Source organism: Maricaulis sp. (genome assembly GCF_015665295.1).
GTDB lineage: Bacteria > Pseudomonadota > Alphaproteobacteria > Caulobacterales > Maricaulaceae > Maricaulis.
This window is the reverse complement of the sequence record NZ_JADFAJ010000007.1, coordinates 1-56740: the sequence shown is the minus strand read 5'-3', so window position 1 is coordinate 56740 and position 56740 is coordinate 1. Positions and strand designations below refer to the sequence as shown.

Annotated in this window: 52 protein-coding genes, 4 tRNA genes and 1 pseudogene (1 of these 57 cut by a window edge); 24 read left to right on the top strand and 33 right to left on the bottom strand. The window is 63.3% G+C overall.

Features of this window, described 5'->3' with window-relative positions; translation table 11 throughout:
• The 3 genes from tmk to QZZ02_RS03555 form a co-directional block, all read right to left on the bottom strand.
• Window positions 1-186: the 5' end (the start) of a dTMP kinase gene (gene tmk / locus QZZ02_RS03565; RefSeq protein ID WP_291842442.1), read on the bottom strand. Its footprint begins 450 nt before the window's first position; only the first 186 of its 636 coding nucleotides appear in the window; the start codon lies at window positions 184-186; its stop codon lies off the left edge, out of view.
• A gap of 5 nt (window positions 187-191) precedes the next feature.
• Window positions 192-1337 carry a D-alanyl-D-alanine carboxypeptidase family protein gene (locus tag QZZ02_RS03560; RefSeq protein WP_291842441.1) on the bottom strand — a complete coding sequence of 382 codons (1146 nt, stop codon included), beginning with the start codon at window positions 1335-1337 and terminating at the stop codon, window positions 192-194.
• A 111-nt stretch (window positions 1338-1448) separates the two neighbouring features.
• A complete protein-coding gene (locus QZZ02_RS03555) occupies window positions 1449-2153 on the bottom strand; it encodes a septal ring lytic transglycosylase RlpA family protein (protein WP_291842438.1) in 705 nt (234 codons plus the stop codon).
• A gap of 350 nt (window positions 2154-2503) precedes the next feature.
• Between QZZ02_RS03555 and QZZ02_RS03550 the strand changes: the two genes are divergently transcribed.
• Window positions 2504-2591 (top strand) — tRNA-Ser (locus QZZ02_RS03550).
• A 336-nt stretch (window positions 2592-2927) separates the two neighbouring features.
• On the top strand, window positions 2928-3200 hold the full coding sequence (locus QZZ02_RS03545) for a hypothetical protein (RefSeq protein WP_291842437.1): 273 nt from the start codon (window positions 2928-2930) through the stop codon (window positions 3198-3200).
• 17 nt (window positions 3201-3217) lie between these two features.
• Here the strand turns inward: QZZ02_RS03545 and QZZ02_RS03540 are convergent, their stop codons facing one another.
• The 4 genes and pseudogenes from QZZ02_RS03540 to QZZ02_RS03520 all read right to left on the bottom strand — a co-directional run bounded on the left by QZZ02_RS03540 (window position 3218) and on the right by QZZ02_RS03520 (window position 7491).
• Window positions 3218-4669 (bottom strand): RimK family protein, encoded by a 1452-nt coding sequence (locus QZZ02_RS03540; protein ID WP_291842435.1) that lies wholly within the window; start codon window positions 4667-4669, stop codon window positions 3218-3220.
• Between the two features lie 18 nt (window positions 4670-4687).
• Window positions 4688-5176 (bottom strand): GNAT family N-acetyltransferase, encoded by a 489-nt coding sequence (locus QZZ02_RS03535; RefSeq protein ID WP_291842433.1) that lies wholly within the window; start codon window positions 5174-5176, stop codon window positions 4688-4690.
• Window positions 5176-6621 (bottom strand): annotated as a pseudogene (locus QZZ02_RS03530) (bifunctional GNAT family N-acetyltransferase/carbon-nitrogen hydrolase family protein). The gene QZZ02_RS03535 and the pseudogene QZZ02_RS03530 overlap by 1 nt, the downstream one beginning before the upstream one ends.
• 132 nt (window positions 6622-6753) lie before the next feature.
• Window positions 6754-7491, bottom strand: coding sequence for a hypothetical protein (locus tag QZZ02_RS03520; protein ID WP_291842427.1), 738 nt, complete (start codon window positions 7489-7491; stop codon window positions 6754-6756).
• A gap of 127 nt (window positions 7492-7618) precedes the next feature.
• Here QZZ02_RS03520 and msrP point away from each other — a divergent pair, with 127 nt between their 5' ends.
• Entirely contained in the window at window positions 7619-8602 is a 984-nt protein-coding gene (gene msrP, locus QZZ02_RS03515; protein ID WP_291842426.1) for a protein-methionine-sulfoxide reductase catalytic subunit MsrP, read from the top strand.
• 22 nt (window positions 8603-8624) lie between these two features.
• On the top strand, window positions 8625-9302 hold the full coding sequence (locus tag QZZ02_RS03510; protein WP_291842424.1) for a protein-methionine-sulfoxide reductase heme-binding subunit MsrQ: 678 nt from the start codon (window positions 8625-8627) through the stop codon (window positions 9300-9302).
• On the opposite strand, the gene QZZ02_RS03505 is transcribed toward QZZ02_RS03510, so the two are convergent.
• Window positions 9242-9727, bottom strand: a complete 486-nt coding sequence (locus QZZ02_RS03505; protein ID WP_291842422.1) for a hypothetical protein — start codon at window positions 9725-9727, stop codon at window positions 9242-9244. The genes QZZ02_RS03510 and QZZ02_RS03505 overlap by 61 nt on opposite strands.
• A 132-nt stretch (window positions 9728-9859) precedes the next feature.
• Between QZZ02_RS03505 and QZZ02_RS03500 the strand changes: the two genes are divergently transcribed.
• The 4 genes from QZZ02_RS03500 to QZZ02_RS03485 all read left to right on the top strand — a co-directional run bounded on the left by QZZ02_RS03500 (window position 9860) and on the right by QZZ02_RS03485 (window position 13901).
• Entirely contained in the window at window positions 9860-10990 is a 1131-nt protein-coding gene (locus QZZ02_RS03500; protein ID WP_291842420.1) for a M14-type cytosolic carboxypeptidase, read from the top strand.
• A gap of 4 nt (window positions 10991-10994) precedes the next feature.
• Window positions 10995-11444: a YaiI/YqxD family protein gene (locus QZZ02_RS03495; protein WP_291842419.1), complete on the top strand. Its 450-nt coding sequence runs from the start codon at window positions 10995-10997 to the stop codon at window positions 11442-11444.
• A gap of 73 nt (window positions 11445-11517) precedes the next feature.
• Window positions 11518-11931, top strand: a complete 414-nt coding sequence (locus tag QZZ02_RS03490; RefSeq protein ID WP_291842417.1) for a BLUF domain-containing protein — start codon at window positions 11518-11520, stop codon at window positions 11929-11931.
• A 107-nt stretch (window positions 11932-12038) separates the two neighbouring features.
• A complete protein-coding gene (locus QZZ02_RS03485) occupies window positions 12039-13901 on the top strand; it encodes a M2 family metallopeptidase (protein WP_291842415.1) in 1863 nt (620 codons plus the stop codon).
• 78 nt (window positions 13902-13979) lie between these two features.
• Here QZZ02_RS03485 and QZZ02_RS03480 read toward each other — a convergent pair whose 3' ends face one another.
• Window positions 13980-14564, bottom strand: coding sequence for a HupE/UreJ family protein (locus tag QZZ02_RS03480; RefSeq protein WP_291842413.1), 585 nt, complete (start codon window positions 14562-14564; stop codon window positions 13980-13982).
• Window positions 14565-14728: 164 nt separating this feature from the next.
• Here QZZ02_RS03480 and kynA point away from each other — a divergent pair, with 164 nt between their 5' ends.
• From kynA to QZZ02_RS03455, 5 genes are all read left to right on the top strand, one after another.
• Window positions 14729-15577: a tryptophan 2,3-dioxygenase gene (gene kynA / locus QZZ02_RS03475; protein ID WP_291842411.1), complete on the top strand. Its 849-nt coding sequence runs from the start codon at window positions 14729-14731 to the stop codon at window positions 15575-15577.
• A 5-nt stretch (window positions 15578-15582) separates the two neighbouring features.
• Entirely contained in the window at window positions 15583-16212 is a 630-nt protein-coding gene (kynB, locus tag QZZ02_RS03470) for an arylformamidase (protein ID WP_291842409.1), read from the top strand.
• A complete protein-coding gene (kynU, locus tag QZZ02_RS03465) occupies window positions 16209-17438 on the top strand; it encodes a kynureninase (protein ID WP_291842407.1) in 1230 nt (409 codons plus the stop codon). The genes kynB and kynU overlap by 4 nt, the downstream gene beginning before the upstream one ends.
• A 141-nt stretch (window positions 17439-17579) precedes the next feature.
• The gene (locus QZZ02_RS03460) at window positions 17580-17846 is read left to right on the top strand and encodes an Lrp/AsnC ligand binding domain-containing protein (protein ID WP_291842404.1); all 267 of its coding nucleotides are present in this window, start codon (window positions 17580-17582) and stop codon (window positions 17844-17846) included.
• 58 nt (window positions 17847-17904) lie between these two features.
• Window positions 17905-19290, top strand: coding sequence for an L-serine ammonia-lyase (locus QZZ02_RS03455; protein WP_291842402.1), 1386 nt, complete (start codon window positions 17905-17907; stop codon window positions 19288-19290).
• A 10-nt stretch (window positions 19291-19300) separates the two neighbouring features.
• Here the strand turns inward: QZZ02_RS03455 and QZZ02_RS03450 are convergent, their stop codons facing one another.
• The 6 genes from QZZ02_RS03450 to QZZ02_RS03425 form a co-directional block, all read right to left on the bottom strand.
• Window positions 19301-20641 carry a hypothetical protein gene (locus QZZ02_RS03450; RefSeq protein ID WP_291842400.1) on the bottom strand — a complete coding sequence of 447 codons (1341 nt, stop codon included), beginning with the start codon at window positions 20639-20641 and terminating at the stop codon, window positions 19301-19303.
• 72 nt (window positions 20642-20713) lie between these two features.
• Entirely contained in the window at window positions 20714-21787 is a 1074-nt protein-coding gene (locus QZZ02_RS03445; protein ID WP_291842398.1) for an efflux RND transporter periplasmic adaptor subunit, read from the bottom strand.
• Window positions 21788-21808: 21 nt separating this feature from the next.
• Window positions 21809-24892 carry an efflux RND transporter permease subunit gene (locus QZZ02_RS03440; protein ID WP_291842396.1) on the bottom strand — a complete coding sequence of 1028 codons (3084 nt, stop codon included), beginning with the start codon at window positions 24890-24892 and terminating at the stop codon, window positions 21809-21811.
• A 136-nt stretch (window positions 24893-25028) separates the two neighbouring features.
• Entirely contained in the window at window positions 25029-25688 is a 660-nt protein-coding gene (locus QZZ02_RS03435; RefSeq protein WP_291842394.1) for a CoA transferase subunit B, read from the bottom strand.
• Window positions 25688-26392, bottom strand: a complete 705-nt coding sequence (locus tag QZZ02_RS03430; RefSeq protein WP_291842392.1) for a CoA transferase subunit A — start codon at window positions 26390-26392, stop codon at window positions 25688-25690. Before QZZ02_RS03430 ends, QZZ02_RS03435 begins: the two co-directional genes overlap by 1 nt.
• A gap of 60 nt (window positions 26393-26452) precedes the next feature.
• The gene (locus QZZ02_RS03425) at window positions 26453-27367 is read right to left on the bottom strand and encodes a YihY/virulence factor BrkB family protein (protein ID WP_291842390.1); all 915 of its coding nucleotides are present in this window, start codon (window positions 27365-27367) and stop codon (window positions 26453-26455) included.
• Window positions 27368-27447: 80 nt separating this feature from the next.
• Here QZZ02_RS03425 and QZZ02_RS03420 point away from each other — a divergent pair, with 80 nt between their 5' ends.
• A complete protein-coding gene (locus QZZ02_RS03420) occupies window positions 27448-28440 on the top strand; it encodes a WYL domain-containing protein (RefSeq protein ID WP_291842386.1) in 993 nt (330 codons plus the stop codon).
• Between the two features lie 7 nt (window positions 28441-28447).
• Here QZZ02_RS03420 and QZZ02_RS03415 read toward each other — a convergent pair whose 3' ends face one another.
• Window positions 28448-28696 (bottom strand): hypothetical protein, encoded by a 249-nt coding sequence (locus tag QZZ02_RS03415; RefSeq protein ID WP_291842384.1) that lies wholly within the window; start codon window positions 28694-28696, stop codon window positions 28448-28450.
• 322 nt (window positions 28697-29018) lie between these two features.
• On the opposite strand from QZZ02_RS03415, the gene QZZ02_RS03410 reads away from it, so the two are divergent.
• Entirely contained in the window at window positions 29019-30179 is a 1161-nt protein-coding gene (locus QZZ02_RS03410; protein WP_291842382.1) for a pentapeptide repeat-containing protein, read from the top strand.
• A 16-nt stretch (window positions 30180-30195) separates the two neighbouring features.
• Here QZZ02_RS03410 and QZZ02_RS03405 read toward each other — a convergent pair whose 3' ends face one another.
• Window positions 30196-31287, bottom strand: a complete 1092-nt coding sequence (locus QZZ02_RS03405) for a CaiB/BaiF CoA-transferase family protein (protein ID WP_291842379.1) — start codon at window positions 31285-31287, stop codon at window positions 30196-30198.
• Window positions 31288-31382: 95 nt separating this feature from the next.
• Here QZZ02_RS03405 and QZZ02_RS03400 point away from each other — a divergent pair, with 95 nt between their 5' ends.
• On the top strand, window positions 31383-32699 hold the full coding sequence (locus tag QZZ02_RS03400) for a hypothetical protein (RefSeq protein ID WP_291842375.1): 1317 nt from the start codon (window positions 31383-31385) through the stop codon (window positions 32697-32699).
• Window positions 32700-32875: 176 nt separating this feature from the next.
• On the opposite strand, the gene mfd is transcribed toward QZZ02_RS03400, so the two are convergent.
• Complete coding sequence (gene mfd / locus QZZ02_RS03395; RefSeq protein WP_366511492.1) at window positions 32876-36352, bottom strand: transcription-repair coupling factor; 3477 nt, start codon at window positions 36350-36352, stop codon at window positions 32876-32878.
• Window positions 36353-36396: 44 nt separating this feature from the next.
• The gene (locus QZZ02_RS03390) at window positions 36397-36690 is read right to left on the bottom strand and encodes a succinate dehydrogenase assembly factor 2 (protein ID WP_291842370.1); all 294 of its coding nucleotides are present in this window, start codon (window positions 36688-36690) and stop codon (window positions 36397-36399) included.
• Between the two features lie 76 nt (window positions 36691-36766).
• Here QZZ02_RS03390 and recG point away from each other — a divergent pair, with 76 nt between their 5' ends.
• Entirely contained in the window at window positions 36767-38851 is a 2085-nt protein-coding gene (recG, locus tag QZZ02_RS03385; RefSeq protein ID WP_291842368.1) for an ATP-dependent DNA helicase RecG, read from the top strand.
• On the opposite strand, the gene QZZ02_RS03380 is transcribed toward recG, so the two are convergent.
• Window positions 38848-39528, bottom strand: a complete 681-nt coding sequence (locus QZZ02_RS03380) for a DUF502 domain-containing protein (protein WP_291842366.1) — start codon at window positions 39526-39528, stop codon at window positions 38848-38850. The genes recG and QZZ02_RS03380 overlap by 4 nt on opposite strands.
• Window positions 39529-39686: 158 nt before the next feature.
• On the opposite strand from QZZ02_RS03380, the gene QZZ02_RS03375 reads away from it, so the two are divergent.
• Complete coding sequence (locus QZZ02_RS03375) at window positions 39687-40889, top strand: DUF3089 domain-containing protein (protein WP_291842364.1); 1203 nt, start codon at window positions 39687-39689, stop codon at window positions 40887-40889.
• A 47-nt stretch (window positions 40890-40936) separates the two neighbouring features.
• On the opposite strand, the gene kdsA is transcribed toward QZZ02_RS03375, so the two are convergent.
• The gene (gene kdsA, locus QZZ02_RS03370) at window positions 40937-41785 is read right to left on the bottom strand and encodes a 3-deoxy-8-phosphooctulonate synthase (RefSeq protein WP_291842363.1); all 849 of its coding nucleotides are present in this window, start codon (window positions 41783-41785) and stop codon (window positions 40937-40939) included.
• A 131-nt stretch (window positions 41786-41916) separates the two neighbouring features.
• Between kdsA and QZZ02_RS03365 the strand changes: the two genes are divergently transcribed.
• Window positions 41917-43401, top strand: coding sequence for a deoxyribodipyrimidine photo-lyase (locus QZZ02_RS03365; protein WP_291842361.1), 1485 nt, complete (start codon window positions 41917-41919; stop codon window positions 43399-43401).
• Here the strand turns inward: QZZ02_RS03365 and QZZ02_RS03360 are convergent.
• On the bottom strand, window positions 43398-44042 hold the full coding sequence (locus tag QZZ02_RS03360; RefSeq protein WP_291842359.1) for a DUF6134 family protein: 645 nt from the start codon (window positions 44040-44042) through the stop codon (window positions 43398-43400). The genes QZZ02_RS03365 and QZZ02_RS03360 overlap by 4 nt on opposite strands.
• A gap of 109 nt (window positions 44043-44151) precedes the next feature.
• On the opposite strand from QZZ02_RS03360, the gene QZZ02_RS03355 reads away from it, so the two are divergent.
• From QZZ02_RS03355 to metC, 3 genes are read left to right on the top strand one after another with little or no spacing between them, the layout of a single operon-like run.
• A complete protein-coding gene (locus QZZ02_RS03355) occupies window positions 44152-45153 on the top strand; it encodes a cysteine synthase A (RefSeq protein WP_291842357.1) in 1002 nt (333 codons plus the stop codon).
• Window positions 45153-45983: a sulfurtransferase gene (locus tag QZZ02_RS03350; protein ID WP_291842356.1), complete on the top strand. Its 831-nt coding sequence runs from the start codon at window positions 45153-45155 to the stop codon at window positions 45981-45983. The genes QZZ02_RS03355 and QZZ02_RS03350 overlap by 1 nt, the downstream gene beginning before the upstream one ends.
• Entirely contained in the window at window positions 45980-47137 is a 1158-nt protein-coding gene (gene metC / locus QZZ02_RS03345) for a cystathionine beta-lyase (protein WP_291842354.1), read from the top strand. Before QZZ02_RS03350 ends, metC begins: the two co-directional genes overlap by 4 nt.
• Window positions 47138-47303: 166 nt before the next feature.
• On the opposite strand, the gene QZZ02_RS03340 is transcribed toward metC, so the two are convergent.
• From QZZ02_RS03340 to QZZ02_RS03315, 6 genes are all read right to left on the bottom strand, one after another.
• Window positions 47304-47380: transfer RNA gene (locus tag QZZ02_RS03340), tRNA-Arg, on the bottom strand.
• An 18-nt stretch (window positions 47381-47398) separates the two neighbouring features.
• Window positions 47399-47704: an ETC complex I subunit gene (locus tag QZZ02_RS03335; RefSeq protein ID WP_291842352.1), complete on the bottom strand. Its 306-nt coding sequence runs from the start codon at window positions 47702-47704 to the stop codon at window positions 47399-47401.
• Between the two features lie 58 nt (window positions 47705-47762).
• Window positions 47763-47839, bottom strand: a tRNA-Pro gene (locus QZZ02_RS03330).
• A gap of 41 nt (window positions 47840-47880) precedes the next feature.
• The gene (locus QZZ02_RS03325; RefSeq protein WP_291842351.1) at window positions 47881-48450 is read right to left on the bottom strand and encodes a DUF192 domain-containing protein; all 570 of its coding nucleotides are present in this window, start codon (window positions 48448-48450) and stop codon (window positions 47881-47883) included.
• Window positions 48451-48536: 86 nt separating this feature from the next.
• Window positions 48537-49025 (bottom strand): cold-shock protein, encoded by a 489-nt coding sequence (locus QZZ02_RS03320; RefSeq protein WP_291842348.1) that lies wholly within the window; start codon window positions 49023-49025, stop codon window positions 48537-48539.
• A 373-nt stretch (window positions 49026-49398) separates the two neighbouring features.
• On the bottom strand, window positions 49399-49908 hold the full coding sequence (locus QZZ02_RS03315; RefSeq protein WP_291842346.1) for a 6-carboxytetrahydropterin synthase: 510 nt from the start codon (window positions 49906-49908) through the stop codon (window positions 49399-49401).
• A gap of 234 nt (window positions 49909-50142) precedes the next feature.
• Between QZZ02_RS03315 and QZZ02_RS03310 the strand changes: the two genes are divergently transcribed.
• Window positions 50143-50355, top strand: coding sequence for a hypothetical protein (locus QZZ02_RS03310; protein ID WP_291842344.1), 213 nt, complete (start codon window positions 50143-50145; stop codon window positions 50353-50355).
• 64 nt (window positions 50356-50419) lie between these two features.
• Here QZZ02_RS03310 and QZZ02_RS03305 read toward each other — a convergent pair.
• The 4 genes from QZZ02_RS03305 to QZZ02_RS03290 all read right to left on the bottom strand — a co-directional run bounded on the left by QZZ02_RS03305 (window position 50420) and on the right by QZZ02_RS03290 (window position 53723).
• Window positions 50420-50494, bottom strand: a tRNA-Glu gene (locus tag QZZ02_RS03305).
• A gap of 67 nt (window positions 50495-50561) precedes the next feature.
• A complete protein-coding gene (recJ, locus tag QZZ02_RS03300) occupies window positions 50562-52373 on the bottom strand; it encodes a single-stranded-DNA-specific exonuclease RecJ (protein WP_291842342.1) in 1812 nt (603 codons plus the stop codon).
• An 11-nt stretch (window positions 52374-52384) separates the two neighbouring features.
• The gene (glpX, locus tag QZZ02_RS03295) at window positions 52385-53341 is read right to left on the bottom strand and encodes a class II fructose-bisphosphatase (RefSeq protein ID WP_291842340.1); all 957 of its coding nucleotides are present in this window, start codon (window positions 53339-53341) and stop codon (window positions 52385-52387) included.
• 52 nt (window positions 53342-53393) lie between these two features.
• The gene (locus QZZ02_RS03290) at window positions 53394-53723 is read right to left on the bottom strand and encodes a hypothetical protein (protein ID WP_291842338.1); all 330 of its coding nucleotides are present in this window, start codon (window positions 53721-53723) and stop codon (window positions 53394-53396) included.
• An 83-nt stretch (window positions 53724-53806) separates the two neighbouring features.
• Between QZZ02_RS03290 and phaC the strand changes: the two genes are divergently transcribed.
• Window positions 53807-55768, top strand: coding sequence for a class I poly(R)-hydroxyalkanoic acid synthase (phaC, locus tag QZZ02_RS03285; protein WP_291842336.1), 1962 nt, complete (start codon window positions 53807-53809; stop codon window positions 55766-55768).
• On the opposite strand, the gene QZZ02_RS03280 is transcribed toward phaC, so the two are convergent.
• Window positions 55765-56740: ATP-binding cassette domain-containing protein (locus tag QZZ02_RS03280; protein ID WP_291842334.1), on the bottom strand; the 976-nt coding region annotated here is incomplete at its 5' end. The genes phaC and QZZ02_RS03280 overlap by 4 nt on opposite strands.

The following is a 56740-nucleotide window of genomic DNA, read 5'->3' as shown; positions in this document are numbered from 1 at the left end:
CCAGCGTTCAACATCGCCATTGAGCAGAATATTGCGCAACAATTCCGCGCCGGGTGTACCGCCCGGCTCGCGGGTCACGACCACGTCGAGGCCACGGTCGGCGAGGCTCTGGGTCAAGCCGCCGATCAGCGTGGTCTTGCCGGCCCCCTCGCCGCCTTCCAGCGTGATGAATTTCCCCGGGGCCACGCGGTTCAGCCCCGCAGCATGTGGGCGAGCGCGGCACCGATGCGGCCCATCAGCCCTTTCCGGGCGACGCTCTCCGCTGCGACGAGATCATACGCGTGTGGCGGATAATCCGGCGCTTCCACGATCAGCGTCCCGACGACATCACCGGCATTGATCGGGGCGACCAGCGGGCCGTCATAATTCACCGTGACACTCAGATCGCGCCGGGCGCGACGGTGCAGGCCGGCCGTGATGTCGCGATCGACACGAAGCGCAATGGTCTCGGTTTCTCCCATGAATACCTCGGCCTGGTGATCAACCAGCTCGCCTGCCTCGAACAGGCGGTAGAGACCATAGTCAGACAGGGCCGCCCGCATCATGCGCTCGGCCTCGGTGGCGCGCGACGAATTGGAATCCATGCCGTTGAAAACGATGATGCGACGCTCGCCATCGCGCTCCGCCGAGCCCACGAGGCCGTAGCCACTTTCTTCGGTATGACCAGTCTTCAGACCGTCTGCGCCGGAAAACACGCCCAGCAGCGGATTGCGGTTGAACTGGCGAATGCCGTTATAGGTGAATTCGCGTTCGGCCCAGATGCCGTAATACGCCGGATGATCTTCGATCAGTATCCGCGCGAGGCGCGCCAGGTCGAGGGCGCTGATGCGGTGGTCCGGGTGTGGCCAGCCGGTCGAATTGGCAAAGCTGGCACTGGTCAGGCCAAGCTCGTGTGCCCGGTCGGTCATCATGTCAGCAAAGCCCTGCTCGCTGCCGCCAATGGCTTCAGCCACCACAATGCAGGCGTCATTGCCGGACTGGATGATGATGCCGCGCAACAGGTCCTCGACCCGGGCCCTGGAATTGACTTCCAGGAACATGGTCGAGGAGCCCGATGCCGCGCCACCGGTTCGCCATGCGTGCTCGGATACCGGCAGCTCATCGTCGAGCGACAGTGACCCGGCCTCCAGCGCCTCGATGACCATCAGGACGGTCATCATCTTGCTCATCGAAGCGGGAGCCATGGCCTCATCGCCATTGCGCGAGAACAGGACTTCGCCGGTTTCTGCGTCAAGTATGACGGCGTGGCTGGCGTCGGTCTGAAACGTGGTCTGTGCCGCAAGCGGCACGGTGATCACGAGCGAAAGAAGGATGGCAAGTACAGAAATGACGCGCACGTCGATACGCTCCCTGGCCGGAATCGGAACTGCTTAGAGGCGAGGTGAGCATTGAAGCGCGGCAAGACGATGGCGTCCAGCGCCGCGGGCACGAAGTCGGCAGTGGCGCCGTCAGTCCAGAGCGACAATACGGGCATCATAAATGCCCCAATCAGCCAGTGAGCCGCGTGCGGTCTGGGCTGCGCTGCGATCAGGCCAGCGACCGAAAAAGACCCGCCAGACCTGTCCCCGGTCGGAACGTCCCGACTCGACCCACACGTCGCCGGCACCATTGAGGCGCCGGGCGAAGGTCTGGGCGTTGTCAGGATCGGAAAACGCGCCAAGCTGCAGGGAAAACCGGCCGGTGGATGCGCTGGCCGGCTGCCAGGCCGGAGTCGGCTCGATTGTGGCCGCTTCCGCCGCCGCAAGCCGAGGGGCTGCCGGTGCCGGCGCCGGATCGGCATTGGCCTGATAGACCCGGTCCGGCGGCGTTCCTGCCTCATGCGCCGGCCCCAGATAGCGCACGCGGACATGCGCCAGGCCGGCGCCGATGAAGTCAAGCTCTGTCGCGGCGGCCCGACTGAGGTCGATCAGACGATTGTCCACGAAGGGCCCGCGATCATTGAGGCGGACAATTACCGAACGCCCGTTTTCCAGATTGGTCACTTCGACGATCGAGGGAATTGGCAATGTGGTGTGAGCCGCCGTCATGGCGTGCTGGTCGAACGTCTCGCCATTCGCGGTCGGACGACCGTGAAAGGTCGGTCCGTACCAGGATGCGATCCCGGTCTCGTCGTAGCGGTCGTCGCGGGTCGGCCGATACGTCCGCCCGGCCACCGTGTAGGGGCGCCCCACCTTCTGATGATCACTTGATGCGGCAATAAGCCCACGCGTATCAACGGCAGACCCTGCCCGCGTCGAGCTGGTGCTCGCGGGCTGCCATGTTCGGGCCGCATTTGTACCCGATCCGGAGCCGGAATAATGACGCAGATTGTCCGGCGTGGATGAACACGCCGCCACCAGGCTCAAGGCCAGCCCAGCAAGATAAAGCCGCCACTTTTGCACGCCGCACCCACTCCGCATCCGAAAATCCGTCAGACAATCTTTTAGCCCGGAATGGTGAAAGGAGCGTAAGCTGCATGTCGACAGTTGCGCTTCGACCGCCAAGCCGTCTAATTGAGGATGCCGGAGGGGTGGCAGAGTGGTCGATTGCGGCGGTCTTGAAAACCGTTGAACCGCGAGGTTCCGGGGGTTCGAATCCCTCCCCCTCCGCCATCAAGCGAAAATTGGCCTAAAAAAACAATGATTTATTTGGGCGTCGCCTCGCTGGCCCAACAGGTGCCAATCATTAATAATTGATGATCCTGCGGTCTGTCGCTTTGTCGATCGAGGGCGACCTGATCCCCGTTTGGACGGTGGGTTCTCGCCCGCAATGCGGAACGCGCCGCGCAATGCAATTGGCAGGATACGGTTCTGCCCCTTGGCGAAGACACGACCCGCCTGCGCAATGTCAGCATCGGTGAAAACGGGCAAGCCGTTTCCGACAACCGGTCACCGCTCATATCTCTGGAAGTTCCGCAGGCGCTTGCCGGCGAAACCGTGTGCCTGCGGATGCGCATCACGCTGCCGGGCGACGCCCGGGGCCAGCTTCAACTGCCGGGCACGCATTTTGTCGAGGGCTCCGGGTTTTCCAACGGCCGTTCGGTGCAATGGGACATGGCTGAAGGCGAAAACACGTTCGAGTTGGTCCTGCCGGCCAGCGTTCGCGGCCAGACTCTCGGCTTGATGCCGGCCAATCTTGTCGGCGCCTATCAGATCACCGCGCTCGAACTCGCTTCGGGTCCGGACCTGCCAAGACGGTCTGCGCAGGGCCCGGTACGCTGAGATATCCGGTGTCGTGATCAGGCCTTCGGGCTGATCGCGCTTGCTGATGCGCCGATGCGCGCTTCGAGGCGACGCGAGAACCAGCTGATGATGGCCTCCCAGAGCTTGTCCTTCAGGATCAGCCCCTCGACGTCACTCTCGAGATTGGGATTGTCGTTGATCTCGATGACATAGACGCCGTCAGGCGTTTCCTTGAGATCAATGCCGTACAGTCCGCGTCCGATCAGGCGGGCCGCCGCCAGCGCTGTCTCGATAACGGCTGGCGGCGCATCGGCGACGTCGAATGTGGCAGAGCCGCCTTCCAGCGCCTTGCCGCCTTCAAGATGCTTGATGATCTGCCAGTGCCCCTTGGCCATCTTGTACTGGCAGGCGAACAGCGCCTCGCCATCCAGCACGCCGACCCGCCAGTCAAAACTGGTCGGCAGGTATTCCTGGGCGATGATGAGGGCGGTATCCTCGAAAAGCTGTTTCGCGCGAACCTTGAGGTCGGCTTCGCTGGCGACCTTGTGCACGGAGCGTGAAAACGATCCGTCCGGCGCCTTGAGCACCACCGGCGAGCCGAGCCGGTCCATCAATCCGTCGAGGGACTGGTTCTCGTCGATCACTTCGGTGCGCGGCGCCGGCACGCCGCCAAGCTCCAGCAACTCCTTGAGGAAGACCTTGTTGGTGCAGCGGATCATCGAGGTGGTGTCATCAATCACAGGCATGCCCTCCTGCTCCGCCCGACGGGCGAAACGGTAGGTGACATTGTCGATCGCCGTGGTCATGCGGATAAAGAGCGCGTCGTACTCGGCGAGGCTGGCCAGATCATTGGGACCGATGGGTGCGACCTCGACTCCCATGCGGGCCGCCACTGTCGCCAGGCGCTTCAACGAAGACGGCCTTGATGGCGGCATCTCTTCCGCCGGATCGGTCAGGACGGCCAGCGACCAGCGCGCCGGCGCCCTTTCCTTGCGATCTGACCAACCGCGCTGCGTGTGATGCGCCAGCGCATCGAGAAAGAAAGCACGGGCGTCACCCTTGAGGGCATTGGGCGCGAGCGGGCGGATGCGTTCGATCCCCTGCCCGGACTTGCTCAGCGTGATCTCGAGAACCGGAACCCGGAACCAGTCGAACAGGAGCTTGCCGAACCGGCCGAGGCCGGGCTGGTCGACGCGGCCGAAGGCAACGGTCAGGGAGGCCGGAAGCGGCGATGCGTCGCTGCGTTCACGGACAAGGGCGGCATTCAGCTCGGGCAAGGCCTGGGCGTAGAGCGTCTTGCGCGACAGCTCGACCATGGTCTGTGCCGTCGGCGCTATGCGGTGGCCGCGCGCCTCAGCCAGGAGAGACGCATAATAGCCTTGGGTCTGATAGCCGTAGGAGCGCGCGAGGTTGAGGATGTTGGGCCGTCGCTGCGTAAACAGGCCTGGATTGGCCAGGTAATCACGAATGCGCAGTACTTTGTGTGGGGTCTCGTGCTGGAAATTCAACGAGGATGAGCCAGTCGCTCACAATGGGCCATGCTCCGCTGGAAGGGTCGTGGATTCGGTCCCGATCGGGGCCTCCAGAACCAAGGCTGTCTCGCCGTCCTCGTAATAGGCAACTCGCCTGTCACGCAAGTGAAATCCGAGACGTTCATATAATTTGACAGCGGCCGTGTTCGAGGGCCGCACCTCGAGCCGCAGCACCCGGCATTCTTCCGTGTCAGCGCAGGCGCGGGCGGCGGCGAAAAGCGCCTCGGCGACGCCCTGCCGCCGCGAGCCCGGATCGACAGCCAGTGAATAGACGCGTGCCACCCGGCTGCGCCGCCTCAGGCTCAGGGCCAGATAGCCGCCCTTGCCGGCCTCGGTCTCGGCCAGAAAGAAGCGGGTGCGTCCGCCGGTCAGCATGCGGGCCAGATTGCGCCGCGGAAACCGGTCCGCCGTGAAGCTGGCCGCCTCGATCGCGTCAATGCGATCAAGATCATCCCGCCCGGCGAGCCGCACCGTGATCGGCATCAGTTTTTCCAGTCAACCTTGTAGAGATCGAAACGACGGTCCCGCAGATTGCGGACAGTGCCCTCCTGGCGGGCCCAGTCGAGATCGGTCAGATCGAGATCCGCAATGGCGACCGTTTCGACATTCTCGGTGCATTCGGCCGCGATCCCGTCGCGGGCGAAGCGGAAGTCGCACGGGGTCAGGATGCAGGACTGGGCATACTGGATGTCCATGTTTTCCACGCCTGGCAGATTTCCCACATTACCGGACATCACAACATAGCACTGGTTCTCGATGGCCCGCGCCTGGGCGCAATAACGCACGCGCAGATAGCCCTGGCGATTATCGGTACAGAAGGGCACGAAAAGCAGCTTGGCGCCCGCATCAACCAGCTTGCGGGCCAGTTCCGGGAATTCGCTGTCGTAACAGATCAGAACGCCGATCGGTCCGCAATCGGTCGGGATGGTGATGATCTCGTCGCCGCCGAGAATATTCCACCAATGCCGCTCTGACGGTGTCGGATGGATCTTCTCCTGGGCGTGGACGGAGCCATCGCGCAGGAAGACATATGCGACATTCTGGATATCATCATCCTCGGTCCGGGTCGGGTGTGACCCGCCGATGATGTTGATGTTGTAGCTGATCGCCAGCTCGCGCATTTTCTCGACAAAGTGCGGCGTGTATTCGGTCAGGCGCTCGATCGACTGGGCCGGCGAGAGACGGGTCTCTTCCAGCGCCAGGAGCTGCAGGGTGAAGAGCTCGGGAAAGACGACGAAATCGCAGCGATAATCCGAGGTTACATCGACAAAATACTCGATATTGCTGATGAATTCATCAAAGCTCTCGACCTTGCGCTGCTGGAACTGCACGGTCGCGACGCGGACGATATCCTTGGCGCCCGGCGGCGCATTGGCACTCAGTTTCTGCTCGACCGCATAGGGGTTGCGCCAGACCATGTGGCTGGCCCAGCCGCGCGACGCCCGGTCGCTGGGAAGATAGGCCTTGAGGACACCGATCGGCTCGAACCCCATGCGGGTCTGAAACCGGATGACCGGATCGGAGACTTCCTGCGCCATGACCGCGTCAAGATAGGCCCTGGCGGTCGGAAACTGCTTGCGCTTGCGCTGCCAGTTCGGCATCCGTCCGCCAAAGACAATGCCTTCCAGCTCGTATCGCTCGGCCAATTCCTTGCGGGCGTCATACAGGCGCTGGCCGATACGCAGACGCCGTCGGTCCGGATCGACGCAGACTTCCATGCCGTACAGCCACTCACCCTAGGGATTATGACGCGAGGCATAGCCGCCACCGGTGATGGCATCCCAGGTGTGGGGTTTCAGCGCAGTGTCACCGTCAATGATGAAACTGGCGGCATAACCGACAATGTCGCCATCATATTCAACCACGACCTGGCCTTCGGAGAAGACGCTGATCTGGCCCTGCAGCATGCTCGCCGAATAGGCCCCCATCTCGGGGTAGACCTTGCCGACGAGTGCGATGATGCGCGGTATATCGTCCAGTGTGGCGTTGCGAACATTGAGCGTGGAACGGCTGGGTTGGCTGGGCAATGAAGACCCCTGTCAGGCGGCTGGAGGGCGCGCCTAGTGCAACACCCATTTCAATTGCACTTGCGGCACGGATTCAGTGACGCCGTCAACGCCAAACTTGTTGTGCCAGTACTGCCATTCAAGCCCGAGCCATATCCGCCCGGCCGTGCCGTAGTGCGCACCAACATCCCACAGAAGCCGTGGCACAACCAATTGATTGGCGACGCCACTGCCTTCCGCCCCGGCAATATCGGCAAATCCCTCGGCGAGAAACTGTTCCTCACCGAGCGTGAATGGCCGGTTCCAGACAATTGTGAGCTGGCCCGTGGTGCCGTCGCGGCGCGGATCATCGCGCAAAAAGGCGTGCACCCGGAAGACGCGGAATCCCTCGATGTCGAGATCCGCGGCGATGCCACCGAGATAGCGCTCCACACCCTGCTCGCCGCGTTCATAGTTCAGGGCCAGCAGGACATCACTCACCGGACCGGCGGACCAGGCCCGACCGCTCAGCCGGGACAGGGACAGGCGCGGCGTGATCTCGCCATAGGCCTGGATATCGCCATCAGGCTCGAAGGTGATGTCGGCAAACACGAACACATCTCCCCAGTCGGAGCGATGGGCATGCTCGAGCGTCATGATCGTTCGCGCCTCGGGCCCGAGTTCATAGTCGAACCCCTTGAGCAACTGTATGTTTTCACTATGCCAGGTGATCGGCCCGTCAGCCGGGGCCGTGCCCGCAACACCCAGCGCGCCCGCAATTGCGAACAATATGTTCAGCATGTTCCGCAACATCCGCGCCTCCCGCAGATCGTGATCAGGAATAACATCCTCGCCTGCAATCATCACGAAACCGTTGAAGGGGAAGACGTCGGCGCAAATTGCCCTATTTCTTTAAGCAAGCAGGCACGGATACCAAAACATGTTCATTCGCAAAAACCGCCCCTGGCAGAGTCGGGAAACCGAGATTACGCCCAAGGGCCTCTTTCTGAATCGCCGCAAGATCATCGCCTCCGGCGGCGCGCTGGCATTGAGCGGGCTGGCCGGCTGCGAGGCCCAGACATCTCAGGCCGCACAGACCGTGGCAGCCGGCGCGCGTCCGACCAGCGGGGCTTTGTCCTATACACCGACCCGGTATACGGTTGCCGACGAGCAGACGCCCTACCCGGCTGTCACGGGCTACAATAATTTCTACGAATTCGGCGTCGGCAAGGATGATCCGGCGCGCTATTCCGACGCGATGACCACCGATCCCTGGACCATCGGGGTCGAAGGACATGCTGACCGGACCGGTGTGTTTTCGCTTGAAGACGTGGTCGATTTTTCGGCGCTCGAGGAACGCATATACCGGCTTCGCTGTGTCGAGGCCTGGTCCATGGTGATCCCCTGGGTCGGTGTGCCGCTGGCGCAGGTCCTGGCCGCTTTCCAGCCGACCTCCGATGCCCGCTATGTCCAGTTCGAAACCCGGCTCGATCGCGACGAAATGCGCGGCACGCGCTTTCGGGTGCTGGACTGGCCCTATGTCGAGGGGCTGCGCATGGATGAGGCCATGAATGAGCTCGCCTTCCTGGCGGTCGGACTTTATGGCGAGGTGCTGCCGAACCAGAATGGCGCCCCGGTCCGCCTCGTTGTGCCGTGGAAATATGGCTACAAATCGATCAAGTCGATTGTGAAGATCCGCTTTGTTTCGGAACAGCCGGAGACCAGCTGGAACCGGTCAGCCCCCCATGAGTACGGCTTCTATTCCAACGTCAATCCGAACCGCGCCCATCCGCGCTGGAGCCAGGCCTCGGAGCGGGTCATCGGCGGCAATGTCTTTGCCCGCCGTGATACCGAAATGTTCAACGGTTATGCCGAACAGGTCGCCCACATGTATGCCGGCATGGACCTGATCGAGAACCACTAGGCCAACGGGAAGCGCAACCAGCATGGCCCGCAATCCGGTCCTTCGGACCTTCAGCCGACACATCATGAAGCCGCTGGCCTTCTGGCTGCTCGCCCTGCCGGGCCTGTGGCTGGCCTGGCAGTGGACGATGCTGCTCACCGGCGGCAATCATGATCTCGGCTTCAACCCCATCGAGACGACCCATCGCTTCCTCGGCGATACGGCGATCCGTATCCTCCTGGTCTCGCTGGCGGTGACGCCGGTCCGCGATATCACGCGATGGGGACCGGTCATGATGATCCGGCGCCGGATCGGCCTGGCGGCCTTCTGGTATGCGCTCCTGCACATCCTGGCCTATCTCGGTCTCGACCTTTTCCTGGCAGCCGGAATGAGCGTGTCGGGTGCCCTCGCCGGTCTGTGGCGCGATGTTGCCGAGCGGATCTACATCACGCTCGGCATGACGGCCTTTGTGCTGCTGGTTCCGTTGGCGATCACCTCGTTCAACCGCATGCAGCGCTGGCTCGGCAGCCGGCGCTGGCAGGGCCTGCACCGGCTGGTTTACCCGCTCGCCATCCTGGCCGTTCTCCACCACGGCTTCATGGTCAAGGGCAACCAGTTCGGCCCCTGGATTCATGGAGGAATTCTCGCCTTGTTGCTGGCCTATCGTCTGGCGGGAATGATCGCGCGCGCAAGATCACAGCCGAGCGCCAGTGCTTCCTGACGCTTGATGGCCAGCAGGGTCACGCAGGACAGCCAGACCAGACAGGCGGCCACGAACAGCCCGCCGCCATCACTGTTGGGATCAATGCCGAGCGGCGTGAACAGGTGGAAGCTGATCGCGCCGGTCATGATGGCGATACCGAGGGCGCTTCCGATTACCTGAAAACGGCTCAGGGCAGGTATGAAGCCGATCAATAGGAGCGCAGAAGCAACAAGTTCCGCCGATCCGATGACGTATTGGCTGAACAGGCCGGCATGGTCGAACAGACCCGCCGCGCCCAGGCTGGACGCCCAGCCATCGAGGCGACCGAAAATCACCTGCGTCTCGGGCGCGTCCGTGAACTTGTAGCGCAGCGAGTCGAGAAAAATTGCCGATACAAAGAGCGGCAGGCCAAAGCGGATTGCCCGCGAAATCCAGATCATCATGCGTGTGTCTCCAGAGCCATTCGCCGGTCTGCCGGCCTCCGCCCGACGCAGGTGCGCCGTCGCGTGGCGGAGCGATATGGTCTATCAGCTTCACATGCGAGTCACCCTTTAGCGAGGAAAGCGGAGCCAGACATGGGCCTTCACATCACCGACGCCTTCGACAGCGGCAATATCGAGGTGCTCGACGCCGCTGATCCCGGTCGCATCCGTCTGGAAATCCGCAAGGACAATGGCTCGGATTTCTATCAATGGTTCCATTTCCGGGTCACCGGAGCGATGGGCGAGCAGCTCACCATGGCAATCGAGAACGCCGGTGGAGCCGCCTATCTGGAAGGCTGGACGGACTATCAGGCCTGCGCCTCCTATGATCGCGAGACCTGGTTCCGGATCGACACGGACTACGCCGACGGCGTTCTGACCCTGCACCATGTTCCTGAAGCCGATACGGTCTGGTTTGCCTATTTCGCGCCTTTCTCGATGGAGCGGCACCAGGACCTGATCGCCTGGGCGCAATTGCACCACGCCGTCGAACTGGAAGTGCTCGGTGAAACCCTGGACGGACAGGCCATCGACCTCATGACGGTCGGCGAGGCCGACAGTGCCACGCGAACCATCTGGGTCACCGCCCGCCAGCATCCCGGCGAGACCATGGCAGAGTGGTGGATGGAAGGCTTTCTCGGTCGCCTGCTTGATGATGACGACCCGGTCGCCCGCAAGCTGCGCGAGCAGGCCGTCTTTCATATCGTGCCCAACATGAATCCGGACGGCTCGAAGCGCGGGCACCTGCGCACCAATGCCAAGGGCGTCAATCTCAATCGCGAGTGGGACAAGGCGACGCCGGAGACTTCCCCGGAAGTCTTCCATGTCCTGGGCCGGATGCGCGATACCGGTATCGATCTCGCACTCGATGTCCATGGCGATGAGGCGCTTCCCCATAATTTCATCGCCGGCGGCGAAGGGGCCCCGAATTTCGACTCCCGAGGCCAGGACTTGCTGGACGCCTACAAGGACGCGCTCTGCCTCGCCAGTCCGGACTTCCAGACCGAGCACGGCTATGATGTCGATGCGCCGGGCACGGCGGACCTGTCCATCTGCACCAATTATCTCGCCAATGAATTCAAATGCCTGGCAATGACGCTGGAAATGCCCTTCAAGGATAATGCCGATCTGCCCGACCCGGAATTCGGCTGGTCGCCGGAGCGCTGTCGCAAGCTCGGCGCCGCCAATCTGGACGCCATGCTGGCCCTGGTGGGCGAGCTCTAGGGCCATGACCATCTATGTCGATGCCGACGCCTGTCCGGTAAAGGACGAGATCATCCGTGTCGGAGAGCGGCACCGATGCGAGATGCTCTTCGTCTGTGATGGCGGGCTGCGGCGTCCCAATTCGCAATGGGCCAGGCTGGTCATTGTCGAAGGGCGTCTCGACGCCGCCGATGACTGGATCGCCGAGCAGATCGGTCCGGGCGATGTCTTCATCACGGCGGATATTCCGCTCGCCGATCGCTGCATCAAGGCCGGCGCCCTGGGCCTCGATCCGCGCGGCAAGCTTTGGACTGCCGACAATATCGGCGCCTCGCTGGCGACCCGGAACCTGATGACCGACCTGCGCGAAGCCGGGGCCATGACGTCCGGCGCCAAACCCTTTGGCCCGCGCGATCGCTCCGCATTTCTCGACGGGATGGAAAAGGTGATGCAAACCCTGAAGCGTGGCGGTTGAGCGTCAGCACGCCCTATTCGATTGCACCCGAGTCATGGCGATGTAAGCTGGCTTGACGCCACTGGAGCCCGCCATGTTTCTGACCCGTCTCATTTATTTCAGCCGTGCAAACCGCGAAGTCGATATGGATATCGACCAGATCCTCGAAACGGCCCGCCGCAAGAACAAGGCGGACAACATTACCGGCGCGCTCTGGTTCGACGGAAGCTGGTTCCTGCAGACCCTCGAAGGCAGCCGCAGCGCGATCAGCCGGACCTATCACCGGATCTGCGCCGACCCGCGGCATAATGCGGTACAGCTAGTGAGTTGCGACCAGGTGACCCAGCGTGCCTTTCACGTCTGGTCCATGGCGTATTTTGCCGACAATGAACAAAATCGCGGGCTGGTTTCCAAGTATTCCGGGAATGACAAGTTCAATCCGGCAGAAATGACCAACGACTCACTTTTTGCCCTGATGGCTGAAGCGGAAATTCTCAACAAGATTTGAGAATCTCGGACGCATTGCCCCGCTTTGACCGCTTGACGTGCACGAAGCGCGCTTCACCATAGAGGTCAGGAGTCATTTCTGTCTCAGGACAGATGGGGAGAGAAACCATGAAACGATTGATGGCAGGCGTCGCCTCCGGCGCCCTTCTGGCTGTTATGGCGGGGTGCAGCGCCCCGACCGAACCCCCGGCGGGAACGGGCGACAGCTACGCGGCGAACACGCCGACAGATACCGCGGTCACGCTCGCCGATGCCGAGCGCTTCCTGACCGACGCGGAGACCGAACTGCGCGCTTTCAGCGAATTCGGCGCGCGAACGGCCTGGGTGCAGAACAACTTCATCACCTATGACACCAACTGGCTGCTCGAGCGGATGTCGACACAGGGCACCGAGATGGCTGTGCGCCTGGCGACCGAGACCGCACGCTACAACGAGCTCGAACTGACCACCGAGATGTCCCGCAAGATGAATGTCCTGCGTGCCGGCATCACACTCCCGGCACCGTCAGACAGTGCCGCGGCCGCGCGCCTGTCGGAATTGTCAACGCGTATGGGGTCCGCCTACTCCACCGGCCTGATGGAAATCGACGGTGAAATGGTCGATCACAATGAGCTGGAAAACATCATGCGGACCAGCCGCGATCCGGAATTCCTCGCCCATGTCTGGGCCGGCTGGCGCGACAGCTATGGTCCCGAACAGATGGCGACGGACTATGCCGAGATGGTGGAGATCGCCAATGCCGGCGCCCGCGATCTGGGTTTCTCCGATCTCGCTGAAATGTGGCTGTCGAACTACGATATGCCGGCCGCCGCGATGGAAGCCGAGGTCGAGCGTCTGTGGGGCCAGGTCGAGCCGCTCTATGAGCAGCTCCACTGTTATGTCCGCGACGATCTGAACGAGCTTTATGGCGACGAGGTCCAGGCGGCTGAAGGGCCGATCCGGGCTGACCTGCTGGGCAATATGTGGGCCCAGTCCTGGGCCGCGCTGAGTGATGTCGCCTCGGTCAGTGATGCCGGTCCGGCCTATGACCTGACGCAATTGCTGGTCGATGCCGACTATGATCCGATCCGCATGACGGAAACGGCGGAAACCTTCTTCACCTCGCTCGGTATGGAAGAGCTCCCGGACACGTTCTGGGAACGCTCCCTGATCACCCAGCCGCGTGACCGGCAAGTCGCCTGCCACGCCTCGGCCTGGAATCTCGACAGCGTTGATGATCTGCGCATCAAGATGTGTACCCGCGTCAATGCCGATGACTTCGTCACCGTGCACCACGAGCTGGGACACAATTTCTACCAGCGCGCCTACAATCAGCAGGACTTCCTCTTCCAGAACGGCGCCCATGATGGCTTCCACGAGGCCATCGGCGACTTTATCGCGCTCTCGGTGACACCGGATTATCTGGTCCAGATCGGTCTGCTCGATCCGGCCGATGTGCCGGACGCCTCGGCGGATCTCGGCCTGCTGATGGATACCGCCCTCGACAAGATCGCCTTCCTGCCCTTCGCCATCATGATGGACCAGTGGCGCTGGCGCGTGCTGCGCGGCGAGATCCAGCCGGAAGACTATAATGACGCCTGGTGGGAGTTGCGCGAAAACTATCAGGGCATTGTGCCGCCGGTTGAGCGCGGTGACGGTGCCTTCGATCCGGGCTCGAAGTATCACATCGCCAACAATGTGCCCTATCTGCGCTACTTCCTGAGCTTCATCATGCAGTTCCAGTTTCATGAAGCCGCCTGTGAAATGGCCGGCTGGGAAGGCCCGCTGCATCGCTGTTCGATTTACGGCAATGAGGAAGTCGGTGCCCGCTTCAACGCGATGATGGAAATGGGTGCCAGCCAGCCCTGGCCGGACGCGCTGGAAGCCTTCACCGGTACCCGCGAGATGGATGGCTCGGCCATCATCGCCTACTTCCAGCCGCTCATGAACCACCTGCAGCAAGCCAATGCCGACCGCGATTGCGGCTGGTAGGCCCTGAGAGACAGACACATGAAAAGGGCGGCGTCATCCGGCGCCGCCCTTTTTCGTTGCTGCCAGGTCGGACCGGGATCAGCCGCCCAGGAAGACCCGTTCGATCGTCCACCAGATCGCCATCAGCGCGATGGCGCCAGAGGCGATCCGGACCAGCCAGGGGTACCAGGTCGCGTCTGCAAAGCGATGCAGGACAAGCCAGCACACGCTGACAATGGTCAGCTGCCCGGCTTCGACCCCGACATTGAAGCTCAGCAGGGATGGCAGGATCTGGTCCTGCGGCAGGCCATACTCGGCCAGCACACCGGCAAAGCCCAGCCCGTGGAACAAGCCGAAGGCAAAGACGATCGCCGGGCGCCAGCGCGTCATGTCCCTGAAAACCAGGTTCTCGATGGCGACGAAGGCAATCGACAGCGCGATGATCGGCTCGACAATCGCCGGGTCCAGCCGGACATAGCCGAGCGTGGCGAGACCGAGGGTTAGCGTGTGAGCGAGCGTGAAGGCCGTTATCTGCCAGATCAGCGGCTTCATCCGCGTCGAGGCAAAGAACAGCGCCAGGACGAACAGGATATGGTCGAGCCCCTTGGGCAGAATGTGCAGGTAACCCTGACGCAGATAGAGCGCGATAACGTCCCAGACCGTCTGTTCAACCGCCGCTTCCATGTCCGTCTCCTTGCCGATGCCGCGGCAAGCTAGGCAAGCTCACCGCCGGCTACAAGCATCCATCGCGGTTGCCAGTCGGCCTCGTTAGACCCTACACCTCGACGCAAGGACGATGGCGTTCGCGAGTCGATCCGATCCGCGGCCGGAGAACGGAGAGTAGCGGCATGAGCGAGACCTTCACCTCCCGGGTGGACGTGTCCGGCGAGGACATCCACTGGGATTTCAAGGACGAAATGTCCTATGGCGGATATCTCGCGCTCGACACGCTGCTGGCGGCCCAGAAACCCATCACCGACGAGCATGACGAAATGCTGTTCGTCATCATCCATCATGTCGCCGAATTGTGGATGAAACTGTTGCTTCACGAGACCGGGGCTGCGCTTGACGATTTGCGGCGCGATGATGTCGGACCCGCTTTGAAGAAATTCGCGCGCGTCAGTCGCGTCCAGGAACAATTGATCCAGGCCTGGGAAGTCCTGGCCACGATGACACCGACCGACTATCTCGCCTTCCGCGACAAGCTGGGGGCCTCGTCCGGTTTCCAGTCCTTCCAGTACCGCACGCTGGAATACCGGCTCGGCAACAAGAATGGCGCCCTCGCCCGCGTCCATGCCAGCAATCCGCCGGCCCACAAGATGGTCAGCGAGGCCCTCAACAGTCCCAGCCTGTGGGATGAGGCGCTGCGCTGGCTGTCACGCAAGGGATACGACATTCCCGCCGACCGGCTGGAGCGTGACTGGTCGCAGCCCTACGAGGCCAGTCCGGCGGTGGAGGATATCTGGCGCACGGTCTATCACGACAGCGACACCCATTGGGAAGCCTATGAACTCGGCGAGAAACTCGTTGACCTGGAACACAAGTTCCAGCAATGGCGCTTCAATCACATGAAAACAGTCGAGCGCATCATCGGCTATCGCCGCGGCACGGGTGGCACCGGCGGGGTTTCCTATCTGGTCAAGGCGCTGGACCTGCGCTTTTTCCCGGAGATCTGGACCGTGCGGACCTCGCTCTGATCGTCATGGCAAAGCTCTGGGACATATCACAAACGCTCCGCCCCGACCTTCCGGTCTGGCCCGGCGATACGGCCTTTTCCTGCGAAACGGTCTGGACGATCGGACCGGATTGCCCGGTGAAGGTCTCGCGCCTCACCCTGTCCACCCACAGCGGTGCCCACGCCGACGCTCCGAGCCATTATGATCCTGCCGGCGTCGATATCGCCGGGGCCGGCCTCGACGTCTATGTCGGGACATGCGTGCTGGTAACGGCCAGCGGCACCGGGCCGCATGTCAGGCCGGATGATCTGGACTGGTCCGCGATCGAGGGTGAAACCCGGGTTCTCATCCGGACCTGCAAGACCTTCCCGCATGACGCCTGGGACTCGGACTTTCGCGCCCTTCATGCCGACACCATCGACCGGCTCGCGGCGTGTGGCTGCCGCCTGATCGGGGTCGACGCCGCCTCGCTGGACCCGGAAACGTCCAAGTCCATGGACGCGCATCACGCGGTCCGGCGCCACGACATGCGCATACTGGAAGGTCTCGTCCTCGACGGCGTGCCCGACGGACCTTATGAGTTGATTGCCCTGCCCCTGAAAATTGCCGGCGCAGATGCCGCACCGGTACGGGCCGTGTTGAGGGAGCTCCCATGACAAGCCTGGACGATGTCCGTGCCCTCGACGCGCAGGATCCGCTGGCCGGTTTCCGAAACCGCTTCGCCCTGCCCGAGGGCGTGATCTACCTCGATGGCAATTCGCTGGGTGCCCGCCCGGTCGGCGTGGCGGAGCGACTGGACAGCGTGGTTCGGGACGAATGGGGCGAAGACCTGATCCGCTCCTGGAACATGCATGACTGGATCAACGCGCCGAGGCGGCTCGGTGGCAAGATCGCCCGATTGATAGGCGCCAACGCCCATGAAGTCATTGCGGGTGAGTCAACATCGGTGAATATTTTCAAGGCACTCACCGCCTCTCTTCAACTAAATCCCGAGCGCTCGATCATCCTCTCGGAGACCGGCAATTTTCCGACCGATGCCTATATGATGGAAGGCCTGGCCGTGCTTTCCGGCGGACGCATCCGCCAGAGCCTGGTCGCGCGTGACGCCCTCGAGGACGCGCTCAGCCCGGACGTAGCGGCCCTGCTCCTGACCCATACCCACTACAAGTCCGGCTCCCTGCACAACATGGCGGAGCTGACGGCGAAAGCCCAGGCGCTCGGCATTCCGGTGATCTGGGACCTGAGCCATTCGGCCGGAGCCCTGCCCGTCGACCTCAACGCCTGCAACGCCGATTTCGCCGTGGGCTGCGGCTATAAATACCTCAATGGCGGCCCGGGTGCGCCGGCGTTTCTGTTTGTGGCCCAGCGCCATCATGAGCGGATCTTCCCGGTCCTGTCCGGCTGGCTCGGCCATGCGCGCCCGTTTGATTTCGACGATGCCTATGAACCGGCATCCGGGATTGACCGTTTCCAGTGCGGCACGCCGGCCATTCTCGGCATGGCGGCGCTGGAGTGCGGCCTCGATATCATGCTGGAAGCCGACATGGCCGCGATCCGGGCCAAATCCAGGGCGCTCGGGGACTTGTTCATCAAACTGGTCGAAACGCGGCTCGAAGGGTTCGAGCTTCGCAGTCCGCGCAACGCCGACAAGCGTGGTTCCCAGGTCTCGATCGCGCATGAGCATGGCTATGCCATCATGCAGGCCCTGATCGCGCGCGGTGTGATCGGTGACTTCCGGGCACCGGACATATTGCGCTTTGGCTTCACGCCGCTTTATGTCGGCTATGAAGACGTCTGGACGGCGGTCGATCGGCTCGCCTCAATCATGCAAAGCGGGGAATGGCGCCAGGACCGGTTCAATATCCGGGCCGCTGTGACCTGAGTCCGGTACCGCGGGATTTCGCACTGGCGAAGGAAGCAGCGCGCGTCTCACTGGGCGGTTCAACCCGTCGCCACTTGTCGATAATGTCCAACCCGCCGCGCCAGAATCGACAGCCGACGCGGCCGTTCCGAGGAGTTTGCCATGCGTCAATTCTACGTCTTTATCAAATGCGAGCTGGGTCACACCTATGACGTCGCCGCCAAGCTGGTTGACGATCTCGACGAAGCGCCGATGGTGCACTCGATCTCCGGCGCCTTCGACCTGCTGGCCCGCTTCACCCTGAAGGACGAGGCCGATATCGGACGGTTCGTGAACCAGAAGGTTCAGACCATTCCCGGTATCAAGGACACCCAGACCATTATCTGCTTCAACGCCTTCACACGTGACCAAGGTCTCGGCGAAGGCTGACGTCACGACGGCTGACTTCACCGCGTCTGACTTCGCAGCGTCAAAGCGAGTACCTGCCATGCATTTCGGTGTTTTCGATCTGTTCAAGATCGGCGTCGGGCCCTCCAGCTCCCATACGGTTGGCCCGATGAAGGCCGCCAAGGTCTTTGTCGAGCGCGTGCTCGCGCAGGCTTCCGGGCAAGCGCTCGCACGCTTGCAGGCAGACCTCTATGGTTCCCTCGCCCTGACGGGCCTGGGCCATGGCACGGATACGGCCGTCCTCCTGGGGTTTGAAGGCCATGACCCGGCCCGGATCAATCCCGACACCATCCCGGATCGCCTGGCACGCATCCGCGCCAGCAAGACGCTCAGGCTTTCCACCGGACAGGAAATTGCCTTCGACGAACGCCGCGACCTCGATTTTCGCGGCGATATCCGCCTGCCCTTCCACGCCAATGGCATGAAGTTCCGGGCGTTCTGCGAAGACGGCAGCGTGCTGAAAGAAGAGATCTGGTATTCGATCGGCGGCGGTTTCGTCATCGATGAAAACGAGGCCGGACGCAATTCCGCAGCCGATGTGAAAGAAGGCGAGCCCTACCCCTTCAACTCCGCAGCCGAACTCCTGGAGATTGGCGAGCGCACCGGCCTGTCGATCCATCGCATCATGCTGGCCAATGAGCGCACCTTCCTTCCCGAGGACACGATCCGGGCGGGAGTGGAAGGCCTGTGGCGGGCGATGGAGGACTGCATCGACCGCGGTCTGCGCCATGACGGCATCCTGCCCGGCGGGTTGAACGTCAAGCGACGGGCGCCCAAGCTGTATCGTGATCTTGTCGCCGAGCCTGTCGATCCGAAGAAGGACCCGTTGGCGGCCATGGACTGGATCAATCTGTGGGCGATGGCGGTCAATGAAGAAAATGCCGCCGGCGGCCGGGTCGTCACGGCACCGACCAATGGCGCGGCCGGCATCATCCCGGCCGTGGCCCGCTATTTCGACAAGTATCATCGCGACCCCGACGACGAGGAGGCGTTGCAGCGCTTTTTCCTGACGGCTGCGGCCATCGGCTCGCTCTACAAGAAGAATGCTTCGATCTCCGGCGCCGAGGCCGGTTGCCAGGGCGAGGTCGGCGTCGCCTGTTCGATGGCAGCTGCTGCCCTTGCCGCAGCCATGGGTGCCAATAACGCCCAGATCGAGGACGCCGCCGAGATCGGCATGGAACACAATCTCGGCCTGACCTGTGACCCGGTCGGCGGTCTGGTCCAGATCCCGTGTATCGAGCGCAATGCGATCGGCGCCATCAAGGCGATCGACGCCGCCCGGCTGGCCCTGCGCGCAACCTCGTCGGACATGAAGGTCTCGCTCGACCAGGTTATCGAGACCATGCGCCAGACCGGTGTCGACATGCAGGAGAAGTACAAGGAAACCAGCCAGGGCGGACTGGCTGTGAACGTGGTTGCGTGCTGACCCGACGTGATCAGGGGATGCTGGGCAGGTCCGCCGTGTGAGCTTCAACAGCGGCGGTGTTGAACGCAAGTGATGCAAAACGCGGTCGAATTTCTTTTGCCGTGAATTCGATCATCTTGGTCTCGCCTGCATCCGGATCGAGAGCGATTTCAAGCATCCTGCGTCTGATCGGCCTGGTGAGCTTATGGACAAAAGACGAAACGCCCCTTGTTGACACAAGATTAGCCGCCAGCACGCCCAAGTCAGCACCCACGGCAGAGCCTAGCCGACCGAATCCGAACGTGATCATCGCGTACCGACGAGGCGCAAAATCCACCGCTCCGACCAAGCCTGAGAAATGCTCCGCAAGCAGACGGCGGTATTCCAGCACGGCCTCTTTCAGATCTTTGACCGCGCCTTCGCGACGGAACCCGTCCTGGCCGGAGTAGACGGCCGTGACCCGATACAAGAACTCGTGCTTGGCACGGCACAACTTGCTCTGATGATCGAGCAAGCGATCAAATATCGCGCCATTGTCGATCGGAAAGCCTTTGGGAATCGCGAGAACGGGGACATCGTCAAGACCTTGTTCGATCGCGTTGTCCAACTGAAGGATATGCTGAAAAGCGGGTCCGATTGATGTATCCGCAACGACAGGCGTTTCACGCTCGGCACTCATGCACATCGCAAAGTTATAGTGATAGCATTGATTGGCCATGTTCATGATATCGAGCAGATCGCTGTTCGTGATGACACCTTGGTCCCGCATTTCCTTCGCGACCTCTTCCACAGCAGTACGGGGGCCTTCCTCATAGCTTGCATGATCGAGATAGCGCGCGGCAAAATCCTCCAGAACCGACTTGGTGAGCTGTCCCAGCCCCACTGCTTCAGGTTGCTGTGACAGGGCGGCCTCAAACAACTTCCTGAAGCCGGCATGGATCTGGTATTTGGGCCAACCTTCGACCATGTTCCCGGCGAAAAGACCTTCCGACCAGTGTTCGAGATCTTGTTTGATGGATCGCCAGTCAGGCCGCGACACGAGTTCCTGGAATGTGCGTATCTGCTTGGCCGCCATCACTTCCGGATTTGACGCGAAGGCTTCAGGGTTTTGTGACCGCGCCAGCACTTTGACAAAACGGTTTTTGACCATAACCCTCAGGAGGCTGTCTTCATCAAGTACCTGAGGAAGGGCATGAGGGTGATTGACGAGGTAGCCGTCATTGATCAGGATTTCGCCGGAAAAGAAAACATTCCGGATGATCGATCGCTTGAAAAACGCGTCGTCGACCTCCTCGGTAATCCGGTACCGGTCAACGACATCGTCAAGCAGCCCCGAGTAAGATTGCGGGACATCGAAAATACCGGCACTCATGGCAAACCTCGTCCCCCGAGTGATGCGGAGAATGCAACCTATAAATGAAGTTGTCGAGATTCGCTCATCTTTCTACGCGTCCTCTCCCAATTCACTCACCACGCGGCCTTCCGACAGGGTCTCGGCACCGGAAACCACGACGCGGTCCCCGACTTCAACCTCGCCCGCGATGGCGATATAGCCATCTGTCCGCACGCCCGGCGCGACGGCGACCTGGTGGGCGACTGACTCAGCGTCAATCACGAAAATGAAATTGCCATTGGCCCGCAAGATCACCGCGTCATAGGGCGCGGCGAGTTGCGTCCGGGGCGTCTCGGTGGGCAAGGCCACGCGGGCGGCCGACCCGATGATCCAGTCCGACCCCTCCAGGTCGATGCGGACCTCGAACGTTCGCGAAACCGCGTTGCCGACCGGAATGATGGCGCGGATCGGCGCCCGGATGGCGCTGTCGTCCGACAGCGACAGCGTCACATTCATGCCGACGCGAAGAAAGGGCGCCACGGCGACGGGGACCTGCGCGACCGCCTCCTTGTGCTCGATATCCACGAGGCGCGCGATGTCCCGCCCCGGTGCCGACAATTCCCCCACCTGGATCAGGCGTTCTGCAACACGGCCGGCGAAAGGGGCACGGATCTGCGTCCGCTCCAGCGCCAGCTCGGCCCGGTCGAGCGCCGAGCGCGCCTCGCGGGCATCCTGCACGGCCAGGTCACGCGCCAACTCGACCTCGCGCAGGCGCGTCGCCGGCACTGTGCCGTTTTCTGCCAATTGTTGGTAACGCAAGGCCTCGGCATTCTGGTAGCTCGCATTGGCCGCCGCCCGCGCATGCCTGGCCCGGGCCGATTCCAGGTCAATGCGGGCCTGCCGATCATCCATCTGGGCGATCAGCCCGCCTTCCGCTATTTCATCGCCGGGCTCGGCGATGAAACTGATGCGGCCGGAGGCTTCGGCGGCGATCTGGGCATCATTGCGCGACATCACGCTGGCCGGGGTCGTGATGGTCCGGGCCATGTCGAGCGCGACGACATCGGCGGTCCGCACAACCGCCGGAGGCGGTGACTGCTGGGCCGGGGCTGACGGGACCGCAACGACGAGCCCGATGAAGACGGCAAGCGGTGAAAGCGCGCGATGGATGGCATGGGTCAGCATGGATGTGCCTCCGCTGATGGCCTATTCGGCCGGGACTGTCGGGGTTGAAAGTGCAATCGGCGACCGCTTGGCCTCACCCAGCCGCAGCAGGCAGGGAATGAGGACAAGGGTGAAGACCAGGCTGATACTCATGCCGCCGACAATGGCGGCAGCGAGGCCGCGATAGATCGCACTGCCGACGCCGGGCACCAGAAGCAGTGGCAGCATGCCCAGCAGGCTGGTCATGGTCGACATGAAGATCGGCCGCAGGCGCATTTGCAGGGCTTGCTCCACCGCCTCGCGGCAGCCCAACCCGTCGCGTTCGCCCTGCCGGGTCTGATCGACCAGGAGGATGGCATTATTGATCACCAGGCCGAGCAGAATGACGAAGCCCATCATGGTGAGCAGATCGAGTGGCTGCGTCACGAACAGATTGAGGATCTGCAGCATCGCGACCCCGCCAACCCCGGCCAGCGGGATCGAGACCAGTACAAGCACCGCATCTCGGAGTGAGCGAAACATGCCGGCAAGGATCAGGAAGAGGATCACCATCGCCATGCCCATATTCATCAGCATGGTATTGATGGCCCGGTCGAGACTGTCGGCGCTGCCGCCATAGATCACCGAGCCGTCCGGCGGGAGTTCCGCGCGAATGGCCGGCTCGACCTCGTCCTGGACCACGCTGAGAATCTCTTCCAGCGATACGCCGTCGGGCTGGTTGATATTGATGGTGACGGTCCGCCGACGATTGAGGCGCTGGATGCCACCGACACCCACTTCCTCGCGGATTTGCACGAGATCACCCAGCGGCACGACCGCACCGGTCGGCGTTGCGATGGGAAGCCCGGCGAGCTGGTCCGGCGTGTCCCAGCCTTCGGAACGCAGGATGATGTTCATCCGGCTCTCACCATCAAAATACTCGCCGATGAACTGGCCGTCCCCGAGCATGGAAATCATGCCGGCGACATTGCGTCGGGCCCAGCCGGCTTCCTGGATCCGGCGATCATCCGGCACCAGTGTCAGGCGTGGCTGGGTCGATTGCGGGGGCGGATTGGCATTGATGTTCACGCCGGGAAAACGCTCACGAAGCATTTGCAGGCCGACCTGGGTCGCCCGCGCGCGGGCGCTCTCGTCCGAGGACTGGATATTGACCTGGATATTGCCGCCTTGCGAGAAGCCGCCGAACAGGCTGCCCTGCTGGGCGAAACCGACGACGTCGGGAATCCCGGTAATGATTTCCTCGCGGACGATGCGTTCCAGCTCGCCGACGCGGGACTGGTCGAGAACGCGAATGCCGGCCGTTGCGCCGCCGCCGCCGGGGAAGGTGCCGAAATAGTAATTGCGCAGGGCCGGTTCCCGTTCGCCACTCATATAGGGTGCGAGGCGTTCAATGACGGTGGCGGCGACCTCTTCCTCGACCCAGTCGAGATTGGAACCGGGCGGAAACATGAAAAAGACATCGACTGCGTCACGGCGCACGGGCGGCAGGTAATCCATGTCCGGTCGCTGGAACCAGGTGAAGACCAGCGGCAGGATGATCAGGCTCGCCACCACGGCAATGCGCCGCCGCGGCCTGTCACTGATCATCAGCACGAAATCGCCGATCCGGTTGAGAATGGGTTGCTGCGTCACGATCGCCCGATCGCGCACCCAGTATTTCGCCGCGACCGGCAAGACGGTCACGGCAACAATCATCGAGATCGCAACCCCGACCGCAATCGTCACCGCCAGATCGGCGAATATCTGGCCTTCTGCGTTTCGCGTGAAAATGATGGGCAGGAAGATCGCGACCGTCGTCGTGGTAGACGCCAGGAGCGCGCCCCAGACCTGCCGAGCGCCCTTGTCGGAGGCCGTGTCGGCGTCTTCGCCCGCCTCCCGTCGCCGGATGATGTTCTCCAGCACGATGATCGCCGCATCCATGACCATGCCGGTGGCAAAGGCCAGGCCCGCCAGCGAGATCACATTGAGCGAGCGCCCCAGCAGGAAAAGCACGATCAGGGTCGAAAGCAGCGAAACCGGGATGGCCAGCGAGATGATCAATGTCGCCCGCGCCCGGCGCAGGAAGAGCCAGAGCCCGAAGATCGCCAGCACCACACCCAGCACGAGATTGGTCCGCAACAGGTCAATCGCCCGCATGATGAAGACTGACGCGTCAAAGGACGGTGCCATGACAAGCTGGCGCTCGGCGAGCAGGTTTTCGTTGATGTCAGCGACTTCTGCCTTCACGGCATCGAGGGCCGCGAGGACGTTCGCACCTGGCTGGCGGCGCACTTCCAGCCCCATGGCGGGATTGCCGTTCTGGTAGGTGAAATTATTGCGCTCGCCATAATTGACCGCAACCGTGGCCACATCCCCCAACCGGACCGGCATGCCGTCGCGCCAGACGATCACCAGCTCGTCCAGCTCTTCCGGTTCGAACTCACCCTCGAACCGCATCTGGTAGGAGCGGCGTCCGATTTCAGCATTGCCGCCGGAAACGTCGGAATTATTGACGATCGCTGCGGAAATCTGCGGCAGGGTCACGCCCAGCGCAGCAGCGCGGTAAGGGTCGATTGTGACCTGCAATTCCTCCGGTCGCTGCCCCCACCCGATCTGCACACTGGCGACACCGGGAATACCCTCGAGGCGCGGGATAATCGTATCCTCCACGAAGGCGGAGTAATCATGGATCTCGTTCGGGTTTCCGGGCAGCGCCTGCATGAAGAACCAGATCAGGCTCTGCTGCGCATCGCCGCCGAAACCGCCAATATTCGGACCGATCGCATCGCGCGGCAGGGGCGGCAATTGCGACAGGCGATTCGATATGTCGATCGCCGTCTGGGTCATGTCGGTTTCGAGCGCAAAGGTGAGATTGATGAAGGCCGAGCCCTCGCCCACAAAGACCCGCATCTCCTCGAGACCGGGCAGACCGGTGAGCAATTGCTCCTGCGGCTCGATGATCTCGCTTTCCATTTCCAGTGGCGAGGCCGAGCGCCAGAAGGTCGCGATATTGACCTGGGGGCGTTCCGTGTCGGGGAAGAGCTGGATGGGCAGCCGGGTGAAGGCGACAATCCCGATCAGGACGATCAGAGCGATCCCGACAAAAACCGCAGCCGGATTGTTCAGTGACAAGCGTGTCAGTGGCATGTGAGTCTCCCCTCGCATGCCTGTCCTAACCGAGCCGACCCGGCTGGCAGTGTGAAATCCGGATTAAACAATGCTAAGGCGGCTCACATTTCAGTGAACCGCCTCCTCATTTCAATAACTTGTCGCCTGAATACAGTCAGGCAGGCTCGTGCTGGAGCAGGCCGTCGGAGACCGTGTATTTTGCCTCTGTCTGGGCGGCCACGAGGTCCAGCGAGACACCGGGCGCAAGCTCGATCAGCTTGAGACCGTCCTCGACCACATCAAACACGCCGAGCGTGGTGATGATGCGATCAACACAGGCCTTGCCGGTCAGCGGCAGGGTGCATTCCTTCAGGAGCTTCGGCTCGCCGGCCTTGTTGGCATGATCCATGATCACCACGACGCGCTTGACACCGGCGACCAGATCCATCGCGCCGCCCATGCCTTTGACCAGCTTGCCCGGGATCATCCAGTTGGCAATGTCACCCGTCTCGGAAATCTCCATCGCGCCAAGGATGGACAGGTCGATATGACCGCCCCGGATCATGGCGAAACTGTCGGCCGAGGAGAAATAGGAGGTGCGGCGCAGCTCGGTGATCGTCTGCTTGCCGGCATTGATCAGATCGGGATCAACCTCGTCATCATAGGGAAAGGGCCCCATGCCCAGCATGCCGTTTTCCGACTGCAGGGTGACGTCGATATCGTCAGCGATATGATTGGCCACCAGCGTCGGAATGCCGATGCCGAGATTGACATAGAAACCGTCTTCCAGTTCCCGGGCGGCGCGGGCCGCCATTTCATCACGTGTCCAGGCCATTATGCGACCTCCCTTTCGCGCACCGTGCGCTGCTCGATGCGTTTCTCGAATTCACCCACAAACAGGCGCTGCACAAAAATGCCCGGCGTGTGGATCTCGTCCGGATCGAGCGAACCAAGCTCGACGATTTCCTCGACCTCGGCCACGGTGACCTTGCCGGCCGTTGCCATCATCGGGTTGAAATTGCGGGCGGTCTTGCGGAAGACCAGATTGCCCTGCGGGTCGGCCTTCCAGGCCTTGACGATGGAAACATCCGCCTTGAGGCCGGTCTCCATGATATAGGTCTCGCCGTCGAACTCGCGGTGCTCCTTGCCCTCGGCGATCAGCGTGCCGACACCGGTCTTGGTGAAAAAGCCCGGTATGCCGGCACCGCCGGCGCGGATCCGCTCGGCCAGCGTGCCCTGCGGATTGAATTCCAGCTCCAGCTCGCCGGACAGGAATTGGCGCTCGAACTCCTTGTTTTCACCCACATAGGAGGAGACCATCTTCTTGATCTGCTTGGCATCGAGCAGGACACCGAGACCGAAACCGTCGACACCGCAATTGTTGGAGATGACAGTGAGGTCCTTCACGCCCGCCTTGTGCAGGGCGGCGATGGAATTCTCCGGAATGCCGCACAGGCCGAACCCGCCGGCCATGATCGTCATCCCGTCGAAGACCAGGCCGTCAAGCGCGGCCTGGGCGTCGGAAAATACCTTTTTCATGCGAACCCCGTTTCGAAGTTGATATTCGGTTCATGTTTATATCGCGGGCGCGGCAAATAGCTAGCCCGCGCCTGAAATCGACTGGCCCTCGCCGCGAGCCGCCTTGACCCGGTTGTCGATCTCGATAGCCAGGGCACCACCGAAGAAGACGGCATAGGCGGACCAATAAATCCACAGAAGGAAGACGACAAGTGCGCCGAGTGAGCCGTAAACGCTGAAATCGATCACTTCACCGACATAGGTGGAAAATCCTTTCGACAGTCCCAGCCACAGCGCCGTCGCAACAATTGCGGCAGCGGTCGATGCGCGCCAGCTCACCGCCGCCTGGCGTTTGCGCATGGTAACCCGGTAGAGCAGTTCGAGCGCGATGAACATGAAGGCGGCCGCGGCCGACCACTCATTGACGATCGACCCCATATCCAGTGCCTCCAGCCCCAGCATGCGGAAAAGGCGGGCGAGGAGAACCGGGATCAAGAGCACGGCGAGATTGGCAGCGGTCAGCAAGGCACCGCCGACCAGGACGCTCATCATCGCCAGAATGTTGAATTGCAGGATATTGCGGATATCCCGGTCCTCGGCGAGATGGTTGAGGCCGGCAATGATCGCCTTGGCGCCGCGCGAGGCGGCAAACAGGGCGATCATCAGGGCGATGAAACCGTTCAGCGACAGGGCCGCAATCGGCGCATCGGCCAGGCGACCCATCTGGCCCAGCACAAAGTCCTGCGCGCCCGGCGGCATCACTTCGGCGATCCGCGCGATCTGCTGTTCGGCATCGCTGGCGGAAAACACCAGTCCATAGACCGACATCGCCAGCGCAATCGCCGGAAACAGGGCCAGCATGCCGAAGAAGGAGGCGCCACCGGCAAACAGCATGACATCACGGGCCATCGAGCGGCTGATCGCGGCAATCATGACGCTTGTGAAACGGATCAGAAACGACCGTTTCGGCGGGTTCGGGTTGAGTGCGTCGTCCATGTCCTGTCGAATGCAATTCGCGCGCCGCCGAGTCTAGCAGATCGGGCCGGCGGGACGGGACAGAAAATCAGGGATGCGACATGTCATTTTCCAAAGCCGTCGACCTGCTGCGCCTGGCCCGCCTGGCGAGCAATTACAGCGGCATTTCACTCAATGAGATCGAAACCGAATTCGGCTGCGTCCGCCGGACGGCCCAGCGCATGACACAGGCGCTCGAACAGGTCTTTCCCGACACCGAGGATCATGTCGACAGCGAGGGCATCAAGCGCTGGCGGGTGCCGCGGCGTCGGGTCGGTGAATTTTTCGCCCCGCAGGCCGATGAGGTCGCCGCGCTGGAGCTGGCCATCTCGACACTTGACCGTGAGGGTCTGACCCGCGAGGCCGGGCAATTGCGCAGCCTGCGGTCGACCCTTGATATCCTGATGCCGGATCGTGGCCGCGCGCGGATCGAGGCTGACGAGGAAGCCCTGCTCGAAGCCATGGGCCACGCTGCTCGTCCCGGTCCGCAACCGGCCTCGGATCCCCAGGTCGACGCGGCCATCGCCGATGCGCTCAAGGGGCCGTTCGTATTGAAAATCCGCTATCGCGGGCGCCGCGACGAGACGGCGCGCGAGCGCTGGATCGAGCCCTATGGCCTGCTGCTCGGCGCCCGGCGCTATCTGGTCGGCCGCGATCGCGACCGGACCGACGGGCATATGCGGCATTTCCGGGTCGAGGACATCGAGGCCGCCGAGGCGACCGAGGACTGGTTTGCCCGCGAGGCAGGATTTGATTTCGACGCCTATGCCAATCGGGCTTTCGGTGTTTTCCAGGACGAGCGCGAGTTCGCGGAAGTCGTCTGGAAATTCACCCCGATGGCTGCGCCGCACGCCGCTCGCTACCGCTTCCATCCCGGCCAGACCAGCGAGACCACAGACGACGGCTCGCTCATCATCCGTTTCAACGCCTGTGGCTGGCTGGAAATGTGCTGGCACCTTTATGCCTGGGGCGACCAGGTCGACGTGCTTGCACCGCCGGAACTTGCGGCCATGGTCAAGGATCACCGCCGCAGCGATTTTCCGGGCCTTCCCTGATCCGCCGCTAACGGATCGCGATGCGGACGCTTTCCGCCGACTGCCAGCACGGCATGGAGTGTCCGTCCGCCGTGCTCATCGCCAGCTGGTAGCCCTTGTTGAGGTAGCGGCACACCGAGCGCAGGTCTTCAACATGCAGACAGTCGATCTCGTCACCGGGGCGCTGCATGCGATAGAAACCGTCACGGAAGCGGTGCGGGACCACATTGCGCAGGCCACTGACACCGTCAACATATGCATTGATTGCGATTGCCATTTGATCTCTCCATCGCGTGTTCGTTGAGGATCACAATGGCAGAGGCGATGGACAAAACCTGTCACCCCATGGGCGGGCCGCATTTACCGGGCTGCCGGAATGAAGAAACGCCGATCGTTGGGGGCGATCGGCGTTTCGGGGGCTATCTTTACGATACCGAGCCCAGCGAACGAGCGAGGGACTAAAAAGGTGTCCGCTGATCTCGAGGATGAAGATGGCGCAGCGCCCCTGAACCCGACATGAACGCTTTCCTGAACGTCCCGCCATCGTCTATTCTGCCGACACAGCTCCCCGAATCCCGACCGTCAGACCGGACCCGCGCTTGCCCCAGACCGCCGCCTCTTCCATCGACCAGATCACGCTCGACCGGATCTGCGAGGCCCATGCTCGGCTGCTCGACGGGCAGCCCGGTGGCCAGCTTGCACGCCTGAACGGCCAGTCCCTGGCCGGGCTGTCGATGGTGGCGCGAAACCTGCGCGATGCGGACCTGAGAGACTGCATCATGAGCGGATGTGACCTGGAAGGCGCTGACCTGCGCGGCGCCCGCCTCGCCGGAGCCCGGTTGAATGACGGGCGGCTGGTCCGGTGCCGGCTCGAGGGTGCCGATCTGCGCGGCTGCGATTTCAGCGGCGCCGATCTCAGCGCCAGCCATTGCGAAGGCGCTGATTTTCGCGAACTGGCGCGTTCCGGATCCGAGCACTCGGCGGCAAGCAGCCAGCCGACCTGTCTTGATGGCGCGAGCCTGTCCGGGTCCGTCCTCGACAATGCGCGTCTCGCAGGGGTGAGCGCGCGGGGCGCGAAATTCGATGAAACCAGCCTTGCCGGCACGCGCTTCAATCGCGCTGACCTGGAAGGGGCGAACTTTGCCGGCGCTCTGATGACGGCGACAGGTTTCGGCAGCGCCAATCTGAGCGATGCAGACCTGCGCGGGACCATGGCCGCCGATGCCGATCTGAGCATGGCGACGACCAAGGGCATGCGCACCGGTCCCCTTCCCGATCCGCCCGATTTGCCGGACTTGCCGGCCGACACTGACCATAGAACCCCACAACAGCGCATTGATGACCACATCAAGCGGGTCCGCACCAGCGGCAAGGACGGCAGTCCGGCAAGGCTGGACGGCCTCGACCTTCGCACTGTGGAACCGCTCGCGGCAGCCCCGCTGACCGCGCTGCAAGCGGTCCGAGCCAATTTTTCGGGGCTCGACATGCGCGGCGCCGAGCTTCAGGGCGCCCGCCTCGTGGGCGCTGATCTGCGGCGCTGTGATCTGCGCGAGGCGGACCTGCGCGGCGCCGACCTGTCCGGCGCCGATCTCTCCCATGCGGACCTGCGCGGCGCGTGCCTCGACCCGCTCACACTCGGTGGCGGACGCGAGCTAGCGGCCAACCTGTCAAAGGCGCGCCTGCGCTTTGCCGACCTGCGCGCCTGCGACCTGTCCAGGGCGAAGACAGACGGTATCGATACAAGCCACGCCCGCAGCTAGCAGGCCGGCGCGTGGTTCACGCGTCGAGCCAGTCGGCCAGGACCGCCTCGCGATCCGCTCCCGGTTTCGGTGCGGCTCCCTGGATCGCACCGGGCGTGCGCGAGAACCGCGGCGCGGGAGCCGCCTGCCTCACCCCGTCCAGCTCGACATAGACGCCGCGCTCGACCATGTGCGGATGGCGGGCCGATTCTTCATAATCGAGGACCGGCGCGAAACAGGCATCCGTGCCTTCCAGCAAGTCACACCAATGCGCCCGTGACTGACTGCGGAACAGGGCCGCCAGGGCCGCCTTGGCCTCCGGCCAGCCCTTGCCGCTCCAGTCGGCCGGCCAGGCCTCACCATCGAAGCCGGTCTTTTCGCACAACAGGGCATAGAATTCCGGCTCCAGAGGGCCGACCGAGACAAAGCCGCCATCAGCGCATTCATAGACCGTGTAGAAATGCGCGGCGCCGTCGAGCAGATTGGTGCCGCGCCTGGGCGACCAGAGGCCAAAGGCTGCCAGCTGGTGTTGCGAGGCCATCAATGAGGTCGCGCCATCGACAATGGCGGCGTCGACGACCTGGCCCTCACCCGTCGCACGGGCATGATGCAGGGCCGCCAGCACACCAAAGCCGAGATACATGGCGCCCCCGCCGAAATCGCCGACAAGATTGAGCGGAATGGCCGGCTTCTCTGCATCCCCGATCGCGCCGAGGGCGCCGGTCAGGGCGATATAGTTGAGGTCATGACCGGCAGCATGGGCCAGTGGGCCGAATTGCCCCCATCCCGTCATGCGGCCATAGACCAGCGCCGGATTGCGGTTCAATGCGATGTCCGGTCCCAGGCCCAGACGCTCCATGACACCGGGGCGATAGCCTTCCAGCACTATGTCGGCCGAAGCGATGAGTTGTCGGGCCGTCTCGAGCTCGGCCTCGTCCTTGAGATTGAGTGCGATCGAGCGCCGTCCGCGCGCCATCACATCATGGGCACCGCCGCCATGCGCGCCCGGCCGGTCGATCCGGACCACGTCCGCGCCCATATCCGACAGCATCATGGCGCAAAAAGGCGCCGGACCCAGGCCGACAAACTCCAGCACTTTAACGCCTTTTAGAGGACCTTGGGCTTTCATGGGACTTCACCTCTCGAATCGATTGTTTTGAAAGCGTGGCACTTGTGACAAACTCGCGAAATACCGGAGGACCGGGGGCAATGGCTGGGGGACGAATGGGACGCGAACTCGACGTCCTTGTATTCGGATTGTCCGATCGTGTGGAAGCCTTGGCTGAAAAGCTCGGGCGCCTCGCGCTGAATTGCCGTCTCGTCCGCGCGGACAGCCCGCCTGCCCGCCGCCACCATTACTGGGCGGTCGCCGTCATACTCGCCGAAAGTGATCGCGATGTCGAAGACGGCATCAGGGCTTTTGATCGGTTTGCACCGGGCGAAAGACCGCTTCTCGTCGTCGGACCCGACAGCTTTGGCCCCACCGACCAGGTCGATGCCTGGGTCCGCGAGCCTGCTCCGGCCGTCCAGGTCGCCGCCCGCATCCGCGCCCTCTTCCGCCTGCACACCATGGAAATCATGGCGCGGCGGCGCACCGAGGTCAGCATGCTTTACGGTCAGAAACCGGGTCTTGTGGAACGGCACGACCAGCCGCCTTGCGTTCTTTATGTCGGTGATGCCTCGCCGCGCTTCATGGCGCTGCAGCACACGCTCGCCGCGGTGAATGCCGACGTGATTGCCGCCTTCTCGTCCTATTCCGCCTTTGACTATCTGCACGAGCGTGCCTTCGACGCCGTGGTGCTGAATGCCTCGGGCAAGCGCGATATCGCCTTCACGATCTCGTCCGCCATGCGCCGCAATGCGCGGCTCTACCACACGCCCGTGCTGTTGCTGACCGATGAGGTCGACCCCGGGGCGGCTGAAGAAGCCTTTGCGCGCGGCGTCTCCGACCTCCTGCCGCCGCGCACCGAGGACGGGGAATTGCGCGAACGCGTGCTGACGCTGACCGCGGAACGTCGTCGCCGGCGCGAGGCAAAGGCGATCCTTGAATCCTGCCGCGACACCCGCTCGCTGGATATCGAAACCGGGCTCTTTCATTCCGCCTATCTGGTTTCGCACATCCAGGACCTGCTCAACGCGGCCGGCCGTGACGAGCTCAATTTCTCGCTGATTGCCTTGCAGACCTTGCTGCCGGAAGGACATGAGCGGCCCGATGAGGTATCCGCGGAAAAGGCCCGGCGCCAATTCGCGGCCATGCTGCGTCATCTGCTGCGCACCGAAGATGCGGCGGCACGGTTCGAGGAAGATGTTTTCCTCGCCGTCCTGCCCTTCACCGACCCGGTCGGGATTGACTGCGTGGCGGCCCGTGTCGCGGCGATTGCCGAATGCACCGCATTCGAAAGCGATGATCCGCTGCGACCCTTCCGGCTCAGCGTGCGCGCCGCACCGATTCAGACCCGCCCCGGGGAAACCGCCGAAGCGTTGGTGGAACGCGCTTTGCGCAGTCTGGTCCGGCCCAGACCGATTATCGCCAGCGCCTGATCAGCCCGGCGTCCGGCGCGCATGCAGACGCCCCTGCCAGCGGCACCCGGTCCGGCCAGCCGCGCCAGGCTGATCGCAATGGTGCGGCAGCGGCGAGCCATGGCGGATGCCAAGGTCGGACAATTGCCGGCAACACGCCCATCCCCTGTTGAAGGGTGTGGCCCTGCCTGCCCGGATCAACTCGCCGCCCTTGCCTTTATCGCCAGGTCAGCCAGCGGCGCCATGGCGCGCTCGATGGCCCGCAGACGGTCTTCCGGCTCGTCCCATTCGGCGCGCAGCACCAGCTTGTGGTCGGGACGGACCTTGAACAGCGCCGGATTGGCCGAGATGTGGGCGATGAGCCCAGCTGGATCGGCAAAACGGTCATTGCGGAAATGGATGACCGCGCCCTTGGGCCCGGCATCGACCTTCTCGATACCGGCCTTCTTGCACAATGCCTTGACGGCCACGACGCGAAGCAGTGTCTCGACCTCACCGGGAAGCGGGCCGAAGCGGTCGATCAGCTCCGCGGCATAGCCTTCACGCTCGGCCTTTTCGTCGAGCGAGGACAGGCGGCGATAAAGCTGCAGGCGAACATCGAGATCCGCGACATAATAATCGGGAATGAGGACGGCGGCGCCGGCATTGATTTGCGGCGACCAGTCGCCCTCCTCGCTCTCATCGCCGCCGGAGCGCAGCGAGGCGACCGCCTCTTCCAGCATGGACTGGTAGAGTTCGACCCCGACATCCCTGATATGGCCTGACTGTTCCTCGCCGAGAAGATTGCCACCGCCGCGCAGATCGAGATCATGCGAGGCCAGGGTGAAACCGGCGCCGAGCGAGTCGAGCGATTGCATGACCTTGAGCCGCTTTTCAGCGCTGTCGGTGATCTTCTGGCGCATCGGGGTTGTCAGATAGGCATAGGCGCGCGTCTTGGAGCGCCCGACCCGCCCGCGCAGCTGGTAGAGCTGCGACAGGCCGAACCGGTCGGCCCGGTGGACGATCAGCGTGTTGGCGGTGGGAATGTCGATCCCGGATTCCACGATCGTGGTCGAAAGCAGGACGTCATACCGGCCCTCATAGAAGGCGGTCATGATGTCCTCGAGCTGCGAGGCCGCCATCTGGCCGTGTGCCGACACGAAACTCACCTCGGGCACACTCTCGCGCAGGAAGGTCACGGTCTCGTCCAGATCGGTGATCCGCGGCACCACGAAAAAGGCCTGTCCGCCGCGGTATTTCTCGCGCAGCAGGGCTTCGCGCACGCTGACCGGATCAAAGGGCGCGACATAGGTGCGCACGGCCAGGCGGTCGACCGGCGGCGTGGCGATGATGGAGAGGTCACGAATACCCGTGAGAGCGAGCTGCAGCGTGCGCGGGATCGGCGTCGCAGTCAGCGTCAGGACGTGCACGTCGGAGCGCAATTCCTTCAGCCTTTCCTTGTGCTTGACTCCGAAATGCTGCTCCTCGTCGACGACCAGAAGGCCGAGATCGGAGAATTTCACGGTCTTCGCCAGCAGCGCATGCGTACCGATGACAATCTCGACCTTGCCGGCCGCGAGCTCGTCGCGCGTGGCCTTGGCTTCCTTGGCCGAGACCAGGCGCGACAACAGGCGCACCTTGACCGGCCAGCCGCGGAAACGGTCGCTGAACGTCTTGAAGTGCTGCCGGGCCAGCAGGGTCGTCGGTGCGACGATGGCCACCTGCTGACCACTCATGGCCACCACGAAGGCGGCCCGCAGCGCGACCTCGGTCTTGCCAAAGCCGACATCGCCGCAAATCAGCCGGTCCATGGGGCGTCCCTTGCCCAGATCGGTCAGGACATCGTCGATCGCGTTGAGCTGATCATCTGTTTCGGGATAGGGGAAGGCCGCACAGAATTCGTCGAATACGCCCGATGCCGGCTCGATTGGCTCGGCCGTGCGCGCCAGCCGCTGAGCCGCGATCTTGATGAGCTGGTCAGCCATGTCGCGAAGCCGCTTCTTGGCTTTTGCCTTGCGGGCCTGCCACGCCACACCGCCCAGCTTGTCAAGCTGCGCTGTCTCCGACTCGGCGCCATAGCGCGACAGGAGCTCGATATTCTCGACCGGCAGATAGAGCTTGGCCTGGCCGGCATATTCCAGCTCGATACAATCGTGCGGCGCATCCTGCACCGGCAGGGTTTTCAGGCCGATAAACCGTCCGAGACCATGGTCCACATGGATGACGAGGTCGCCGGGTGACAGGGCGCCGGCCTCGACGATGATATCGGCTGACTTGCGCTTCTTGCGTGGTCGCGCCAGCCGGTCACCGAGAATGTCCTGCTCGGAAATTACGGCCAGGGTCTCGGTCTCGAAGCCGCGTTCCAGTGGCAGCACGGCGCGGCACACACCGCCCTTGCCGCCAGAGGCCACGTCGGACCAGCTTTCCAGAAGCGGGATCCGCGCCAGGCCGTGATCCTGCAGGACGCTGGCCAGTCGCTCCGAGGCACCGCCGGTCCAGGAGGCCAGCATGACGGTCTTGCCGGCGCCGGTCAGGGCTTTGATGTGCGAGGCCACAGCGTCGAACACATTGGTGTTCTCGGCGGCGCGCTCGGCGGTAAAGCCCCGCCCCTGCTTGCCGGCAATATCGATGGTCTGCGCGCCGGGATCGCGAAAAGCCGTATAGCGGCGCACGGGTCGATCACCCAGCGCCCTGTCCCAGTCCTGAGGGGCAAAATAGAGCGCCTTGGCCGGCAGGGCCCGATAGGTCGGTGCCGACAGGGCCGATTCATGCTTGCTCTCACCGGCCGCAATGCGCGCGTCGTAATAATCGGCAACCTGGCTCAGACGTTCGTCGAGCGCTTCATCGGCGAGATGGTCAATCGCGATTAGCGTGTTGTCGGGCAGATAGTCGAACGGCGTGTCGAGATGCTCGTAGAACAGCGGCATCCAGTGTTCGACACCGGCCGGACGAGCGCCGGCGCTGACCGCTTCATAGACCGGATCACCGCCGCGCACGGCGCCGAACGTCTTCACGAAACCAGACCGGAAGCGCGAAATGCTCGCCTCATCCAGCAGGACCTCACTGACCGGGGTGAAGTCCACGGCCTTGAGCTGGCGCAGGGAGCGTTGGGTTTCCGGATCAAAGGCGCGGATCGATTCCAGCGTGTCGCCGAAAAAGTCGAGCCGGACCGGTTCCGCGGCGCCCGGCGGATAGACATCCACAACCCCGCCCCGCACGGCGAAGTCGCCGGGCTCCATCACTGTTGTCGCGCGGGCATAGCCATTGACCGTGAAATGGCGGATCAGTGCGTCGAGCTCGACACTTCCGCCCGGGCGAATGGCGATCCCGGCCCCCTCGAGGACAGCACGCGGTGGTACGCGCTGGGCCATCGCATTGACCGTGGTGACGACCAGCACCGTATCCGGCAAGCCGGCAGACGCCAGCCGCGCCAGGGTTGCCGCACGACGCGCCGCGATCCGCGGGCTGGGCGAAATCCGGTCATAGGGCTGGCAGTCCCAGGCCGGCAGTCTCAGCAATTCAGTATCCGGCGCGAAAAATTGCAGCGCGGATACAAAGGCGGCGGCGCGGGAATCATCGCGCGCCACAAACACGTTCACGCCGCCGCGCAGACGCGCCGTATCGGCGAAGACGAGCGCATCCAGGCCTTCCGGCGCTCCGCATACGGTCGCCTGGCCCCGCACGGCCGCGATCATCTCAATTTCCGACAGGCCGGTCGTCGTCGTGTCGCTCACAATGCCTATTCCTTTGGCCCGTCACCGAATGCGGCGTCGGCATCAACACGGAATTCCTTGAGCGCGGCCATGACCGAGGTGTCGAAACGCTCCGGAGTCGGCACCTTGCCGATGATCCAGGCGTAGATATCGGCATCAGCCTCGTCGAGCAGCGTCTCGAAAGCATCGAGTTCAGCCGCATCGAGCCCGTCCAGATGCGCGTCCGCATAACGCCCAAGGATGAGGTCGGCTTCCTTGAAGCCGCGGCGCCAGGCGCGAATGCGCAGTTTCTTGCGTTGGGTTTCTGTGTGATCGGTCATGACCGGGGCATATAGTCCTCCCCATCGCCGCCGTCGACCGGTGGCAGCCGCACAACTTGCCGATAAGGTGCAGAACATGCGCCCCGAGATTCTCTTTCCGCTCTTCCAGGATGTCACCAAACTGCCCGGCATCGGCCCGCGCCTGGCGACGCTGGTGGAAAAAGTGTGTGGCGGGCGCATTCGCGATGTCCTGTTCACACCGCCCACGGGCGTGGTGGATCGCAGCCGCCGGGTCGCCATCGCCGATTCGCCGACCGGTGAGATCGTGACGCTCACCGCGATCGTGGAAACGCACATTCCAGCCCAGCGACAGGGCCAGCCCTACAAGGTGCGGATGCGCGATCAGACCGGGTTTTTGCACCTGATCTTCTTCCACGCTCGACGTGACTATCTGAGCAAGCTCCTGCCCGAAGGCGAAACCCGGGTCGTGTCAGGCAAGCTCGAGCGCTTCGGATCGGAGATCCAGATTGTCCACCCGGATCTGATTGCCAGCGAGGACGAAGCGGCCGACATGGCGCTGATCGAGCCGGTCTATCCGCTGACCGCCGGTCTCACTGCAAAAGTCATGCGCCGCGCCATTGCCGGCGCTCTGACCTTCCTGCCGGACCTGCCGGAATGGATACCCGGCGATCTGCGCGGGTCGCATGGCTGGCCGGCTTTCAAGCCGGCGATGAAAGCCCTGCACGCGCCGGAGGGCGCGGTCTCTCTCGACCCCGACCGGCCCGAACGCGCGCGTCTCGCCTTTGACGAGATCTTCGCCCGCCAGCTCGCCCTGCAGATTGTCCGCGCCCGCCGCCGGGCCCAGCCGGGACGGGCACTGGCAAGCAATGGCGACCGCGTCGACACCGTTCTCGCTGCCGCGCCTTTCAAGCCGACCGGGGCACAGCTGCGTGCCTTCGAGGAAATCCGGGCCGACATGCGCTCGCAGGCCCGCATGACCCGGTTGCTGCACGGTGATGTCGGCGCCGGCAAAACCTTTGTCGCGGCCCTCGCGGCTGCCCACGCCGCCGATGCCGGCGTCCAGACAGCGATCATGGCGCCGACCGAAATCCTTGCAAGGCAACACGCAAAGACCCTGACCGAGACGCTTGAACCTGCAGGAATTTCCGTCACAGCCCTGACCGGACGTGACAAGGGAAAATCCCGCGCCGCCATCCTGGAAAGAATGGCGCGCGGTGAGGTGGACGTCGTGTGCGGTACCCACGCGCTCTTCCAGGACGGAATAGAGTTTGCCGATCTTGGCCTGGTCGTGATCGATGAGCAGCACCGGTTCGGTGTTTCCGACCGGATGCGCCTGACCTCAAAAGGACATCGCCCCGACACGCTGGTGATGACCGCCACGCCAATCCCGCGCACCCTGTCGCTGTCGGTCTATGGTGATCTTGACGTTTCCCGGCTGGATGAAAAGCCGGCCGGACGGATACCGCCCGACACCCGGCTCGTGTCGATGGACCGGCTGGACGAGGTCGTTGAGGGCGTGCGGCGGGCGATCGGTCGTGGCGACCGGGTCTATTGGGTCTGTCCTCTGGTCGAGGAGAGCGAGATGTCCGAGCTCTCGGCCGCCGAAGATCGCTGGCGCCATCTGCGCGCGGCGCTCGGCGATCAGCGCGTCGGCCTTCTGCACGGGCGCATGAAGCCGGCGGAGAAGGAAGATATCGCGACCCGGTTCCGGGCTGGCGAGATGGATGTTCTGGTGGCCACCACGGTCATCGAGGTGGGTGTCGATGCGCCCGATGCCACGGTCATGATCATCGAACATGCCGAGCGCTTCGGGCTTGCCCAGTTGCACCAGTTGCGTGGCCGGGTCGGACGCGGCGACAAGCCCTCCTCATGCCTGCTGCTCTACAAGGGACCGCTGGGGGACACGGCGCGGGCACGTCTGGAGATGATGCGCGAGACCGATGACGGGTTCCAGATTGCCGAGGAGGACTGGCGTCTGCGCGGTGCCGGCGACCCGCTCGGCCTCCGGCAGAGCGGTCTGCCGCAATTTCGGCTGGCAGACCTCGAAGCTCATTCAGCGCTCATTGAACTTGCCAATGACCATGCCCGGCTGATCGTGCACCAGGACCCGGAGCTGAAGGGCGAGCTTGGTGAAGCACTTCGCACCCTGCTCTACCTGTTCGACCATGACCAGGGTGTGCGCTTCCTGCGCTCCGGCTAGTCCGGCTCGTCCGGACGGTAAGGTGACATGACCCCGGTCGGCAGCTTGGCCTTGACCTCACTGGGCAGTTTGTCCGGCGTGACCATGCCGAACGAGATGATCAGCTTGGCGGCCTCCTCGACCGACATGTCGACATGGATGGTGTTGGATTTCGGCGTGTAGAGCAGGAATCCGGAGGTCGGGTTGGGCGTCGTCGGAACGAAGAGCGCCACCACATCCTCGCTGATCTTCTTCTTGAGATCCCCCTGCCCCTGCGCCGAAACGAAGGCGACCACGTAGAGCCCCTTCATCGGATACTCGATCAGCACGACCTCCTTGAAGGAATTGGCCTTGCCCGAGAACACCGTCTCCATGATCTGCTTCAGCGCGCCGTAGACATTGCGAACCAGCGGCACGCCATTGAGAATGCGATCGCCGATGCCGATCAGGGTGCGGCCGAAGAAATTCGCCGCCAGGGCGCCCAGTGCCGTAAGCAGTATGACCGCAATCAGCACGCCGAGGCCGGGGATGGTGAAGTCCGCCGGCAGGTATGTCTCGGGATTATAGCGCGTCGGGATCAGGGGCTTGACCACATTGTCCACGAAGCCGACGAATGACACGATAAGGTAGAAGGTCACACCCAGCGGGGTGGCGATGACAATGCCTGTGAGAAAACTGTTGCGAAGCCAGCGAAACATGGTGATCCCGTCAAGGTGGCGCCCGGCCAGGTGACACCCGGTAGGCGTAGACACTACCCCCCGGCAGCCGGGTCAGCATAGGGTAAGCGAAATGGGTCGCCAATCGCCGCGACACAATGCGCGCACGATGCGTTGAGTAAAGAGGGAAGACCGAACACATGCTCGCGAATCCGATCATGATCGCGCGCTGGATGATCCTCACCGGCATTGCCGGCCTGCTGATCATCGCGGCGCTGGCGAGTTGGTTCCTGCGCGACCAGATTTTCCAGACATTCCAGGATCCGGGCGAGCCCTTTCAGACCTATACGCCACCCGATGGTGCCGATTATGCCAATGCCAGTGCGTGGTATGCGACCGGCAATCCCGAGAGCGCAGAGGAACCCGCGGTTTTTTTCGTTCATCCGACCACCTATTCGGGCGGGTCGAACTGGAATGCCCAGCTCGACAAGGACACCGCCAATCGTGGCGTGATCGGAATTGCCCTGCCAAACTATGCCGTGCCCTTCGCCCGGTCCGGCGCGCTCTATGTTCCGCGCTACCGCCAGGCCTCGCTCTACGCCTTCATGAATAATCGCGAGGACAGCGTGCAGGCGCGCCTGTTTGCCTATGCCGATGTGGAACGGGCCTTCGACGCCTTCCTGGTGGAAGCAGGCGAGGATCGTCCCATCCTCCTGGCCGGCATCGGCCAGGGCGGTTTTCATGTTCTCGGTTTGCTGCTCAATCGCCTCGCCGACTCGCCAGACCTGCGTGCCCGGCTGGTCGCCGCCTATATCATCGAGGCGCCGGTCCCGCTGGACCTGTTTTCCGGGCCACTCGCGACCATCCCGCCGTGTGAGACGCCCGAGGATGTCCGCTGCGTGCACACCTATTCCTATGCCCGGCCCGACGAATCAGACCGGATTCGCATCCTGACCGAGCGTTCGATGAGCTGGACCCCGACCGGTGAATTATCCTTTGTGGAAGGGCGGGGCCTGTTGTGCATCAATCCGATCCTCGGCGCGCGGACCAGTGAATACGCCACCGCCCGACAGCACCGTGGCGGTGTCGCGGCGGAAGGCCTGCCGCCGGACACCACCCCGGCCCCGATCCCCGGTCAGACAGGCGCCCAGTGCGCCGACGGAATCCTGTTTGTCGACGAACCCCGGCACCGCGACCTGCAAAGACCGCATCGACTCGCCGAGGATTTCCGCGAACCGCCCTTCAATCTCTTCTACGAGGATTTGCGTCTCGACGCGGCGCGGCGGACCTTTGCACTGACCAGTATCTTGCAGGAGGAACGGCGCTGGGCGCCGCCGCTCGACATGATCGAAGAGGTCGAGGAAGCGCCGGTGGTTCCCATCCCCGACCGGCGCGAATTCTGATCCGCCGGACCGTGGCCCGACCTTTGTCCGGCCCGTCGCCCCTGGCCCTAATAGCCCTTCGCCAGGGCGTCGAATTCCAGGAGACGCTTCACCAGCCCCTCGAACTCATTGAGCGGGACCATGTTGGGGCCGTCTGACGGCGCATTGTCCGGATCCGGATGGGTTTCCATGAACACGGCCGCGACACCGATCGACACGGCTGCCCGGGCCAGGGTCGGCACGAATTCGCGTTGACCGCCGGAGGACGAACCCTGCCCGCCCGGTTGCTGGACCGAATGGGTCGCATCGAACACGACCGGCGCACCAAATTGCGCCATGATCGGCAGGGAGCGCATGTCCGAGACCAGCGTGTTGTAGCCAAAGCTCGCACCGCGCTCGCAGGCCATGATGTTGGGATTGCCGGCTGCCGCGATCTTCTCGATGACATTCTTCATGTCCCAGGGAGCCAGGAACTGGCCCTTCTTCACATTGATCGGCTTGCCGGTTTGCGCGGCAGCAATGAGCAGGTCGGTCTGGCGGCACAGGAAGGCCGGGATCTGGATGATGTCGACGGCCTGAGCCGCGATGCGGGCCTGCTCTTCGCTGTGCACATCGGTCAGGACCGGCAGGCCACTGGTTTCACGGATTTCCGCAAAGACCGGCAGGGAGGCTTCCAGGCCGAGGCCGCGCTGGGCTTTGATACTGGTGCGGTTCGCCTTGTCGAAAGAGGTCTTGTAGATCAGCCCGATATCGAGACGGTCAGCGATCTCGCGCAGCTGGGCCGAGACCTCCAGACCGTGCTGGCGGCTCTCGAGCTGGCACGGGCCGGCGATCATGGTGAGCTTGCGGTCATTGCCGATCTCGATCGGGGTCTGACCGGGACGCGGAATGGAAATGACGGAATTAACCTGGCTCACGCTCTGTCTCCTTGTCGGTGCGGATCCTGTCGCTCGCCGGAACCCGCAGCAACACCTGTGCGTTCCGGACTGATCCGATATCGGTTCGACGACGTAACCGGACAAGGCCCTTATTGAGCGACAGGACGGGAATGGCAAGTTCGAGCGCCACCGGCGCAGCTCTCGTCTGGTTCAGACGCGATCTGCGACTTCAGGATAATCCCGCCTTGCATGCCGCCGTGCAAAGCGGTCGCCCCCTCGTGTGCGTCTATATCCATGAGGCGGGCAGCGCCTTTGAACTCGCACCCGGCGCCGCGTCGAGATGGTGGCTGCACCACTCCCTGATTGGTCTGTCCGGCGCGATCAGCGCGCTGGGCGGGAAGCTCGTCCTGCGGTCGGGGGATGCCGCAACCCTTCTGCCCGCTATCAGCCGGGAAGCCGGGTGCAGCGAGGCCTTCTGGAACCGGTCCGATGTGCCGCACATCAGCGCGCGCGATTGCCCCCTCGCCCGGCAGCTGGAAAGTGTCGGGGTCAAGGCGCGCGGTTTTCGCGCAAGCACGCTGATCGACCTGCCAACCCATCTCAACGGATCGGGCGCACCCTATCGCGTCTTCACCCCGTTCTGGAAATCCGCGTTGAAAACCCTCGAGCCACGCGCCCCGCTGCCCGCGCCGACCCGGCTCCCGGCCGGCCCCGAGATCGCCAGCGAGGCACTGGACAGCTGGAATCTCCTGCCCCGCGCACCGGACTGGTCGACCGGGTTTGACGCCGACTGGACGCCCGGCGAAGACGCCGCCCATGCCCGGCTCGACAGCTTCCTGGCGAATGCCCTGGGGCAATACCCCGAAGACCGTGACCGCCCGGACATCGAGGGCACATCCCGCCTGTCGCCGCATCTGGCCTGGGGCGAGATTTCGCCACGCACCATCTGGCACAGGGCCCGGGCGCAGGCGGAACAGACCGGACTCTACAAGCAGACCGAGAAATTCCTGTCGGAGGTGGGCTGGCGTGATTTCGCGATCTATCTCGCGTCCCATTTCGACGACCTGCGACGCATGAATTTCAATCGCCAGTTCGACCATTTTCCCTGGCGCGACAATCCGGCCGGCCTGGACGCCTGGAAGCGCGGCCAGACGGGTGTGCCCATCGTCGATGCCGCGATGCGGCAATTATGGGCGACCGGCTGGATGCACAATCGCACCCGCATGATCGTCGCCTCCTTCCTGATCAAGCATCTCGGCGTTCACTGGCGCGAGGGCATGGACTGGTTCGAGGACACGCTGGTTGATGCCGACCTCAATGTGAATGCCGCCAGCTGGCAGTGGGTGGCCGGGTCCGGCGCCGACGCCGCGCCCTATTTCCGCATTTTCAACCCGGTCACCCAGGGGGAGAGATTCGACCCCGACGGCAGCTATGTGCGCCGCTGGGTGCCGGAACTCGCCGGGTTGGGCCGGAAACAGATCCACGCGCCCTGGAGCGAGCCGGCCGGCGTGCTCGCCATGGCAGGCGTCACGCTCGGCAAGACCTATCCGCATCCCGTCATTGATCTGAAGACAGGCCGTGACCAGGCGCTGGAAGCCTACCAGTCGATGAAGTCCGACGCGCAAGCGGCGGCCGTGCTCGGGATCGACAGCTAGGCGTCACGCAAGCGGTAGACGATGTCCTGATTCTGGATCGTGAAGGCACAGCCGACCCATCGGCCCGCATCGTCATACCAGAGATCAACCGAAACAGTACCGGTCATCCGCAAATGACGCGCCGCCACAGGGCCGCCTGCGGTTTCAACCATTGTCCGCCCGAGATCCACGATCTCGACCTCCATCGGCTCGCCGGTCTCGGTATTGAGGACAGCCGGAAGTCCGGGGCTGTAGCCGGACCAGTGACTGGACGGCACCAGGGCCTCAATGACCTGGCCGGCATTGTCAAAGCGACCGTCCGACCGGCGCTGCAGGCTGTAGCGCTCACGATCGCCGTCCTTGAGCGTTGACGCCTCCAGCCTCTGCAGCTGGCCGTCCGCCCAGACCTCTTCGGATTCGTGCTCATAGCGAAACACGGTCACGGGACCAAAGCCGACACGAAGCTCGATATCGATATCGACCTGCAGCTCGCCGCCGGGCAATTCCGCAAAGCGAACCGCATGTTCACCGAAGGGCGAACCATTGCGAAAAACGTCAAAAACAACATCACGCGGCGTCTCGGCCTCAGCGGCGGCAAGGGGCACGGTCGCGAGCAGCAACACACTCAAGCGGGCGGGGCAGACTTGTGGGAAATGGGTCATGTCCTGTCTACGCATCGCGCAGCCGTCCGGATTGCAGCGCTTGCCATTTTATTCGCCATCCGCGACACCCAACTGGTACCCGGCAGACGTCAATACAGGAGATCCGCCCGTGCCAGCCGCCCGAACTGTCATCGACCTGATCGGACATACGCCCCTTCTTCGCCTCAACGCAGCCTCCGAGGCGACCGGATGCGAGATCCTCGGCAAGGCCGAATTCCTCAATCCGGGCGGATCGATCAAGGATCGCGCCGCGCTGGGCATCATACGGGCGGCCGAGGCCAGCGGTGCGCTGCGTCCCGGCGGAACGATTGTCGAGGGAACGGCCGGCAATACCGGGATCGGGCTGGCGCTGGTCGGCGCTGCACTGGGTTATCGCGTCGTGATCGTCTTCCCGCGCACGCAGTCCAAGGAGAAGAAGGACGCGATCCGGCTGCTGGGCGCCGAGTTGATCGAGGTTGATGCCGTGCCCTACGCCAACCCCAATCATTATGCCCGCTATTCCGGCACGCTGGCCGCCGAGCTGAACGAGAGCGAGCCGAACGGCGCGATCTGGGCCAACCAGTTCGACAATACCGCCAATCGCGACTTTCACGCAGCGACCACGGCGATGGAGATCTGGGACCAGACTGAAGGCGAGCTGCATGGCTTCATCTGCGCGGTCGGCTCAGGCGGGACACTCGGCGGCCTCTCCCAAGGCCTCAAGGCCAAGCGCGCCGGAATCCAGATCGGTCTCGCCGATCCGGGCGGCGCGGCGCTCTATGGCTTCTACAAGGACGGGGAATTGAAAGCCGAAGGCACATCAATCACCGAAGGCATCGGCCAGAGCCGGATCACCGCCAATCTCAAGGGCATCACGGTCGACCGCGCCTACCGGATCAGCGACGAGGAGGCCCTGCCGATCATTTTCGACCTGACCCGGCATGAAGGCCTGTGCCTGGGCGGATCATCGGGGGTCAATATCGCCGGCGCCATGCGCATGGCCCGCGATCTCGGACCCGGCCACACGATCGTGACCATTCTCTGCGATCACGGCTCGCGCTATCAGTCCAAACTCTACAATCCCGACTTCCTGCGCGGAAAGGGCCTGCCCGTGCCGGCCTGGCTGGTCTGATGACGGCCGGGCTGGTTTCTGCCATCGAAGCACGCACCCGTCTCGATGATCCGGACACAATCTTCCTCGATGGCAGCTGGAGCTTTCCCGGCGGACCGCAGAACGGCGCCGCCGGCTATATCCCCGGCAGCCGTATCTTTGACATCGACACGGTCAAGGATACCGCCAATCCCCTGCCCCACATGCTGCCGGACGCCGCGAGCTTCACCACGCATGCCCGCGCGCTCGGCATTCGTGCCAACAGCCGGCTGATCGTCTGGGATCGCTATGGCCTGTTCAGCGCGGCCCGTGTCTGGTGGATGTTCCGGACGATGGGCCATGACGATGTCGCTGTCCTTGATGGCGGCCTGCCGGCCTGGATCGCAGCTGATGGACCGGTCGAGGATACACCCGCAACACATTGGCCTGACGGTGATTTTCTCGCCCGCCTGCAACCGGGACAACTGGCGGATCGCGACCGTGTCTCCGCCGCCATCGGCACCGGCAGCCACCAGATTCTCGATGCGCGAGGTGAAGCCCGCTTTGCGGCGCAGGTGGCAGAGCCGCGGGCCGGCATGCGTAGCGGACACATGCCCGGCGCCCGCAACCTGCCCTTCACCGCCCTTCTGGACGCGGATGGACACCTGCGCGCCAGCGCCGAGGCCTTTGAGAAGGCCGGTATCGATCTCGACCGACCGGTCATCACAACCTGCGGGTCTGGGGTGACGGCTTGCATTCTGTCGCTGGCACTGGATTGTCTGGGACGGGAGTCCGCCGTCTATGACGGATCCTGGAGCGAATGGGGCAGCCGTCCCGATACCGAAATTGAAACAGGACGCGCCGCGCCATGAAAGACGAAACCCGCCTGACCCGCCTCGGACGCCCGCATGATGATCGCGGCCAGGTCAATCCGTCGGTGGCGCGCGGCTCGACCGTGCTCGCCCCTTCGGCGGCTGCCCTCTACGACTTTCCGCCCGGCCGCAAGCATTATGGCCGGGTCGGGCTGGAAACCCATGACGCGCTTCGCTCGGCCCTGAGCGAGCTGCAGGGCGGCGCCGGTTGTGCGCTCACCTCCTCCGGCCTGATGGCCAATACGCTGTCCATCCTCGCCGCGACCGAAGCCGGCGGCGAAGTCCTGGCGGCCGACTGCATCTATGGCCCGGTGCGCAATTTCCTTTTGACCCAGTTGTCGCGCTATGGCGTCACCACCCGCTTCTTTGCGCCGCGCATGGGCGCGCAGATCGGTGACCTCATCACCGACAAGACCCAGGCCATCCTGCTGGAAAGCCCCGGCTCGCTGACGATGGAACTCCAGGACGTGCCCGCCATTGCGAGGGTCGCGCGGGAGAAAGGCGTCATCACCATCATCGACGACACCTGGAGCGCCGGCCTGACGCTCAAACCGCTGCAGCTCGGTGTCGATTATGCCGCCCAGGCGCTGACCAAATATGTCGGCGGGCATTCCGACCTGCTGATGGGGGCTGTCGTGGCGCGCGATGAGGCCCTGTTCGAGCGTTTGCAGACGACGGAGCGGGCCTTTGGCTTCCACACCGGTCCGGATGATGCCTATCTCGCCTTGCGGGGCCTGCGTTCAATGGGCGTGCGCATGCAGCGCAGCGCCGACACCAGCCTTGCGATCGCCGACTGGCTGGCTGCCCGCGCCGAGGTCGGCGCCATCCGCCACCCGGCCCGGCCCGATCATCCCGACCATGCCATCTTCAAGCGTGATTTCACCGGCGCCTGCGGCCTCTTCGCCTTTGAGGTGCCGGGCTGGGACATCCCGACGTCAGAGCGCTTCCTCGATGCGCTCGAGCTTTTCGGCATGGGCTTTTCCTGGGGCGGCTATGAAAGCCTCGCCATCCATTGCGATCCGCAATTGAAACGCACCAAGACCGACCGCAGGCATGACGGCGCCCTGATCCGCCTGTCGATCGGCCTGGAAGCGCCGGAAGACCTGATCGCGGACCTGGAGCGGGGGTTTGATGCCGTCGCCGCTGCGGCCTGAACCGGCCGGGGCATGAGCGCAGCGAACTGCCGTGAGAGATAAAATGGCGCCCCCGGCAGGCCCCTTCTCAAACCCCACAGCCTTGAGCGCGTTCCATGTGAGCATCGACCTCAACGCCATAAGTGGTGACGGGCTCGGGTCGAGCGGAGCGGGACCAATGGAAAAATGGCGCTTCCGGCAGGACTCGAACCTGCAACCATCCGCTTAGAAGGCGGGCGCTCTATCCGGTTGAGCTACGGAAGCGGAATTCAGGCGCCGGTACTAGTGCGACCAGGGCTGTTTGCGGTCGGCCGCGAAATTGTCGGAATAGGACTTGGCGTAGCGCTTGGGCTCGTGCGGCTCGACGACCTGGAAGGGAATGCCCTGGCGCTTGGCGTAGGCCACGGCATCGTCCTGGCTGTCAAAGTTCAGCTTGACCTGGCCGCGCATGTCGGAAGACGAGGTCCAGCCCATCAGCGGGTCCGGGCGCTTGGCCATTTCCGGAGAGAATTCGAGCACCCATCTCTTGGTCTTGCCGCGACCGGATTGCATGGCATTGCGTGCGGGACGGTAGATCTTCGCGAACATTCGCCTCTCCCAATCAAATCTCGACCGGTATGGAGCGACCCGGTCAAGCAACGGCAATTGGTCGGGGCGGCAAGATTCGAACTTGCGACCCTTCGCTCCCAAAGCGAATGCGCTACCAGACTGCGCCACGCCCCGACTTGATGTCCTTATGTAAGCGCCGCCCGATTAAGGCAAGCCTACTGCGCCTCGCCGTCGCTTTCCTGTGCAGCGGCAGTCTCTTCGGACGGGGTCACTTCCGCCTGCTCATTATCAAAAAAGGCATGGTGGACTGTGTCGCCCGGGCGCAGCCCCATCTCGATCGCCTGACCGGCACCCAGCTCAAGCACGCCGGCCACGGTCGCATCGGACGACAGGCTGCGCAGCGATTCGGCCTGGGCAAAGGCGATGATTTTCACGACGACGCCAGCCGGATCGATATAGATGAGGTCCAGATCGACCAGGGTGTGACGCATCCACATCGAGGCCGGCTCGGCCGGATCATAATGAAAAAGCATGCCGGTACCCGGCTCGATCGTCTCGCGCCACATCAGCCCGCGCTGCTTCTGCTCGGGGGTGGCGGCAATCTCGGCCATGATTTCATATTCGTCGCCGACGGCGGTGACGATACGTACAGGATCAGGACCACCGAACTGGACGCTCGCATCCTCGGCGGTCGGATCTTGTGAGACTTGCGGGTCGGTCTGCTGCGCCGAAGCGGCATCAGCAAGGCCAAGAGCCAGAAGGCCGGAAAGGATCAGGTTTCGCATGTGGCGAAGCTAGCCGCGCGCCGGTTCGCACGCAACGTTCAATCGCAAGCAAGGCCGGGCGTTCTGCACCGGCCCGGTGTGCGGGCTCAGCTGAGGCCGGCGACCTTGATTTCCGCGGCCAGCGCGCCTTTGGGACCTTCCACACAGCGCACTTCGAGCCGGTCACCCGGCTGGATATCCTCCAGGCCCGCACGTCGCAATGTGGCGGCATGCAGGAAGACATCACCTTCGACATCGTCGCAGGTCACAAATCCATAACCGCGCAGGGCGTCGAACCATTTCACAACCGCGTCGCAGAATGGGGTGTTGACGACCGCATAGGGATGAAAACGGCGCGGCCGGGGTTCAGCCTCGGCATCGCCACCTGTCATGGCCGTCAACTCGATCGCCTGGCGTCCCTTGTTACCCTGGACCGCCTTGCAGACGATTTTCGCGTTGGGAAGCGCCGGCCCCTGCCCGAACCGTCTAAGGCAACTGGCGTGGAGCAGGATATCTCCCTGACCGTCATTCGCATCAATGAAACCGTAGCCTCGAGCCGGATCATACCATTTAACCCGGCCTTCGAGCTCAAGCATCTCTGTGTCTTCAAAGACTTCGTGAGCCAAAACCATAATGTCACTCGCTTAAACAACCCTCAAGCGAAGGATTGTTACACAAAATGACATGTTAAGAGAAGGTGAATCCGGCAAATGGCTGCTTCAGAAATTCCCCAGATGTTGACAGTGAGAGCCATTCTCACCCCAAATTCCACAACATTTAGTGGTATAGACAATTTTGCAACGCTACCTGATGCGATCCGGATGACAATTTGGTAAGCTGCAAAATTCGCGTATGAGGCGAGTTTTTTGAGCAGATAACAGTGTTCACACGCGGTCGGTACCGGTCCGTGCGCGCATCAATTTGATGCATCAACCGTTCGCGGTGGGCGACTCGTCCGGTGGAAGCGAATCAGTCGTTCGACAGCTCGGCTTGAAGGCGCTCGGCCTCGGCAAGCTGCGCAACGGCGGCTGACGACCGGAAAATGGCCGAATTGGACGCGTGCTCCGAACACTCCACCGACTCGACCCAGCAACGCCCGCCTGTAGCCGCGAGGACGATCTCGGACGCTTTGTGGAAGGCCAGCTCCGCCATCCGCTCGCAACTAGTCCCCTGAACGATGCGAACCCGGGCCAGGCCACGCTCGCCCAGCGCTTCCAGCGCCGGTCGTTCCGGATCGTCTTCGGCCACCAGCAGGGTGTGGTCGAACATGTCATGCAGCCACGCCTTGATCGGACCGAAACCGCCCTTGCCGAAATCGAGGACCCAGCCGCGCTTGTCGAGCTGTTCAGCCGCAAAGACAAAATGGAAGCCGAAGGAATAGCCATGCAGCAGCGCGCAATGACTGTCAGCCGCCCATTGCCGCGAACAGCAGGACAATCCGCGTTCATTGCCATAGGATTTGGTCGACAGATGGGCCATGCCCGCTTTCTCCGCTCGATAACCGGAGTGGGCCTATAGCCCGCGCCCCGCGCTGAAGCAAATCCGCTCTGTCATCGCAGGACGGGTGGCGCAGGCCTCGTCCTGCCCAGCCGGCCCTGCCTACTCCACCGGCCTTGGCTCACAGACGAAATCACCAGTGACCTCTATTGCGTTTTCGAGAGGCACCCCGCGACGTGCTTCCATGTCCGTCTCAAGGGCGAGGAGCCTGCTGCGATGGAGCATGCCAACGGCAACGATACGTCGCGAATTCACCTGAATGTTGGCCAAATCAGCGCGGAAGCTGAAATCCTCGGCAAGCGCACCGAAATCATAGTCCACAATCGAGCGATCGCCACCGCCGAAGCCAACCTGCAAGGGTGCGAACCGGTCGGTGATCGCGGCTTTGGACAGTCTGGTCTGCGCGCGCTCCGGGACGAGACGCACTGATAACGCCGTTGAGGATCATTCAACGGCGGCGTCTCAAGAGATCGATTTCAGGAGAGGCACATCGTGGCAGTCCCTAGGGGAATCGAACCCCTCTTTCCAGGTTGAAAACCTGGCGTCCTAACCGATAGACGAAGGGACCGCAGCGATGTGAGGGCCGTCGTATAGAAAAGCCTGAGCGACCTTGCAAGCGGGATTTCTGCAAAAACTCATTCCGCAACAGTCGCCAGGTCCTCCAGGTGCAGCTGCACGCGTTCGCGCCCCTGCCAAGTGTCCAGCTTAAGGCGACCATAGGCGTGGAACAAGTCCGCCCCCGCGGCCAGCAGGGCCTCACCGATCGGCGTTTCGGCGCAGCGAAAACAGATCCCATCCACGCGTCTTCCGTCCAGATCACCGAGCGTGAAACGGACATGATCGGTCCCGACCCGTTTGGCGAAGCTGACGCGCATTCGCGGCAGGACGAAGCGCGGCTCGGCATTGCCCTGGCCAAACGGCGCCGCCCGCTCGAGCATTTGGGCGAGTTCGGTGCTCACACCACTGGCGGTCAGGACACCATCCGCGCGCAAGGCCATTTCGTCGGCCGCCGCAGCCAGTTCCGGGCCCATCCGGGCGTCAAGGAAGGCAACAAGTTCGGTGATACGGTCCGGGTCCACGGTCAGGCCACCCGCCATGGCATGACCGCCGCCTGAGCTGAGCAGGCCGGCCTCCCGGGCCGCCGCGATGGCACCGCCCAGATTGACGCCAGGCACGGACCGGCCCGACCCCTTGCCCACCGGTGGCGACGCAGACCGGTCAATCCCGATCACGATGACCGGCTTGTCGAATCGTTCCTTGAGGCGCCCGGCCGCAACACCAATCACACCGGGATGCCAGCCCTCGCCGGCCGCAATCAAGATGGCACGGTCACTGTTCTGCGATTCCAGCTGGGCCAGTGCGGCCGCCTGGACATCCGCCTCGATTGCGCGCCGTTCGGCATTGAGGGTGTCGAGTTCACCGGCAATCCGTCGGGCCAGCGCTTCGTCTTGGGTGGTCAGGAGCGTCGCACCCAGATCCGATTTGCCGACCCGGCCGCCGGCATTGATGCGCGGACCGATCAGGAATCCGGCATGATAGGTCGAGGCTTCGCCCTCCACGCCCGACGTCTCGGCGAGGCAGCGCAGGCCAAGATGCGACCATCGCCCCATGGCCTTGAGCCCCTGGGCGGTGATGGCGCGATTGACCCCGGTCAGCGGGACGACGTCGCAGATCGTGCCGAGCGCCGCCAGGTCGATCCAGTCGAGCAGGTCGGGCGCATTGTCGGCCGTGACCGTGCCGCGGCGGCGGCCTTCGCGGTTAAGGGCTGCGAGAAAGACGAAAGTGACTCCGGCGGCTGCCAGATGGCCGCATCCGGACTTGTCATCCAGGCGGTTGGGATTCACCAGGGCCGCCGCGGGCGGCATGGTCTCATCCATCAGGTGATGGTCGATGACGATGACATCGAGCCCGATACCGGCGGCGTGTTCCAGCGCGGCGTGGGCGGCGGCGCCGCAATCCACCGTGATGACCAGCTCGGCACCGCGCTGCTGCAGGGTCTCGAAGGCGGCGCCGGACGGGCCATAGCCCTCCTCGACACGGTCCGGCACGTAAATGTCGGCGGTGCGGCCGAAATGCCGGAAATAGCGGATCAGCTGCGCCGCGGAGGTCGCGCCATCGACGTCATAATCGGCGAAGACAGCCATCGGCCGGTCGGCTTCGAGGGCGTCCCAGACCAGGGCGGCGGCCTTGTCCATGTCGGCAAAATCGGACGGGTCGGGAAAGCTGTCGCGCAGGCGCGGCGACAAAAAGCCGGCCGCAGCCTCAGGCGCTATGCCGCGCGCCGCGATCACGCGGGCCAGGGCGTCCGGCACGCCCTGCTGGCGGGCGATGGTGACGACGGCACGCTCATCCGCCTCACGCAGCTTCCAGCGCTTGCCGGACAGCGAACGGCTCACCCCCAGAAGTGGAGATGAGCCGCTTGTCAGTGTCGGAATTTCGTCAGGCATCACACCATCAATCAGACCGCCGGTCGGGCTGACCGGATACGGCGGACGGAATGATCGGCTGAGTCGAGCAAAAGCGTATGCGTGTGGACGAGATCGCCCTCCTTGCGGACGCCGTCGACCAGATCGCCATCGGTGACACCGGCGGCGACGAAGAGGCAATGGCTGGCCGCCAGCTCGGCGACGTCATACTTGCGATCGAGATCGGTGACGCCGGTGCGTGCCGCGCGGGCGCGTTCGTCATCATTGCGGAAGACCAGGCGCGCCTGCATCTGGCCGCCAATGCAGCGCAGCGCCGACGCCAGCAGCACGCCCTCGGGCGCACCGCCCTGGCCGATATACATGTCGACACCGGCACCGAGACCGGCCGTGCCCATCCCGCCAGCCACATCGCCATCGGGGATCAGGCGGATACGGCCACCGGCCTCTTTCACGCCGTCAATGATGTATTGGTGACGCTCGCGCTCCAGGATGCACACCGTGATCTCGGAAACATCAACACCCTTGGCCTTGGCCAGGTTGCGGACATTCTCGCCCGGCGTGGCATCCAGATCGACAACGCCGGCGGGCAGGCCCGGTCCGACGGCGATCTTGTCCATATAGGTGTCCGGTGCATGCAGAAGCCCGCCACGCAGGGCGAAGGAGACAAGCACCAGGGCATTGGCCTGGCCCTTGGCGGTCAGTGACGTGCCTTCCAGCGGATCGAGCGCAATATCGATTTCGGGACCTTCACCGGTGCCGACTTCCTCGCCGATAAACAGCATCGGCGCTTCGTCACGCTCGCCTTCACCGATCACGATCCGGCCCTTCATCGGCATGGCGTTGAGGCCGGTGCGCAGCGCGTCAACCGCAGCCTGGTCCGCCAGCTCCTTTTCGCCACGACCGATCCAAGCGGATGCGGCAACGGCGGCGCTTTCCGCCGCACGAACGGCCTGGAAGGCCAGATTGGTCAGGGCATGCGTGTCGCTCATCTCGTCTTCCTCAAAACACCGTGCGGACCAGAGCCGGCCGGTGACTTCCTGTTTACTGCTGGGGCGGCTGGGTACGCGCCTGCCCCTGGGACGCAAATTCCTCCGCAGAGCCGCGCCGGTTTTCTTCTTCCCGGCGTTGCGCCTCGGCTTCCATGGCAGCCCGTTCCGCCAGCAGGCGACGGGCCGCGACATCCATGGCGTTCGCTTCGCTGGCCGGAATGGATGTTACCGGTACCACTGCCGGTGCCTGCCGTCCATCCCCGGCCTCCCGGAGCCGCTCTTCAACCCAGTCCGGATTGCTCCCCGAAGCAGTCGGCATGTCGATGACAGCGCAGCCACCGACAAGCAGCGTGATGGACACGGCGATCAGGACATGTTGCATGGGCTCTCCTCGCGCTGGACGCGCGTCGCGCTTTCTATACGCTGATAAGGGTCTGAGTCACCCGTTGATAACAAGGGACTGCCATGAGCGACAAGTCAGGCAAAGGCAAGGCCGGCTCCGCAAATGCGGGCTGGACAGGGCTGTCGGAGAAGGAGCTCGAGACGCTCGACCACCTCTCCCGCAATCTCATGCAGGCCTCGCTGAAATCGCAACACCTCCTGTCCGACGTGATGCGCAAGGCCCTGGAGGGCGACACCGTCCTGCCCAATGCCGACCCCTTCCATTCGGCGCCGGAATTCCACGAAGTCTGGAAACAGATCGTCGCCCAGCCGGACCTGATGATGCGGGCCCAGGCGGATCTGATGAAAGGCTATATCGATCTCTGGTCGAACACGACAAAACGCGTAATGGCCAGCGAGGCGGAGACCAAGCCCGCGATCGAACCGGAACCGGGCGACAAGCGCTGGCGCTCGACGGACTGGTCGGAAAACCCGGTTTTCGATGCCATCAAGCAATCCTACCTGCTCAATCAGCATTTCCTGATGGGGCTGGTCGGCAGTGTCGAAGGCATTGATGAGCGCTCCAAGCGCAAGGTCGAATTCCTGACGCGCATGATGACCGATGCCCTGTCCCCGACGAATTTCGCACTGACCAATCCGGACGTGCTGCGCGAGACCATGCAGAGCCAGGGCGAGAACCTCACACGCGGTCTGCAGAACCTGCTCGACGACCTCGCCTCGGGCGATGGGCGGCTGGCGCTCAAACAGACGGACATGGAAGGCTTCCAGGTTGGCCGCGACATGGCCACGGCGCCGGGCAAGGTCGTGTTCGAGAACGAGCTTATGGAGCTGATCCAGTACGCGCCGACCACCGAAACGGTGAAGCAGCGGCCATTGCTGATCGCGCCGCCCTGGATCAACAAGTTCTACATCATGGACCTGCGCGAAAAGAATTCCATGATCCGCTGGCTGGTCGATCAGGGCTTTACCGTTTTCCTGATTTCCTGGGTCAATCCCGGGCCGGAGCTCAAGGACAAGACCTTCAATGATTACATGCATGAGGGCCTGTTTGCAGCGCTGCACGCAATTGAGGCAGCGACCGGCGAAACCGCGGTCAATGCGGTCGGTTACTGTGTTGCGGGCACGCTTTTGTCCTCTGCCCTCGCCTGGCTTGAGGCAGAAGGCCAGTCCGAGCGAATCGCCTCGGCGACCTTCTTTGCTGCCCAGTCAGACTTCGAGAAGGCCGGCGACCTGCTGATTTTCATCGACGATAACTGGCTCAAGGAGATCGAGCGCATCATGGACAGCCAGGGCGGCGTGCTCGACGGCCGCTCCATGGCGGACACGTTCAACCTGTTGCGCTCAAACGACCTTGTCTGGTCCTTCGTGGTCAACAACTACCTGCTCGGACGCCAGCCACAGGCCTTTGACCTCCTGTTCTGGAATGCCGATCAGACCCGCATGCCCAAGGCGTTGCACCTCTGGTATCTCGATAATTTCTACAAGAATAACCGGCTCGCAAAGGGCGAACTTGAGCTCGGCGGCCACAAGCTCGACCTCGGCGCGGTCAAGACGCCGGTCTATATCCAGGCCTCGCGCGAGGATCACATCGCGCCCTACCCTTCCGTTTATCGTGCTGCCCGGCTCTATGGCGGCCCGGTGCGATTCATGATGGCCGGCTCGGGCCATATCGCCGGCGTGATCAACCACCCGGACGCGAAGAAATACCAGTACTGGACCAATGAGGCCCTTCCCGAAGCGGTCGAGGCCTGGATCGAGGGCGCAACCGAGCATCCCGGTTCCTGGTGGGGTGACTGGCGTGACTGGCTTGCGAGCCATTCCGGCGACGACGTCCCGGCACGGACGCCCGGTGAGGGCAAACTCAAGCCGATCCGCAAGGCGCCCGGCCGAAATGTGCTGGTGCGCAGTGACGCCAAGCCGTCCAAGCCGCCCAAGCCGCCCAAGCCGCCCAAGCCGCCCAAGCCGCCCAAGCCCTCCAAATCAACCAAGCCCTCCAAGCCGTCCAAGCCGGGACCGGCGGACTAGGCTTCAGCCTGTCCGAACTGAAGCTCGACATAACGGGCATAGAGGCCGCCGCGTCGCAGCAGCTCTTCATGGCGCCCGGTGTCCACGACCTGCCCGTTCTCGAGGACGATGATCCGGTCGGCCGAACGCACGGTGGCCAGCCGATGGGCAATGACCAGCGTGGTTCGCCCCTCGGACAGCGTCTCGACGGCGGCCTGGATCAGTTGCTCGCTTTCGGAATCCAGCGCGCTCGTCGCCTCGTCGAGGAGGAGCACCGGCGCGTCGCGCAAGATGGCGCGGGCAATGGCGAGGCGTTGGCGTTGCCCGCCAGACAGTGTTGCTGCCCGCTCGCCCAGCGCCGTGTCATACCCGTCCGGCAAGGCCTGGATGAAGATCTCGGCATTGGCTGCCCGCGCCGCGGCGTGGACCTCCGCATCGCTCGCGCCGGGCCGTCCGAAACGGATATTGTCGGCCACGCTGCCGGAAAAAAGCGGCGCATTCTGCTGCACGATGGCCAGCTTCGAGCGCAGGGCCTGCGGGTCAAGCTGCCTGATATCATGCCCGTCCAGACAGATCCGCCCCTCAAGCGGGTCATGCAGCCGGAGCAGGAGCTGGAAAAGGGTTGTCTTGCCGGCGCCCGATGGTCCGACAATCGCAACCGTCTCACCGGGGCTGGCAGCGAAACTGACATGGCGCAAGGCCGGTTCGGCCTCGCGGCCCGGATAGGCGAAACTCACCCCCTCGAAAGCGATCGCGCCGCGCACCGGCTCGGCGAGACGCTCGACCGGTGCCGCGACCGGCAGCGAGGCGCGCGCCGCCAGCAATTCCATCAGCCGCTCCGTCGCTCCGGCCGCGCGCATCATTTCGGTATAGGTCTCGGTGAGCATGCCGATGCCGCTGACCGCGACAAAGGCATACATGACGAACTGGGTCATGGCGCCAGGCGTGATCGCCCCGGCCTGGACCTGGACCGCACCGAACCACAGAACCGCG

What these genes read in the sequence shown, in the direction of transcription:
- QZZ02_RS03545 (WP_291842437.1), top strand. Translation starts at nt 2,928, where the DNA reads ATGCGCATCACGCTGCCGGGCGACGCCCGGGGCCAGCTTCAACTGCCG.
- QZZ02_RS03535 (WP_291842433.1), bottom strand. Translation starts at nt 5,176, where the DNA reads ATGCCGATCACGGTGCGGCTCGCCGGGCGGGATGATCTTGATCGCATT.
- QZZ02_RS03520 (WP_291842427.1), bottom strand. Translation starts at nt 7,491, where the DNA reads ATGTTGCGGAACATGCTGAACATATTGTTCGCAATTGCGGGCGCGCTG.
- msrP (WP_291842426.1), top strand. Translation starts at nt 7,619, where the DNA reads ATGTTCATTCGCAAAAACCGCCCCTGGCAGAGTCGGGAAACCGAGATT.
- QZZ02_RS03510 (WP_291842424.1), top strand. Translation starts at nt 8,625, where the DNA reads ATGGCCCGCAATCCGGTCCTTCGGACCTTCAGCCGACACATCATGAAG.
- QZZ02_RS03505 (WP_291842422.1), bottom strand. Translation starts at nt 9,727, where the DNA reads ATGATGATCTGGATTTCGCGGGCAATCCGCTTTGGCCTGCCGCTCTTT.
- QZZ02_RS03500 (WP_291842420.1), top strand. Translation starts at nt 9,860, where the DNA reads ATGGGCCTTCACATCACCGACGCCTTCGACAGCGGCAATATCGAGGTG.
- QZZ02_RS03495 (WP_291842419.1), top strand. Translation starts at nt 10,995, where the DNA reads ATGACCATCTATGTCGATGCCGACGCCTGTCCGGTAAAGGACGAGATC.
- QZZ02_RS03490 (WP_291842417.1), top strand. Translation starts at nt 11,518, where the DNA reads ATGTTTCTGACCCGTCTCATTTATTTCAGCCGTGCAAACCGCGAAGTC.
- QZZ02_RS03485 (WP_291842415.1), top strand. Translation starts at nt 12,039, where the DNA reads ATGAAACGATTGATGGCAGGCGTCGCCTCCGGCGCCCTTCTGGCTGTT.
- QZZ02_RS03480 (WP_291842413.1), bottom strand. Translation starts at nt 14,564, where the DNA reads ATGGAAGCGGCGGTTGAACAGACGGTCTGGGACGTTATCGCGCTCTAT.
- kynA (WP_291842411.1), top strand. Translation starts at nt 14,729, where the DNA reads ATGAGCGAGACCTTCACCTCCCGGGTGGACGTGTCCGGCGAGGACATC.
- kynB (WP_291842409.1), top strand. Translation starts at nt 15,583, where the DNA reads ATGGCAAAGCTCTGGGACATATCACAAACGCTCCGCCCCGACCTTCCG.
- kynU (WP_291842407.1), top strand. Translation starts at nt 16,209, where the DNA reads ATGACAAGCCTGGACGATGTCCGTGCCCTCGACGCGCAGGATCCGCTG.
- QZZ02_RS03460 (WP_291842404.1), top strand. Translation starts at nt 17,580, where the DNA reads ATGCGTCAATTCTACGTCTTTATCAAATGCGAGCTGGGTCACACCTAT.
- QZZ02_RS03455 (WP_291842402.1), top strand. Translation starts at nt 17,905, where the DNA reads ATGCATTTCGGTGTTTTCGATCTGTTCAAGATCGGCGTCGGGCCCTCC.
- QZZ02_RS03450 (WP_291842400.1), bottom strand. Translation starts at nt 20,641, where the DNA reads ATGAGTGCCGGTATTTTCGATGTCCCGCAATCTTACTCGGGGCTGCTT.
- QZZ02_RS03445 (WP_291842398.1), bottom strand. Translation starts at nt 21,787, where the DNA reads ATGCTGACCCATGCCATCCATCGCGCGCTTTCACCGCTTGCCGTCTTC.
- QZZ02_RS03440 (WP_291842396.1), bottom strand. Translation starts at nt 24,892, where the DNA reads ATGCCACTGACACGCTTGTCACTGAACAATCCGGCTGCGGTTTTTGTC.
- QZZ02_RS03435 (WP_291842394.1), bottom strand. Translation starts at nt 25,688, where the DNA reads ATGGCCTGGACACGTGATGAAATGGCGGCCCGCGCCGCCCGGGAACTG.
- QZZ02_RS03430 (WP_291842392.1), bottom strand. Translation starts at nt 26,392, where the DNA reads ATGAAAAAGGTATTTTCCGACGCCCAGGCCGCGCTTGACGGCCTGGTC.
- QZZ02_RS03425 (WP_291842390.1), bottom strand. Translation starts at nt 27,367, where the DNA reads ATGGACGACGCACTCAACCCGAACCCGCCGAAACGGTCGTTTCTGATC.
- QZZ02_RS03420 (WP_291842386.1), top strand. Translation starts at nt 27,448, where the DNA reads ATGTCATTTTCCAAAGCCGTCGACCTGCTGCGCCTGGCCCGCCTGGCG.
- QZZ02_RS03415 (WP_291842384.1), bottom strand. Translation starts at nt 28,696, where the DNA reads ATGGCAATCGCAATCAATGCATATGTTGACGGTGTCAGTGGCCTGCGC.
- QZZ02_RS03405 (WP_291842379.1), bottom strand. Translation starts at nt 31,287, where the DNA reads ATGAAAGCCCAAGGTCCTCTAAAAGGCGTTAAAGTGCTGGAGTTTGTC.
- QZZ02_RS03400 (WP_291842375.1), top strand. Translation starts at nt 31,383, where the DNA reads ATGGGACGCGAACTCGACGTCCTTGTATTCGGATTGTCCGATCGTGTG.
- mfd (WP_366511492.1), bottom strand. Translation starts at nt 36,352, where the DNA reads ATGATCGCGGCCGTGCGGGGCCAGGCGACCGTATGCGGAGCGCCGGAA.
- QZZ02_RS03390 (WP_291842370.1), bottom strand. Translation starts at nt 36,690, where the DNA reads ATGACCGATCACACAGAAACCCAACGCAAGAAACTGCGCATTCGCGCC.
- recG (WP_291842368.1), top strand. Translation starts at nt 36,767, where the DNA reads ATGCGCCCCGAGATTCTCTTTCCGCTCTTCCAGGATGTCACCAAACTG.
- QZZ02_RS03380 (WP_291842366.1), bottom strand. Translation starts at nt 39,528, where the DNA reads ATGTTTCGCTGGCTTCGCAACAGTTTTCTCACAGGCATTGTCATCGCC.
- QZZ02_RS03375 (WP_291842364.1), top strand. Translation starts at nt 39,687, where the DNA reads ATGCTCGCGAATCCGATCATGATCGCGCGCTGGATGATCCTCACCGGC.
- QZZ02_RS03365 (WP_291842361.1), top strand. Translation starts at nt 41,917, where the DNA reads ATGGCAAGTTCGAGCGCCACCGGCGCAGCTCTCGTCTGGTTCAGACGC.
- QZZ02_RS03360 (WP_291842359.1), bottom strand. Translation starts at nt 44,042, where the DNA reads ATGACCCATTTCCCACAAGTCTGCCCCGCCCGCTTGAGTGTGTTGCTG.
- QZZ02_RS03350 (WP_291842356.1), top strand. Translation starts at nt 45,153, where the DNA reads ATGACGGCCGGGCTGGTTTCTGCCATCGAAGCACGCACCCGTCTCGAT.
- metC (WP_291842354.1), top strand. Translation starts at nt 45,980, where the DNA reads ATGAAAGACGAAACCCGCCTGACCCGCCTCGGACGCCCGCATGATGAT.
- QZZ02_RS03335 (WP_291842352.1), bottom strand. Translation starts at nt 47,704, where the DNA reads ATGTTCGCGAAGATCTACCGTCCCGCACGCAATGCCATGCAATCCGGT.
- QZZ02_RS03325 (WP_291842351.1), bottom strand. Translation starts at nt 48,450, where the DNA reads ATGCGAAACCTGATCCTTTCCGGCCTTCTGGCTCTTGGCCTTGCTGAT.
- QZZ02_RS03320 (WP_291842348.1), bottom strand. Translation starts at nt 49,025, where the DNA reads ATGCTTGAGCTCGAAGGCCGGGTTAAATGGTATGATCCGGCTCGAGGC.
- QZZ02_RS03315 (WP_291842346.1), bottom strand. Translation starts at nt 49,908, where the DNA reads ATGGCCCATCTGTCGACCAAATCCTATGGCAATGAACGCGGATTGTCC.
- QZZ02_RS03310 (WP_291842344.1), top strand. Translation starts at nt 50,143, where the DNA reads ATGGAGCATGCCAACGGCAACGATACGTCGCGAATTCACCTGAATGTT.
- recJ (WP_291842342.1), bottom strand. Translation starts at nt 52,373, where the DNA reads ATGCCTGACGAAATTCCGACACTGACAAGCGGCTCATCTCCACTTCTG.
- glpX (WP_291842340.1), bottom strand. Translation starts at nt 53,341, where the DNA reads ATGAGCGACACGCATGCCCTGACCAATCTGGCCTTCCAGGCCGTTCGT.
- QZZ02_RS03290 (WP_291842338.1), bottom strand. Translation starts at nt 53,723, where the DNA reads ATGCAACATGTCCTGATCGCCGTGTCCATCACGCTGCTTGTCGGTGGC.
- phaC (WP_291842336.1), top strand. Translation starts at nt 53,807, where the DNA reads ATGAGCGACAAGTCAGGCAAAGGCAAGGCCGGCTCCGCAAATGCGGGC.